We start from the raw sequence: 49,686 nt of genomic DNA, 5'->3' as shown, positions 1-49,686 counted from the left end.
CTCACCGCGGATGCGCGACCTCGACAGTGGGTCGGGGGCGCAGGGCCCAGAAGGCGACCGCGCTCGCGGCCGCGACGTTGAGCGAGTCGACACCGCCGGCCATCGGGATCCGGACGGCGAGATCAGCCCCCTCGACCGTCGCCCGGGCCAAGCCATCACCCTCCGTGCCGAGGACGAGGGCGAGGCGGTCGGGCGGGACGGCCGCAAGCTTCTCGAGCGACACGGCGTCGTCGGTCAACGCGAGGGCGGCCACCGTGAAGCCGTGCGCCCGCAAGACGTCCATCCCCGCCGGCCACGGATCGATGCGGGTCCACGGCACCTGGAAGACGGTGCCCATGGACACTCGGATCGAGCGACGGTAGAGCGGGTCGGCGCACCGGGGAGTGACGAGCACGGCGTCGACACCGAGGGCCGCGGCCGCGCGGACTATCGCACCGACGTTGGTGTGGTCGACGATGTCCTCGAGCACGGCGACCCGGCGGGCGTCCGTCAGGAGCGACTCGAGCGACGGCAGCTCCGGCCGCTGCATCGCGGCCAGGGCGCCGCGGTGGAGATGGAAGCCGGTCAGCCGTTCGATCACCTCGTGCTCCCCGACGAACACCGGTATGCCGTCGGCCTCCGCGGCGGCGACCACGTCGGCGAGGTCGGTCAGCCAGCGGCGGGCCATCAGATAGGACCGCGGCCGGTGCCCGGCCGCGAGGGCCCGGCGGATCACCTTCTCGGACTCGGCGATGTAGAGGCCGCGCTCGGGTTCGGTGCGCCGTCGGAGCGCGACATCGGTCAGGCCCACGTAGTCGGAGAGCGGCTCGTGCGCGAGCAGGTCGGCGCTCCCGACGTCGAGATCGGTGATCTCGATGATCCCGCCGATCCTCACGATGCCGCCGATCCCGCTGGTCCCGTCAGCCATCAGCGCACGCCGCTCAGGAGAACCAGATCAGCTTCACGATGGCGACCACGCCGATCGTGATGATGAGGGCACGCAGCGCGTTGGGCGGGATGCGACGACCGACCTTCGCCCCGATGATGCCCCCCAGGAAGGACCCCAGCCCGATGAAGAGCACGATGAGCCACGTGATGTGGTCGCGTGCGAAGAGGATGAACAGCACGGCCGCGACGAAGTTGACGATGAGGCTGAGGACGTTCTTGTAGCCGTTGAGCCGCTGCAGCGGCTCGGAGCTGAGGGCCGAGAGGATCCCCATGAGGAGCACTCCCTGCGCGGCTCCGAAGTAGCCGCCGTACACCCCGGCAACGAAGACCCCGACGGCGATCGCCCACCGGTGCCAGGACGGCGCCGCCTCGCCCTCGGCCCTGTCGGCGGCCCGCTTCTGGAGGCGTGGGCCGATGAGGACGAGGACGAGGGCGATCGCGATGAGCACCGGGACGATGGCCTTGAAGGCGTCGGCCGGCAGGACGAGCAGCAGCGACGCGCCGATGACCGATCCGACGAAGGACAGGGGAATCATCCGCCGCAGGGTCGCCGACTGCCCGGTCAGCTCCTTGCGGTATCCATAGCTCCCGGTGATGCCCCCGGCGACGAGACCGATGTTGTTGCTGACGTTGGCGGTCAGGGCCGGGAATCCGAGGAACAGCAGGATCGGGAAGGTCACCAGGGTGCCGGACCCGACGATGGTGTTGATCCCACCGGCGAAGACCCCCGCCGCGAACACGGCGATCATCTCGGGCCACGACACCTCCTCACCCTACCGACGGCTGAGCGGATCGCGCGTCCGGTCCTGGGCTAGGAGCCGGTCGACACCGACCGCAGAGCGGCGAGGGACGACGAGTCGGTGAAGTACCACTGCTTGTCGATGCCGTTCTCGGGATACCAGAAGATCCATCCGGCGAAGTTGTTCGCGGTGAGGTAGTCGTGGTCGGCCCGGATGACTGAGGGGCGCTGGTCCCCTGATCCCGGCACGGTGGTGCTGCCCCGGCCGTACTCGGTCACGTAGAGGGGGACGCCGTAGGTCTTGGCGATGGCGTACCAGCTCTGGAACTCGGCGACCTGGGTCAACGGCACGACCGCGTTCCTGGCGCCAGCGCCCGTGCGGTAGGAGTCGAAACCGAGCCAGTCGACACTACCCTTCGGCGGGAGGAAGCCTCCGCCGTAGCCGGGGTTGCCCTCCCGCCACTGGAAGCCTCCGGAGATCATCCCGAACTTCACCGAAGCTCGAGCCTGGTGCGCTGCGGCGTACTCCTTGACGAACGCGTTCCGATAGCCGGCGGGGGTGAAGCCGTCCTTCGGGCCTTCGGGCTCGTGGTGCCAGGTGATGAGGTCCTGCTTGCGCATCGTCGCGACGTAGGCGGCCAGGTTCTTCTGGGGTGTCTTGTAGGACACGACGTCGACCCCGCCCTTGGGGGTGATCGGCTGCTCGCTCGTCGGCAGCGTCCCGTAGAAGGCCCGGGTGATGTCCCAGGGGCCCTTCGCGGCACTCGCGTTGCGGAACGAGGAAGCCAGCTCGGGCCCGGTGGAACCCACGGTCCGAACCCTGGCACCGACTCGCAGCCGGGCAAGGGTGGTGGCCGAGGCTGAGGCCGGCGCCGCGCCGACGACCGCGAGGGAGAGGGCCCCGAGCCCACTGACGACCAACAGGGAACGCCGCGTGAGGCCGGCGCGAGGGAGGGAGTCCCGCGCAGCGCGCGGGTCGGAAGCTGAATGCATGTGAATCTCCAGGGGGCTGGTGGCGACGCCCAGTCAGGCGCCACACCCAGTCCACCTCGGAGACGACAGGAGGCATATCGTCCTAAACGTCCGATTTACCCCACTTTCAGCCCCTTGAACAACCCCCGACCTCCGAGGCCGCGAAGGACACGCGAGGCCCTCGTCTCCGCCTCACGCCAACGGCGGCGCGACCTCGGGGTGCTGCGGCGCCGGGCCCGGCTGCGTCGTCGGGGCGGCCGGCTGCGCCAGCGGTTCGGCGACGGGAGGAGCCACGACCGGAGCCACCAGCGGCGCGACCGCGGCGTGTCGCGACATGGTCGGCGACGCGTGCATCGTCGCCTCGGCGCTGGCCTGGCCCGCCTGACCACGTGCCTCGGCCAGCGCCTTGGCCGGGTCCTCGAGCGCCGTGTCGGCGAAGACGTTGTCCTCCGGACCGAAGTCCGCCTCGGCGAGCTGGTCCTCGTCGTCGTTGCCCATCAACGGTTTGTCGCCACCGAGCGCGCCGCTGATGCCGCGCAGGGCGTCGGTCACCTCGCTGGGGATGATCCACATCTTGTTGGAGTCGCCGCGGGCCAGCTGCGGCAGCACCTGGAGGTACTGGTAAGCGAGCAGGCGCTGGGTCGGCTTGCCGCGGTGGATGGCCGCGAAGACCTGCTGGATGGCGCGGGACTGACCCTGGGCCTCGAGGATCCGGGCCTGTGCCGAGCCCTCGGCCCGCAGGATCTGCGACTGCTTCTCACCCTCTGCGGTGAGGATCGCCGCCTGCTTGACGCCCTCGGCGTTGAGGATCGTCGCACGCCGGTCGCGCTCGGCGCGCATCTGCTTCTCCATGGAGTCCTGGACGGAGTGGGGCGGGTCGATCGCCTTGAGCTCGACGCGGTTGACGCGGATGCCCCAGCGTCCGGTCTCCTGGTCAAGGACCCCGCGTAGTTGCGCGTTGATCTGGTCACGTGAGGTGAGCGCCTGCTCGAGGTCGAGCGAGCCGATGACGTTACGCAGTGTGGTGACGGTCAGCTGCTCGATGCCCTGGATGAAGTTGGCGATCTCGTAGACAGCCGACTTCGCGTCGTTGACGGTGTAGTAGATGACCGTGTCGATGCTCACGACGAGGTTGTCGGAGGTGATCACCGGCTGCGGCGGGAACGTCACGACCTGCTCGCGCAGGTCGATGTTGGCGCGCACCTTGTCGACGAAGGGGATGAGCATGTGCATCCCGTCGTCGAGGGTGCGGCTGTAGCTCCCCAGCCGCTCGACGATCTGTGCCGTCTGCTGCGGCACGATCCTGATGGTCCGAGCGATGACGATGACGGCGAAGATGACGAGCAGGACCACGACCACGAGGGTCAGGACGCTTCCGTTCACCGGTGCCTCTTTTCCGCCGACCCCCTGGGCCGGCCATTGATGGGCGCCGGACCGGTGTCGGTCCGGCGAAGTCTGGGTGGTGCCGGTATGCCGCCTAGTCGAGCCGGTCGCTCGGGCGCGGCGCGTCGGACGGCGCGTCGGAAGGCGTGGCCGGCGGTGGGTCCGGTGGCACGAGCGCGGTGACGACGGCGGTCGCGCCCTCGATGCGGACGACCCGCACCTCGGCGCCGGCCTCGGACTCCTCACCGTCGAGTCCCTTGGCCGACCAGGTGGCCCCGCCGATCTTCACCCGGCCGGAGGTCTCGGTGACCGACTCGATGACGGTCGCCGACCGACCGGCATACGACGCGGTCCCCATGGGCACCCGGGGGCCACGGGTGAGGCGGGCCTTGGCCCGCGGCCGCACGACGCCGAGGAGCACGCCCGACCCGGCGACCGCGACGACGACCTGCAGTGGGAAGCCCGCGCCCAGGGCGGCAGCGACAGCGCCCCCGACGGCGCCGCCCGCAAGCATGAGGAACACGAGGTTCACGGTCGCGACCTCGAACGCGCCGAGGGCGAGGGCGACCGCGACCCAGGCCAGCCATCCGTAGTTGTCGAGCACCTGCTGACCTCCCCTACGCGGCGCCGCAACGGGCCACGTCAATCAGTATGACGTCTGGTCGCGTGGTCCGGTTCCGGAGGTCAGTGCGAGTCCGGCTCGTCGGCCGGACCGGCCGCAGGGGGCGCCGGGTCGGCGGCCCGGGCCGCCCAGCGCTCGCCGTGGCGTTCGAGGACGAGGGGCAGCCCGAAGGTGGCGGAGAGGTTCGAGGCGGTGAGCATTATCTCGATCGGACCGGCCGCGACGACCCGGCCCCCGCGCAGCAGCAGGACGTCGGTGAAACCGGGGGGGATCTCCTCGACGTGGTGGGTCACGAGGACCAGCGCGGGCGCCGTCGTGTCCGCGGCGAGCCGTCCCAGACGCGCCACGAGATCCTCCCGCCCGCCGAGATCGAGACCCGCGGCCGGCTCGTCGAGCAGCATCACCTCGGGGTCGGTCATCAGGGCACGCGCGATCTGGACGCGCTTGCGCTCGCCCTCGCTGAGGGTGCCGTAGCGGCGGTCGGCGAGATGCCCCACGCCCAACGCCGCGAGCAGCTCCATGGCCCGCACGTAGTCCTGCGTGTCGTACTCCTCGCGCCACCGACCGACGATCGCGTAGGAGGCCGTGACGACGACGTTGCCGACGAGCTCGTCGGCGGGGATGCGCTCGGCGATCGCCACGCTGGCCAAGCCGATGCGGGGACGGAGCTCGAACACGTCGACCGCTCCGAGCACCTCGCCGAGGATGCCGACGACGCCGCGCGTGGGGTGGATCCGCGCGGAGGCCAGCTGCAGCAACGTCGTCTTGCCGGCACCGTTGGGCCCGAGCACGACCCACCGCTCCCCCTCCTCGACCTCCCAGGTGATGTCGTCGAGGAGCAGGTTGCCTGCGCGCTCCACGCACACACCGGCGAAGGCGAGGACGTCGCTCATGCGGATCACCCTAGTGGCGGTGCGTGACGAGGTTGGCCGACGGGCTGGGCTCCTGGTCGGTGCCCTAGTCGAGACAGAACTCGTGGCCCTCGACGTCCCGCATCACGATGCAGGACTCGTTGACGCCATCGGCTTCCAGGAGTCGCTCGCGCACCGCGCCGAGCGCGACGAGTCGTGCGCACTCGGCTTCGAGGGTGGTCAGGCGCTCCTCACCCACGAGCCCGGCGCCGGCGCGCACGTCGAGATGGACCCGGTTCTTGACGACCCTGCCCTCGGGAACGCGCTGGAAGAACAGTCGCGGGCCCACCCCGGACGGGTCGACGCAGGCGAATGCGGAGCCCTGGTCCTCCGGCGGCAGCGAGCCGTCGAACGCGGCCCACGACGCGAACCCCTCGGGTGGCGGCGGAACGACATAACCGAGCACCTCGCACCAGAACCGAGCGACGCGCTCGGGTTCGGCGCAGTCGAAGGTGACCTGGAACTGCCGGAGCGTCGCCATCGACCCACCCTAGCGACGCGACGCGCCGGTGCGGCTTCCTTAGAATGAGGGGATGTCCTCCCTGCCCCTGTCGGTCCGGCTCGCCCTCTGGGTGACCGCGTCCTGGCACGGGGACGTGGCCCTCGAGCAGGCGATGGCGGTCGCGCACCCCGACATCGACCACGTGACGGGCGATCTGGCGCGCGTCTCGCTCTGGCGCGACTTCGGCGAGAGTGCGTTGCTGGTGGCCCTCCCCCGGCCCGGCGACGTCACCGGTATGCCGCCCACCTCCGGTGACACGGCGGCCGAGGCCGCGGTCGCCGGCGAGTGCGTCTTCGTCCCGGGGATGGGAGGGATGCTCGTCCCGACCCTCAGTGCCTTCGGACCCGAAGGCGACGAGGGCACGGCGGCCGAGTGGACGGCATACGACAGCGAGCCGATGGCCCGGCACGTCCTCGAGGCCATCGACCTCGGGGACGTCGAGCGCACTCTCGCCCTCACCGTCTCGGAGTGGGCCACCGCACTGGAGTCCGTGGACGGTCGACCCTGGTCAAGCGGTCCGCGCGACGAGGCCGAGCGGAGGCTCGGCCGCGACCCCTGGGGCCTGCCCGCCGGCATACCGCCTCGCGCGGTCCGGGTGATGACGTCGGCGGCCCGCGTCGCGATCATCGCCGAGGAGGGGCTGCGCAATGCGGCCGCCGGCCCGACCCTCGACGTCCATTCCTCGTCGCGGCGCGAGATCGGGCTGCGACGGCTCGAGTCGGCCGCCGACACCGCCCTCGCCGGCGCGACCAACATCGCCGTGATGGCCCTCGCCGGCTGGCGACCGGCTTAGTCCCGCAGCACTCTTCGCGGGCTCAGGTCGCGCCGAGGACCTGCTGGTAGACCGCCATGGTGCGATCGCCGATGGACTCCCAGGAGAAGTGCGCGATGGCGCGCTCGCGGCCGGCGACGCCCATCTGCCGCGCGCGCTCCGGGTCGGAGACCGCCTCGGTGAGGGCCGCCGCGAGGGTGGCGACGAAGGCGTCGGGGTCGACCGGCGTGCCGCTGCCGTCCTCGACCTGCTCGATCGGCACGAGCCACCCGGTCTCCCCGTCGACGACGACCTCGGGGATGCCGCCGGTCGCCGTCGCCACCACGGCGAGCTCGCAGGCCATCGCCTCGAGGTTGACGATCCCGAGCGGCTCGTAGACCGACGGGCAGGCGAAAACCGTTGCGGCAGAAAGCAGAGCGACGACCTCGTGCCGCGGCAGCATCTCGGGGATCCAGACGACCCCGTCGCGGCCCGACCTGAGCTCGGTCATCAGGCTCTCGACCTCGGCCAGGATCTCGGGGGTGTCGGGGGCTCCGGCGCAGAGCACGAGCTGCACCTCGGGGGGCAGGGCGGCGGCCGCGCGCAGCAGGTAGGGCAGGCCCTTCTGCCGTGTGATCCGGCCGACGAAGATCACCGACGGACGGGCGGGGTCGATGCCGTGCCGGGCGACGACGGCCGCGTCCTCCGCCTTCTGCCAGAGCTGCGAGTCGATGCCGTTGTGGACCACGTGGACACGATCTTCGTCGAGGGAGGGATAGGCGCGCAGGATGTCGGCGCGCATACCGGCACTGACGGCGACGACCCCGGCCGCGCCCTCGTAGGCCGACCGTTCGGCGAAGGACGAGACGCGGTAGCCCCCGCCGAGCTGCTCCGCCTTCCACGGGCGCATCGGCTCGAGGGAGTGGGCGGTGACGACGTGCGGCATACCGCCGAGGAGGGAGGCGAGGTGGCCGCCGAAGTTGGCGTACCAGGTGTGCGAGTGGACGAGGTCGGCGCCGACGCAGTCCTGCGCCATCAGCAGGTCGACCCCGAGGGTCGCGATCGCGGCGTTGGCTGCGGTGAGCTCCACGAGGTCGGCGTATGCCGTGGTGTCGGCCTCGTCGCGCGGCGCACCGAAGCAACGGACCTGGACCTCGAGGTCCCCCCGCGAGCGCAGGGCCCGGACCAGCTCGGCGACGTGGACACCCGCGCCTCCGTATACCGCCGGGGGATATTCCTTGCTGAGGATGTCGACGCGCACGGCCCGACCCTAGCCCTGCAGAACGCGGCGTGTCGTAGGTATCGCTGCCGGGCCTCGTGGACCCTAGGGTGAGCCCATGGCGCGACGGACGCAGAATCCCAAGGTGTTGGCGATCGTCCTGGCCGGCGGGGAGGGCAAACGACTGATGCCCCTGACGGCCGACCGGGCGAAACCGGCTGTGCCCTTCGGCGGCATCTACCGCCTCATCGACTTCGCGCTGTCCAACGTCGTCAACTCGGGCTACCTCAAGGTCGTCGTGCTGACGCAGTACAAGTCGCACAGCCTCGACAAGCACGTCACCTCGCTGTGGCGGATGTCGACGCTGCTCGGCAACTACGTCGCGCCGGTGCCGGCGCAGCAGCGGGTCGGCAAGGACTGGTACCTCGGCAGCGCCGACGCCATCTTCCAGAGCCTCAACCTGCTCGCCGACGAGCGGCCCGACATCGTCGTCGTGGTCGGGGCCGACCACGTCTACCGCATGGACTTCTCGCAGATGGTCGACCAGCACGTCGAGACCGGGGCCGGGGTCACGGTCGCCGCGATCCGTCAGCCGATCCATCTCGCCGACCAGTTCGGCGTCATCGAGGTGGATGACGACGACCGGCGCAAGATCGGGGCCTTCCGCGAGAAGCCCACCGACGCCAAGCCGCTGCCCGACGCCCCCCACGAGGTCCTTGCGTCGATGGGCAACTACGTCTTCGACGCCGAGACGCTCATCGACGCGGTGACGAGCGACCACGACCGCATGGGCAGCATGCACGACATGGGCGGCGACATCGTGCCGGCCTTCGTGGCGGCCGACGACGCCTACGTCTACGACTTCAAGGACAACGTCGTGCCGGGCTCGACCGAGCGGGACCAGGGTTACTGGCGCGACGTCGGCACGATGGACTCCTACTACGAGGCCAACATGGACCTCATCTCGGTCCACCCGATCTTCAACCTTTACAACTACGAGTGGCCGATCTACACCTCGACCGGGTCGCTGCCGCCGGCCAAGTTCGTCCACGGCCACGGGGACCGCGTCGGTGAGGCCCGCAACTCGGCCGTCTCCCCCGGTGTCGTCATCTCGGGGGGCCAGGTCAGCGGGTGCGTCATCGCCCCGCGCGTCAACGTGCACTCCTACGCCTCGATCGTCGACAGCGTCATCCTCGACGGCGTCGACGTCGGGCGCTACGCGACGATCCGGCGGGCCATCATCGACAAGAACGTCGTCGTGCCGGAGCACGCCGAGATCGGCGTCAACCACGACCACGACCGCGAGCGGGGGTTCTCCGTCACCGACTCCGGCATCGTCGTGGTCGGGAAGGGGAAGAAGGTCCCGCTCTGAACGACGAGCAGGGCTCCAACGAGCGGACGCTTGCGGTCTACGAGCAGCACGCGCAGACCTACCGCGACCAGTGGGCCGGGCCGGTCAGGCCGGCCTTCGCCACCTTCCTCGCCGGCTTCGAGAAGCGCGCTCCGGAGGGCGGCATGCTCGAGATCGGTAGTGCCGGCGGCCGCGACGCCCTCGTCCTCGAGGGCTTGGGGCGCCGGGTGCGGCGCACGGACGCGACGCGCGCGTTCGTCGACCTGCTCCGGCAGGACGGGCATGCTGCGGACGTGCTCAACGTGCTGACCGACGACCTCGGCGGCCCGTATGCCGGTGTGCTGGCCGACGCGGTCTTCCTCCACCTCACCCCGGAACAGCTGGTCGGGGTCCTGCGGCGGGTCCGCGAATCCCTCTCTCCCGATGGGCTGCTCGCGTTCTCCGTCAAGATCGGCGACGGCACCGAGTGGAGCGACCACAAGCTGGGCGCGCCCCGCTTCTTCCAGTACTGGCAGGAGGGGCCGCTGCGCGGGCTGCTCGCGGGGTGCGGGTTCGACGTCCTCGACGTCACGAGGGAGACCGGTGGTGTCTGGAACTGGCTGCTCGTGACCGCCCGACCCGTTGGTGGCGTCGGCGGCGTCATGATGGGTTCATGAGTACCCCGACCGCCCACGTCCCCTCCGGCCCGGCGCGCATCGCCGTCCAGGTCCAGCCGCAGCACACCGACTACGCCTCCATCCGCCGCATCTGCGCGACGCTCGAGGAGCTCGGGGTCGACATGCTGCTCAACTGGGACCACTTCTTCCCCCTCAGCGGCGACCCCGACGGCCTGCACTACGAGTGCTGGACGATGCTCGCCGCGTGGGCCGAGGCCACCGAGCACGTGGAGATCGGGGCGCTCGTCTCCTGCAACAGCTATCGGAACCCGCAGCTGCTCGCGGACATGGCGCGCACGGTCGACCACATCAGCGCCCGGGGCGGTGAGGGCCGGCTCGTCCTCGGGATCGGGTCGGGCTGGGCCGAGCGCGACTACGACGAGTACGGCTATCCCTTCGGCACCGCCGGCTCGCGGCTCGACGACCTCGCTCGCGACCTCCCGCTCATCCGGGAACGGTGGTCGAAGCTCAACCCCGCGCCGACCCGGGACATCCCCATCCTCATCGGCGGCGGCGGCGAGAAGAAGACGCTGCGGATCGTCGCCGAGCACGCCAGCATCTGGCACACCTTCGGGGAGGCCGAGGTGATCACCCGCAAGGGCGCCGTCCTCGACGAGTGGTGCGCCACGGTGGGACGCGATCCGTCGCAGATCATCCGGTCGGCCGGGGTCGCGCCCACGCCGGGCCGGATGCCGGAGAAGGTCGACAGCTACCCCACCAACGCCCAGGCCCTGTATGACGTCGGGGTGCGGCTGTTCACGACCGGCATTTCGGGCGAGGCGTTCGACGACCCCGCGTCGCTGGACGCGGTCCGCGAGCTGATCGCCTGGCGGGACGACGTCAACGCCTGACGCGCCGCACAGAACTGGGCAGCAGACCACTTCTGGACCGGGCCCCCGCTCACGCCCCGTGCAGAACGGGGCACCTGACCACTTCTGGACCGGGCCGACGCTGACGCCCCGCACAGAACAGGGCAGCTGACCAGTTCTGTGCGCCGGCCGCCTCACCGGCATACCGGCTCGTGCGGTAGAACTTTCCTATGGCCACTACAGCACTCGGCGGAAACACCTGCGAGACCGTCGGCGAGCTCCCCGCCGTCGGGAGCAGCGCACCGCCGTTCACCCTCACCGCCTCGAACTTCTCCGAGGTCACGCTGCCTGCGGGCACCCGTACCGTGCTCAACGTCTTTCCCAGCATCGACACCGGCGTCTGCGCGGCGAGCGTCAAGAAGTTCAACGCGATCGCCGCAGGACTCGACAACACCACGGTGATCTGCGTGTCGGCGGACCTGCCGTTCGCCCTGGCCCGGTTCTGCGGGGCGGAACGCATCGACAACGTCACGGCCGCGTCGGCGTTCCGCTCGGACTTCGGCACCACCTACGGCCTGACGCTGGCCGACGGGGCGTTCCGGGGCCTCTTCGCCCGCGCCGTCGTCGTGGTCGGCGCGGACGGCACCGTCCTCCACACCCAGCTCGTCCCCGAGATCGGCACCGAGCCCGACTACGACGCCGCGGTCGCCGCCCTCGCCTGACGACGACCGCAACCCACCCCGTATGCCGCGCTAGCCTTTCGCGGTGACCCACGACGCTCCCGCCGAGCCTCCGGAGCCGCTGGGACAACCGCACGACCTGGAGGAGACCCTCCTGGTCACGATCTCGGGTGACGACCGACCGGGGGTCGCGAGCGCCCTCTTCGACGCGATCGCCGACGTCAGCGCGGAGGTGCGCGACCTCGAGCAGGTCGTCGTGCGCGACCACCTCACTCTCGCCATGCTGCTCGCCGCCGGGCCACGGACCGCGCGCCTCGAGCAGGTCGTCCGCGAGGTGGGCCGCTCCCTCGGCATGAAGGTCAAGATCAAGCACGGCACCGGCGACTCCGGCCGGCGGCGGACCGGCCGGGTGGCCGTGACGATCCTCGGTGACCCGCTGAGCGCCCGAGCCGTATCCGCCGTCACCGCACGGATCGCCGGGCACGGCGCCAACATCGACCGCATCCGCCGGCTCTCGCGCTATCCGGTGACCACGGTCGAGTTCGACGTCTCGGGAGCGGAGGTCGACCGGCTGCGCCGAGAGCTCGCGATGGAAGCGGTCATCCAGGGTGTCGACATCGCCGTCTCGGCGTCCGGCCTGGCGCGGCGCGGACGCCGGCTCGTCGTGATGGACGTCGACTCGACACTGATCCAGCAGGAGGTCATCGAGATGCTCGCGGCACACGCCGGCCGCGAGGCCGAGGTCCGCGCCGTCACCGAGCGCGCGATGGGCGGCGAGCTCGACTTCTCGGAGTCGCTGCGGCAGCGGGTCAAGGCCCTCGCGGGGCTGGACGAGTCGGTCCTGCGGGAGGTGCGCGACGCCGTCGTGCTCACCCCCGGGGCGCGGACGCTCGTCCGCACCCTCAAGCGGCTGGGCTTCACGGTCGCCCTCGTGTCGGGCGGCTTCATCGAGATCGTCGGCCCGATCGCGCAGGAGCTGCAGATCGACCACGCCGAGGCCAACCGGCTGGAGATCGTCGACGGCCGGCTCACGGGCCGGGTCCTCGGCGACATCGTCGACCGGGCCGGCAAGGCCCGCGCGCTCATCCGGTTCGCCGCCGAGGCGGGGCTGCCCCTCTCCCGCACGGTAGCCATCGGCGACGGCGCCAACGACCTCGACATGCTCGGCGTCGCCGGCCTCGGCGTCGCCTTCAACGCCAAGCCCGTCGTGCGCGAGCAGGCCGACACCGCGGTCAACGTGCCCTACCTCGACTCGGTGCTCTACCTCCTCGGCATCAGCCGCGAGGAGATCGAGGAGGCCGACGCGCTCGACGGCACTCCGACCCCCGCACCCGCGCTCCCTCCGCGCTGACTCCATAAGGTGTGTGGATGCCCCGCACGCCCACGCCGACGCGCCCCCGTCCGCGGACCCTGCTGATCATCGGCGGTGCCGAGGACAAGATGGGGCGTGCGCTCGTGCTCCGCCGCTTCGTCCGGCTCGCCGGTGGGCAGAAGTCGCGCATCGTCATCATCCCGACGGCGTCGTCGTTCGTCGACGAGGTCGTCGCGGCCTATACGGCCGTCTTCACCCGGCTCCGGGCCGGCGCGGACATCCAGGTCGTCCACGCCCCCTCCCGGGCCGCCGCCCACGATCCCGAGCTCGTCGCCCGGATCGGCAACGCCACCGGGGTGTTCTTCTCCGGCGGGAGCCAGCTCAAGCTCAGCCAGTACTACGTCGGGACCCCCGTCGGGGACGCCATCCACGCGGCATACCAGGCGGGGACGGTGATCGCGGGCACGTCGGCCGGCGCCTCGATCATGAGCCGGTTCATGATCTCGCTCGGCGACGAGGGCCTGACCCCGCGGCAGCGCGCCAGCCAGCTGACCGCCGGACTCGGGCTGCTCGAGAACGTCATCATCGACCAGCACTTCGACCAGCGCGGGCGCTACGGGCGGCTGATGTCGCTCGTCGCCAACTCCCCCAACCTCATCGGGATCGGCATCGACGAGAACACCGCGACCGAGATCCATGACGAACGGACGATGACCGTGCTGGGGGCGGGCGGGGTCTTCGTCATCGACGCGCGGGCCGCGGTGACCGACGCACCCGACGCCCGGCGCGGCGCCCCGCTGCTCGTCTCGGGAGCGGTCGTGCACTCACTGCCGATGGGCGCTACGTTCGACCTCGACGCCGCCAGGTTGATCGACTTCGTGGAGCGTCACCCGGACAAGGACGTCGGGGGTGCCTCGGCCCGCGAGCGCGCGACGCCGGGCGGCCCGGGCGACGCGTTGCGGCCGGCCTCCACCTGAGGGACCCCAGCCGTATGCCGGGACGACTCACCTCTCGACATCGATCAGCTCGGATGCGCACCACCTCGCACCACACCTCGGACCCGCTCGACCCGACCCAGGAGGTTTCGTTGGCCGCCCAGCGACCCAGCCCGACCGGCCCCCTCGCCCCGGACCTCACGATCGTCGAGTCCCGGGTCTACCGCGGGCCCAACCTCTGGTCCTACGAGCAGGCGATCCACCTCGTCGTCGACCTCGGTGTCCTCGAGGGCTACCCCACCGACACCATCCCCGGCTTCACCGACGCCCTGCTCGAGGCGCTTCCGGGCCTCGCGAGGCACGCCTGCTCACGCGGTCACGCCGGCGGTTTCGTCGAGCGGCTGCACGAGGGCACGTGGGTCGGGCACGTCAGCGAGCACATCGCGCTGCAGCTGCAGTCCGAGGCGAGCCACGACCAGCGCCGGGGCAAGACCCGGGCGGTCCGGGGAAGGCCCGGCCACTACAACGTCATCTACGGGTTCACCGACGAGACCGTCGGAATCGCCGCCGGACGCCTTGCCGTGCGGCTCGTCAACCACCTCGTGCAGGCCGAGGAGGGGTTCGACTTCGCCGAGAGCTTCGACGACTTCCTCCGGCTCGCCGAGCGCACGGCATTCGGGCCGTCGACGGCGGCGATCATCGAGGAGGCGGTGAGCCGCGACATCCCCTACATCCGGCTCAACGGCGCCTCCCTCGTCCAGCTCGGTCAAGGGGTGCACGCCCAGCGGATCCGGGCGACGATGACCTCGCGCACCGGCGCGCTGGCCGTCGACATCGCCGGCGACAAGGACCTCACCGTCAAGCTGCTCGGGTCGGCCGGGCTGCCCGTGCCGAAGCAGGCGGCGGTCCGCACGATGCGCGGACTCGTCGAGGCCGCCGAGCGGATCGGCTACCCCGTGGTGGTCAAGCCGCTCGACGGCAACCACGGCCGCGGGGTGTGCCTCAACCTGCAGAACCGCGAGGAGGTCGAGCAGGCCTTCGACATCGCGGTGGAGGAGTCCAAGCGCGGGACCATCATCGTCGAGTCGTTCGTCACCGGACGCGACTACCGCTGCCTCATCGTCGGCGGCAAGATGCAGGCCATCGCCGAGCGTGTCCCCGCCCACGTGATCGGCGACGGTCAGCACACGGTCGCGGAGCTCGTCGAGATCACCAACAGCGACCCCCGCCGCGGCGTCGGGCACGAGAAGGTCCTCACCAAGATCAAGGTGGACGCGGCCGCCGAGGCGGTCCTCGACGGTCAGGGCTTCACCCTCACCGACGTCCCGCCGACCGGCGTGATGGTCAAGCTGGCCCTCACCGGCAACATGTCGACCGGCGGCATCTCGATCGACCGCACCTTCGAGGCGCACCCCGACAACATCGACATCGCCGAGGAGGCAGCCCGGATGGTCGGGCTCGACGTCGCCGGCATCGACTTCATCTGTCCTGACATCGCCTCTCCCGTCCGCGAGACCGGGGGCGCGATCTGCGAGGTCAACGCCGCCCCGGGCTTCCGGATGCACACCCACCCGACCGTCGGCGTCCCCCAGTTCATCGCCAAGCCGGTCGTCGACCTGCTCTTCCCGCCGGGCACCCCCTCGCGGGTGCCGATCATCGCCGTCACCGGCACCAACGGCAAGACGACGACGTCGCGGATGATCGCCCACATCTTCAAGGGCATCGGCCGCAAGGTCGGCATGACCTCGACCGACGGCATCGTCATCGACGAGCGCCTCGTCATCAAGGCCGACGCGTCCGGGCCGAAGTCCGCCCGGATGGTGCTCCAGAACCCCCGCGTCGACTTCGCGGTGATGGAGGTCGCCCGCGGCGGCATCATCCGGGAGGGCCTGGGATACGACCGCAACGACGTCGCCGTCGTGACCAACATCGCGCCGGACCACCTCGGCATGGGCGGCGTCGACACCCTCGAGCAGCTCGCCGCCGTCAAGGCGGTCATCGTCGAGGCCGTGCCGCGGGACGGTTTCGCCGTCCTCAATGCCGACGACCCGCTCGTCCGTCAGATGCGGCGCCGCTGCTCCGGCGACATCGTGTGGTTCTCGCTCCAGTACCCCGGCAGCGAGAGCCGCGACTTCATCGACCGGGCCTGCCGCCGCGGTGGTCGTGCGGTCGTCCTCGAGCAGACCGACCGCGGCGACATGATCGTCATCCAGCACGGTCGCCGCGCCATGCAGCTCGCGTGGACCCACCTGCTGCCCTCGACCTTCGGCGGCGCGGCCAAGTTCAACGTCGCCAACGCGCTCGCTGCAGCCGGTGCCGCCTTCGCCGCCGGCGCCCCGCTGCACGACATCCGGCAGGGGCTGCGCACGTTCACGACGAGCTACTACCTCTCCCCCGGTCGGATGAACCTCCTCGAGGTCGACAACGTGGAGGTGTTCATCGACTACTGCCACAACCCTGCTGGGATGCGGGCGCTCGGCGAGTTCGTCGAGGGCTACACCAAGCAGCAGGCCGGTCGCACCGACCTGCGGATCCAGCGGATCGGCATGATCGGCGCCGCCGGCGACCGCCGTGACGACGACATCCGCGAGCTCGGCGCGGTCGCGGCGGAGCACTTCGACGTCATCGTCATCCGCGAGGACGTGCGGCGTCGTGGTCGCGCCGTCGGCGAGACCGCGGGCCTCGTCGCGAAGGGGGTCAAGCAGGCGATGGCGCAGGGGGCCCGGTGCCGGCAGATCTAGATCGTCCTCGACGAGATCGCCGCGGTGAACCACGTCATGGCCCGCGCCAACCCGGGCGACTTCGTCGTCATGTGCGTCGACCAGCACGCGAAGGTGGTGGCCGAGCTCGAGAACCGCACCCACGTCGCGCACGCCGGCTCGCACGCGACGGACATCGCCTCCGACCCCGATCTCGACCCGGAGCTCCTGGCGCAGTCGGCGATGGTCAACGGTGCCGAGGCCGACGCCGAGGCGTTCTCGCAGGAGGAACCGGTCTCCCACTGAGCCCCGGATCGAGGTAAAACCGCGGCCTGGGGAGCGCGGCCTGGGGAGCGCGGTGATACCTCGGGGAGGCGACGACCCCGGAGTTGAGGTAAAACCGCGGCTCAGGGAGCGCGGGTATACCTCGGGGAGGCGACGACCCCGGGGGGTTGAGGTAAAACCGCGACTCAGGGAGCGCGGTTATACCTCCTCGCGGTTCTGCCCCAGCGAGCCGCGGACGAGACGGTCAGGGGCGCGGCTCGCGCAGCTGGGCGGCATACCCGTGCAGGGCGCGCCGGTATGCCGCGGTGTCGTCGTCCGAGGCGTGGTCGACGAGCGCGTCGACGAGGTCCGCTACCGCCTCGCGCGCGTTCCCCGCGTCGGCGAGGGAGAGCGCCCGGAAGGCGACCACGGCCGCCTCGCCCGGGTGCGACCGGGCCACCTCGTCGAGCAGGACGAGCGCCTCGTCCGGCTGCCCGAGGACCCGATAGCTGGACGCCGCCTGCAGCTGGGCACGGTGCCGGTGCGGCTCACGGAGACCGTCGGCGAGCGCCTGCCGGTAGAGCGGCACCGCAGCCGCCTCGTCGCCCGCGGCGTCGAGCGTCCCCGCCCACTCGTAGACCAGGCGGGCGTCCTTCGGGTGCGCCGCGCTGAGCGCCCGGGCCAGGGGGATCCGTGCGGCCGGGTCCTCGAGCGCCCAGAGGGCCGCGATCTCCGCCTCGGACTCGTGCTCCCCGCGGGCCTGCACGACCTTGCGCCGGATCGTCCGAGCGTCGTCGGCCGTCGCCCCCAGCCCCTCGAGCCAGCGGACGTTCTCCGCCTGCTGCTCGTGCGACATGAAGGCCAGCACGTCGCCGGGGTGCACGGTCGGCAGCATCGCCTGGAGGCCCTCGAGCTCGGTGGGGTGGGAGTCGACCTCGACGACGCCGACGCGCGAGAGGCCGGCCCGCAGACGGGCGTCGAGGTGCTCGAGCGTGCGCCCGCGGAAGTACTTCGGCTTGTGGGCGATCACGACGTGGTCGGCCGACTTGCCCGCGATCTCGCCGAGGGCCTCGGTCGCCTCGTCGGGCCGGTCACCGGTGGCGCCGAGGCCGAGGTGGACGCGGGCGCCGGGGGCCTTGAGACCGTGGGCGACCTCGAGCAGCGCCTCCAGCGAGGCCTCGTTGTGGGCCAGGTCGAGGATGACCGTGGCAGACCCCTGCTCCCCGGACGCGGCGAGGACGGGCACCGAGTAGCAGTTGAGGCGCCCTTCGTTGAGGACGGGGTCGGGCGCGAAGGTGCGCAGGCCCTCGACGACGGCCGCCCGCGGCATACCGAGTCCGAGGGCGCCGGCTGCCGCCGCGAGCGCGTTGGCGATGTTGTGCCGGGAGAGTCCGGACAGCGTGACGGGGACGTCGACGATCCTGGCGAGCCGGTCGGGGTCGGCGTTGGCCGTGATCACGACGATCTCGCCGTCGAGGATGGTGATCCCCCGGCCGCCGGTCGCGAGCGACTCGCGCAGCGCCGGCGAGTCGGGGTCGAGGCTGAAGGCCCACGGCTTGGCGCGGATGCGGTGTCGCATCGCCCATACCCGGGGGTCGTCGCCGTTGAGCACGACCCACCCGGTCGGCTTGGTGATGGTCGTGACGATCGCCTTGACCTCGGCGAGCTGGTCGAGGGTGTCGATGCCCTGCAGGCCGAGGTGGTCGGCCGTGACGTTGGTGACGATGCTGACGTCGTTGGTCGAGACCCCCATCCCCCGCAGCAGCATGCCGCCCCGGGCGGTCTCCAGCACGGCGATCTCGAGGCCGGGCGTGGCGAGCACCTCGCGCGCCCCCGCCGGCCCGGAGTAGTCGCCGTCCTCGATCGTCTCCCCCATCACGACGACCCCGGAGGTCGAGCTCCACGCCGTCCTGAACCCGGCCGTCATCGAGATGTGGGCGATGATCCGGGTCGTCGTCGTCTTGCCGTTGGTGCCGGTGATCGAGACGACGGGGACGGTGGGGGCGACCACCAGGCTCGCCGGGCCGGGCTCGACGGCCCGCACCCGCGCCGCTGCCGCCTCGATGATGGCGTCGACCGCGTCCGTGCCCGCCCGGTCGGCCCGGAGCAGCTCGGCGAGGACCGGACCGAGCTGCTCGCCGGAGACCTCGCCCCAGTTGCGGTGCCGCCACGGAATGGCCACGACGATCTCGTCCACGGCGCTACCGGTGCGCGCGCGCACGGTGATCCGGCTGACGCCGACGCCGCTGGCGATCCGCCGCATGACGTGGGCGGCGAGGCGCATGACGAAGCGCTGGCGCTGCGCGCTGCCCGCCTTCCCCGGTCGCGAGGAGCCGAGCCCGACCCGGCGGGCGAGCTCGGCGGCATCCTTGCGGTCGAGCGCGAGGTAGCCGGGCACCTCGAGGCTGATCTTGACCGCGGGCCGGGTGAAGTAGAGGTTGGGCCCGTCGAGGACCCGGACCTCGGACACGGTCACTCCGGCCTGGGTCACGGCGGCTTCCGACAGGGCGGTGAGATCGGTCGCGGCAGGCGAAATCATGGCCTCAACCCTAGCTACTCGCGTGACCCCGTATGCCGCCGCGCCCGGTCCCCGGTCACTGCCCCATCGCGTGCACGCCGCCGTCGACGTGGATGATCTCGCCGGTCGTCGCGGGGAACCAGTCGGACAGCAGCGCGGCGCACGCCTTCGCGGCCGGCACCGGGTCGGTGATGTCCCACCCGAGCGGCGCGCGGTTGCCCCAGACCTTCTCGAACTCCTCGAAGCCGGGGATCGACTTCGCGGCCGTGGTGCGCAGCGGACCGGCGGAGACGAGGTTGGAGCGGATGTGGTGGAGCTTGCCGAGGTCGCGGGCGAGGTAGCGGTTCGTCGACTCGAAGGCGGCCTTCGTCACGCCCATCCAGTCGTAGACCGGCCAGGCGAACTTCGCGTCGAAGGTCAGCCCCACCAGGCTCCCCCCGGCGCTCATCAGCGGCAGCGCGGCGACGGCGAGCGCCTTGAGCGAGTAGGCGGACGCCTGCATCGCGGTCGCCACGTCGTCCCACGTGCCGTCCATGAACGAGAAGGCGCCCAGGGGGGCGAACCCGATGGAGTGCAGCACCCCGTCGACACCGTCGAGGTGCTCCGTGGTCCGCTCGGCGAGGCTGTCGAGGTGTTCCTGGTTGGTGACGTCGAGCTCGATCACCGGTGGCGTGGTCGGCAGCCGCTTGGCGATCGTGGAGGTGATCTTCATCGTCCGGCCGAAGGAGGTGAGGACCACCTGCGCGCCCTCCTGCTGGGCGATCTTCGCGACGTGGAAGGCGATGGAGGTGTCCATCAGCACGCCGGTGATGATCAGCCGCTTGCCCTCGAGGATTCCCATGGTGTCGTGCCTTTCGTGGTGGCTCAGATATCGGTGGTCGTCGGTGCGCTCCGGGGGTGCTAGTGACCCATCCCCAGGCCGCCGTCGACGGGGATGACGGCGCCGGTGAGGTAGGCCGCGCCGGGGCTGGCCAGGAAGAGCACCGTCTCGGCGATCTCCTCGACACGGCCGAGCCGGCCTGCGGGGATCGAGCTGAGGTAGCTCGCCATGACCTCCTCGCTGAGGTTGGCCGTCATGTCCGTCTCGATGAGCCCGGGTGCGACGACGTTGGCGGTGATTCCACGTCCGCCGAGCTCGCGCGACGTCGCGCGGGCCAGCCCGACGAGACCGGCCTTGCTCGAGGAGTAGTTCGCCTGCCCGGCACCGCCGGACATGCCGGCGACGCTGCCGATGAGGATGATCCGTCCCCGCCGCAGCCGGATCATCCCTCGCACCGCGCGGCGGACGCACCGGAACGCGCCGGCGAGGTTGGTGCTGATGACGTCGTCGAAGTCCTCGTCGCTCATCCGCAGCACCAGGGTGTCACGGGTGATGCCCGCGTTGCAGACGAGGATCTCGACCGGGCCGCCGAGGATCTTCTCGGCCTCGTCGAACGCGGCGTTCACCGAGGCCGTGTCGGTGACCTCGCAGCGCACGGCAGTCAGTCCCTCGGGTGCGTCGCCGCTGCGGTGGGTGATGACGACGGCGTCTCCAGCGGCGACGAACGACCTCGCGATGGCCAGCCCGATCCCCCGGTTGCCCCCGGTCACCAGGACGTTGCGCTGCGAGGGTGCGCTCGGGGTCTGCGTCATCGTGCTCACTTCCAGTGCGGTCGGTGGCGACTCGGGTCGGCCGTGGGCGGCGGCCGGGACCGCGGGACGACGCTAGTGCACTACCGCTGGGTATGCCGTCACCGCGCCACCTGTCGGGCCAGTGGTCACCTTTGCCGGCGCACGTGATCCAGCAGTCATCCGGGGTCGGAAGCGGCCGATCACGCACCGACGTAGGCTGAGGAGGTGTCAGTGAACTCGCAGCCGCAGGACGCTTTTCCGATCCACCGGCCCGACATCCAGTCGGTGACCGACGCGCCGGGGTCGGCGGCGGAGGACCAGGGCGAGCGGATGCGCCGGTACTTCACTGCGATGGGGCTGCGCGGCGTGTGCTTCGTGCTCGCGGTCGTGACCACCGGGTGGCTGCGCTGGACCTTCGTCGCGGGCGCGGTCGTCCTGCCCTACATCGCCGTGGTCCTGGCCAACGCCGTCGGACCGGTGAAGAACGGCGAGATCACCCGGGTCGACCCCCGCTCCAAGGAGACGCGTGCCCTGACCGGCACGATCGAGGACCCGAAGCCGATCGGCCCGGACGACAGCGCCCGCGCCGGCGCGTGAGTCCCGACCTGGTCTGCAGCGCGACGGGCTGTCGCCGCACGGCGACCCGCGCCCTGCTGTGGAACAACCCCACGCTGCATACGCTCGAGCGGCGCAAGGTGTGGCTCGCCTGCGCGGACCACGAGCAGTCGCTGGGCGAGTTCCTCTCTCTCCGTAGCTTCCTCAAGGACACTATCGACGTCGGGGAACTCACTGACGCCCACGGCTGAGCGGCAGAACGACTCAGCAGCTCAGGCGAGAGCCGGGTCAGCCGCCGATCGACGACATCGGCCGGGTGGGCTGGTGGAAGTCGGGCTCGCCGATGCCGTGGCCACGGGCCTTGCGCCACATCTCTCCGTTGATCAGGTCGGCGAGCTCCTGGTCGCTGGCGCCGTCCCGGAGCGGTCCGCGCAGGTCGGTCTCCTGCTCGGAGAAGAGGCAGTTGCGCACCTGCCCGTCGGCCGTGAGCCGGGCCCGGTCGCAGGTGCTGCAGAAGGGCTCGGAGACGCTCGCGATGATGCCGACCGTGGCCGGTCCCCCGTCGACGAGGAACCGCTCGGCCGGCGCGCTGCCACGGTCGGCGGCGGGCAGCGGGGTGAGGGTGAACCGCTCGGACAGCCGCTGCCGGATCTCGTCGGCGCCCACCATGACCTCGCGGTCCCAGGCGTGCTGCGCGTCGAGCGGCATCTGCTCGATGAACCGCAGCTCGTAGCCGCGGTCGAGGCACCAGGAGAGCACGTCGGCGACCGAGTCGTCGTTGATGCCCCGCATCGCGACGGCGTTGACCTTCACCGGGGTCAACCCGGCCTCCGCGGCGGCCGCAAGACCCTTCTCGACGTCGGTGAGCCGGTCTCGGCGCGTGAGCCTGCTGAAGGTCTCGCTGTCGATGGTGTCCAGACTCACGTTGACGCGGTCCAGCCCGGCGTCCGCGAGCCGTCCGGCCACCCGTTCGAGCCCGACCCCGTTGGTCGTCATGGCGATGCTCGGCCGCGGCTCAAGGGCCGCGATGCCGGCGACGACGTCCACCAGAGAGCGTCGCAGCAGCGGCTCGCCGCCGGTGAGCCGCACCTGGCGGACCCCCAGGCCGACGAACACGCCGATGACGCGCAGCAGCTCCTCGTCGGTGAGCATCTCGGCCCGGGGCATCCACGGCAGGCCCTCGGCGGGCATGCAGTAGGTGCAGCGCAGGTTGCAGCGGTCGGTCACCGACACCCGGAGATCACGGGCCACGCGTCCGAACGTGTCGGCAAGGCCGGCCCCTCCGGTGGGGCGCGTCCGTGGCATCGGGAGACTGGTCATTACCCGGCATTCTAGGCGCTCCGTCCGACAGGTACCGTCAGGTAGTGATCCGTACGCTGTTCACCCCCAGGTGGCTGCTCGCGCTCCTCGTCGCGATCGTCTTCGCCGGGGTGTGCGTGCTCCTCGGGCGGTGGCAGTGGGGCCGCTACGAGGACAAGCAGGTGAAGGCCGACACGGTCACCTCGCACTACGCCGCCACTCCCGTGCCCCTGGCCTCGGTCGAGGGGCGGCTCCCGCTCGCCGAGACCGGCGAGTGGACCCGGGTGACGACCGCCGGCTCGTATGCCGCGCAGCAGCAGCTGCTCGTCCGCAACCGCGCGCTCGACGGCGCCCCGGGGCTCGAGGTCCTCGTCCCCCTGGACCTTCGTGACGGCTCCGGGCGGCGGCTGCTCGTCGACCGCGGCTGGGTCCAGAACGCCGACTCGGCCGCCCAGCTCCCGAGCGTGCCCACCGCCCCGGACGGCACCGTCACGGTCCAGGGCTGGTTGCGGCGCCCCGAGGTGACCCTCGGCAAGGACCTCCCGGCCGGACAGCTCGCCAGCATCAACGTCGGGGACGCCGAGGCCCAGGTCGGCGGTGACCTGCTGCCGACGTATCTCATCCTGGAGTCCGAGCGGACGGCCGCCGGGGCGACGCCCGCCCGGCCGACGCCCCTGGCGCTCCCCGATACCGACCTCGGACCCAACCAGGCGTATGCGTTCCAGTGGTGGTTGTTCTCGGTGTTCGGCTTCGTCTTCTACGGCTACCGGATCCGGACGATGCGCGAGGGACAGCGACCCGAGGTCGAGCCGGCGCCTGGCTCATCGCCGTCGTCCGAGGCGGAGCTCGTCGCCGCCGGGTCGATGGTGCCCGCCACCCGACCGAAGAAGGTGCGGATCTGGGACGAGGAGGACTCCTGAGACCGGCGCGTCAGGACGCGCTGGCGACGCTCTCGTCGAGCCGGGACCTGACGAGGTCGTGGACGATCTCGTCGAGCCGAGCCGCGACGAGATCGCGCACGACGTCGTCGGGGACGGGGTGCTGGGCGGTGAAGCGGATCGTGCCCCTGGAGAGGGAGAATCCCTCGAGCCGGCTGCTCACCCGCTCGATCGCCTCGGGGCTGAACGGGAAGAGGCTGAGGTGGCCCTTGGCCGCGACCAGGCCGAGCAGCGGCCGTCCGGCCAGTCGGAAGGCGGGCACGCCGTAACAGCGGCCCTGCTCCACGTCGGGCGCGACCTCGACGACGAGGCCCGCGACATGGGCGAAGGCGGCGGCATCCGGTGCCTCGAGCCCGGCGATGAACTGATCGATCTGCCCCATGCGGCGAACGCTAGTCCCGAGGACCGACAATGACGAGGCCCGCGCGCCCGGTCGTTGCCGACGCAACGAGCGGACACACGGGTCCCGGGCTCCTGATCTAGCGCTTCAGCCCAGCATCAGGCTCCCGCGGCAGGTCTCCCCCGTCATGGCGTTCATGGCCGTCGCGACCAGCGTGTCGGCTCCCGCCCGGTCGGCGATCTTGCGGTCGACGGAGAACGACCCGCTGGGGCCTGCCGTCATCCGGGTGCCGGCGAAGACGCGAGCCCCGTTGTCGGCGATCTTCACGGCCCAGGTCTGACCCGAGACGTTGGAGTCCACCTGGAACTCGATCTCGAGGCGGCTGTCGGCGGGCTTGGCCTTGAGCTTCCAGTCGGTGGACGCGCTGCAGCTGCCCGACGCGCGGACGACGCCGCCACCGCCCTGGGCCGAAGCGGTCGGGACGGCGAGCGTGAGCAGCCCGAGGGCGAGTGCGGCGGCGCTGGTGGTGACGAGGGTGGTGCGCATGAGGAGCTCCCAGGTGAGGAGGGACGGACGGCCCGTCCCGGTAAGAGAACCCTCGCGTCCCCCATGGGCGCAGGACCATGCGGCGATGGTCGTAGTACCTCCCACCCGGCTGGACCTCGGCGCAGCTGACGGGCTCGAGCAGGATCAGGGTGTGTGAGGCCGCCGTGTGTGAGGCCGTCGTGTGTGAGGCCGCCGTGTGTGAGGTCGCAGTCCTTGAGGTCGCAGTCCTCGAGATCGAGCGCCTGAGGTCTCGTCGCGTCCTCAGCGGTCGAGCGCGAGCTCGTCCACCCGGGCCACGTCGGAGGCGAACTGGGTCTCGTAGAGGTCGGCGTAGAGGCCGCGTCGCGCGAGCAGCTCGGTGTGCGTGCCCCGCTCGATGATCCGGCCGTGCTCGACGACCAGGATCTGGTCGGCGCCGCGGACGGTCGAAAGACGGTGGGCGATGACGATCGACGTCCGGCCGGCCAGGGCGGCGTCGAGAGCCCGCTGGACGGCCACCTCGGACTCCGAGTCGAGGTGGGCGGTCGCCTCGTCGAGGACGACGACGCGCGGGCCCTTGAGGAGCAGCCGGGCGATCGCGAGACGCTGCTTCTCGCCGCCCGAGAGGCGGTGGCCCCGGTCGCCGACGACCGTGTCGAGACCACCGGGGAGCGTTTCCACGAGCTGGGAGACCTGGGCGGCGCGCAGGGCGTCCCACATCTGCTCCTCCGTCGCCTCCGGCCGGGCGTAGGCGAGGTTGGCGCGGATCGTGTCGTGGAAGAGGTGGGCGTCCTGGGTGACGACGCCGACCGAGTCGTGCAGCGACTGCATCGACACGTCGCGCAGGTTGCGGCCTCCGACGAGCACAGCACCTGCCGTCGGGTCGGCGAGGCGGGAGACGAGCGAGGTGATCGTCGTCTTCCCGGCGCCGCTGGGCCCGACGAGGGCGACGAGCTGGCCGGGGTGTGCCGTGAAGCTGATGTCGTGCAGCACGAGGTCACCGGCCCCGCGGTCCCCGGTGCCGGGCGCCTCGAGGGAGGCCAGCGAGACCTCGTCGGCCGAGGGGTAGCGGAACGCGACGTGCTTGAGCTGGACCTCGAGAGGCTCGTCGGGCAGGTCGGTGGCGTCCGGGGCCTCCTGCACGAGCGGCTCGAGGTCGAGGACCTCGAAGACCCGGGCGAACGACACGAGCGCCGTCATGATGTCGACCCGGACGTTGGACAGGGCGGTGAGCGGGGCGTAGAGCCGCGCGAGCAACGCGGCCAGGGCGAGGAGGGTGCCGATGGTGAGCGTGCCGTTGACGGCCATCACCCCGCCGAACCCGTAGACCATCGCCGTCGCCAGCGAGGCGACGAGCGAGAGGCCCACGAGGAAGACGGTGCGGTTCATCGCGATCCGCACGCCGCTGTCGCGGACGGCGGCGGCCCGCACGGCATACTCCTCGTCCTCGCGGTGCGGGTTGCCGAACAGCTTGACCAGCAGGGCGCCGGCGACGTTGAAGCGCTCGGTCATCCGGGTGCCCATGTCGGCGTTGAGGTTCATCTGCATGTTGGACAGCCCGGCCAGGCGCTTGCCCATCACCCGGGCCGGGATGATGAAGAAGGGCACCAGGACCAGGGCGCCGAGGGTCAGCTGCCACGACAGCGAGGCCATCGCGATGACGATGAGCACGAGCGAGACGGCGTTGCTCACGACACTCGACAGCACCGTGGTGAAGGCGGCCTGGGCACCGATGACGTCGCTGTTGAGCCGGCTGACGAGCGAGCCGGTCTGGGCGCGGGTGAAGAAGGCGATGGGCTGGCGCAGGACGTGGGAGAAGACCTGGGCGCGCAGGTCGTAGATGAGGCCTTCCCCGATGCGGGCGGAGTACCACCGCTGCCACACCGTCAGACCGGCGTCGACGACGGAGAGCAAAGCCACGACGAGCGCCAGCCGGACGACGACGCCGGAGTCCTTGCGCGTCACCCCGAGGTCGACGATGTCGCGCAGCAGCAGGGGGGAGGCGACGAGGACGACCGCATCGACGATGACGATGACGAGGAAGCCGACGAGGGGACGCAGGTAGGGCCGTGCGTAGCCCGCGACCCGGCGCGAGGTGCCCGCCGCGAGCGGCTTCGCGGCGACCGACGAGTCGCGTGAAAGGGACCGCATCATCATCCAGTTGCTGCTCACCGCCGCTGCCTCCTCGGGCTCGTCATCCCATGACTCGTCGTCTTGTCCGCAGGCCGGGCAACGCCCCGGACCGTCACCCCTATTCCACCGTGCCGTATGCCGGGCGGCTACCGACCGCCGTCAGCGGCCTTCCGCCAAGGCCGCGATCAGACCGGCGTTGACCCGGCGCTCCTCGGCGAGCTGGTCGGCCACAGGAGCATCGCCGGCCTTGCGGAGCAAGGGTTTCAGCGCTCTCAGGGCCTCCCTCGGGGTGGCGACGAGCGCGGCGACGAGGTCGGCGGTGGCGGCCTCGAGCTGGTCGGCGGGCACCGCCGCCGAGGCGAGGCCGATCGCCACGGCCTCCTGCGCGCCGACGAACCGGCCGGTCGCACAGATCTCCAGCGCCCGCGAGTAGCCCACGAGGTGGACGAGGGGTCCCGTGCCGCCGAGGTCGGGCACCATGCCCAGCGCCGTCTCACGCATCGCGAGCTGCACGTCGTCGGCGACGACCCGAAGGTCGGCCGCGAGCGCGAGCTGGAAGCCGGCGCCGATCGCGTGGCCCTGCACCGCGGCGACCACCACGGCCGGCAGCTGCGCCCAGGCGGTGAACCCGCCCTGGAAGTCCTCGATGAGCTCTTCCATGGCCCCGGTGGACGCGGCCGCCACGGACATCATGTCCGGCTCTCCGGCCACGCCACCCGGGAGGAGCATCTGGCGGTCCAAACCGGCCGAGAAGCTCTGGCCCTCGCCGCGCAGGACGACGACCCGGATGTGGGCGGGCGTGGAGGCGGCGACCTGGGCCAGGGCCCGCCAGAGGGACGGCGTCTGGGCGTTGCGCTTCGCGGGGTTGGTGAGGGTCACGGTCTGGACCTCGCCGGCCCGCTCGACGCGCAGGAACGGGTGCACGGAGGATTCGGCGTCAGAGGGCTGGGCACCAGAAGGTCCGAGGTCGGCAGGTGTGGCGGGGTCAGCAGGTGCGGCGGGGTCAGCAGGTGCGGCGCTCATCCGTGGAGGCTACAAGGGAGGTCGGACACGAGGGGCAGGGCGCCCGCCCGCCCCCAGATTGGGGTGGGAACGCGTCGTCGATGACGCGTTCTCACCCCGATCCGGGGGGTTCGGGCTCCGGGTATCGTCGGTGACGTGCCGCAGCCCACCCCTTCGCCCGCCCCCTCGCCGGGGCCAGCGGCATACCGGGTCGTCGCGGTGAGTGCGGACGACGAGCACCGCTTCAGCAAGGCGCCCCGCGAGTCGATCGAACTGCTCGTCGGGCTGGGCGTGGCCGGCGACGCGCACCTCGGGGTCACCGTCCAGCACCGGTCCCGGGTGGCGCGCGACCCGTCGCAGCCCAACCTGCGCCAGGTCCACCTCGTCGCAGGCGAGTTCCTCGACGGGGCCCGCGCGCTGGGCTTCGTCGTGGCGCCCGGCGACCTCGGCGAGAACGTCCTCACCTCGGGCATCGACCTCCTCGCCCTCCCCACGGACACCCTCGTCCACCTCGGCGACGAGGCCGTCGTCCGCGTCACCGGACTGCGCAACCCGTGCCAGCAGATCGACGACTTCCAGCACGGGCTGCTGCGACTCGCGGTCGGGCGGGACGACACGGGCGACCTCGTCCGCCGCGCCGGGGTCATGGCGGTCGTGCTGGTCGGCGGCAGGGTCCGCCCCGGTGACGCCATCCGGGTGACACCACCCGTCGAGCCGCACCAGGCGCTCCGGCCGGTCTGAGGTCCTGGGGCCGCTCGCGGATGGCCTCGCGTTAACACGTCCGGAACCTGCGACCGGCCTCGCGGCCCCATCCTTGGCGGGTGCCTCTCTCCCCCGACGTCGCTGTCGTCGCCTCGTGGACGGGGCACGTGGTCGTCTGCGGGCTCCACGGCGAGGGGCTGCGGGTCGTCGAGCAGCTCCACCAGAGCGGCGTGTCCGTCGTCGTCGTCGACGACAGCCCGGACCCGCGGCTCGTCCGCGTCCTCGAGGGAAGCGGCGTGCCGTATCTCGCCGCTGACTCCCGGGCGCCCGAGACCCTGGAGGCCGCCGGGCTGGCCGGCGCGACGGCACTCATCTGCGTGGAGAGCGATGACCTGCACACCCTCGCGACGGCCTTGCTCGCGCGCGAGCTCCAGCCCGGTCTGCGGGTCGTCGTCCAGCTGCGCAACGCTGCGGTCGGGCGGGCGCTCCAGGGCATCGGCGTCGCCGTCCTCGATGTCGCAGGGCTGGCCGCCCCGTCCATCGTCGAGTCGTGTCTGGGCACCGGGCGGTGGAACGTGATGCTCGGACGACAGGAGTTCGCCGTCGTCGAGGCCGAGTGTCGGCAGGACGGCACCCTGCGGGACCTCTACGGCGACCTCGCCCCGATCGCCGTCGTCCGGCGCGGCGGCGCCCAGGTCGAGATGACCCCGGGTCGCGACGTCGCGGTGGTGGCGGGCGACGTCGTCGTCGTGCTCGGCACGGCGGCCGACCTCGACCGCGCAGGACTCGTCGACCGCCCGTCGAGGGTCGCGCCCGACACCGAGGTCTTCGTCGGCGCCCGTGCTCCACGGCCCCAGCGCGTCCGGTCGAACCCGTTGCTACGTCAGCTGATCGGTGGCGTCGACCGACGCGTCAAGGCCGCGCTCATCGCCTTGGCCGCACTCACCGCCATGTCCGTCACCGTCCTCCTCGTGGGCTATCAGGACGCGGCAGGGCGGATGTCTCCGCTCGACGCGCTCTACTTCACGGTCGAGACGATCGGCACCGTCGGCTACGGCGACTTCTCCTTCCGCGAGCAGCAGTGGTGGCTGCGGCTGTGGGCGATCTGCCTCATGGTCCTCGGCGCGACTCTCGCCACCGTCTTCTTCGCACTGCTCACCAACGCGCTCATCGGACGGCGGATCGAGGAGACGCTCGGCCGCCGCCGGATCACCGGTCTGGACGACCACGTCGTCCTGGTCGGGCTGGGTTCGATCGGGATCGCCGTGGCAGAACGGTTGCGCGACAAAGGAGTCGACGTCGTCGTCGTCGAGCGCGATAGCCACAACCGGTTCCTCGGTGAGCTGCGGTCAGCCAGGATCCCCGTCGAGTTCGCCGACGCCACCGCGCCGGCCACGTGGGCCGAGCTGCACCTCGAACGAGCCCGGGCCGTCGCGGTGATGACCTCCGACGACCTCGTCAACATCGAGACCGGACTCGCCGTGCGCGACCTGCTCGGCGCGCGGTGGGACGAGGTGCCCGTCGTCCTCCGGCTCTTCGACAGCCGGCTGGCGGCGACGGTGGAGGGCAGCTTCGACTTCCGCTACGTCCGGTCCCCAGCGGCGCTGGCCGCGCCGTGGTTCGTCGGCGCGGCGCTCGGGCTCGACGTCATCGACACCTTCTACGTCGGCGACCGGCCGCTGCTGGTCGCCCGGCTCGACGTGCGGCCCGGCGGTGGTCTGGAGGGGACGGCGATGCGGGAGCTCTCCGCCCGCACACGGGTCGTCTCCCTCGTGCGGGCGGACGGCAGTGCCGAGCACCCCCCGCGGCGGGACACGCGCTTCGCGGCCGGCGACGCGGCACACCTCATCGGGCCGTACGAGGAGCTGCTGGCCCTGCTGCGTGCCGACGTCCTGGCGCCGGCGGCCTCCGCGGGATGAGTCAACGGGCGCCGGCGGCCCGCACGAGGACCAGCTCGGCGAGGGCGTCGGTCTCGCTCAGGGTGCCCGGCACGAACTCGACCCCGACCTGCTGAGCCTGGGCGACCATCCGGTCGCGCAGGACCCCGTCGGCGATCATGTAGGACAGCACGAGGACCCGGTCGACGGCCGGGTCGGCGTGCAGCCGCTCGACGACCTCGGCCAGGGTGTCGCCGCCCGCGAGAGCGGCCACCGTCCAGGGGCCCCAGCCGCGCCCGGCCCGGGCCGCCGCAGCCGCGCCGATCGCCGCGATCGCCTCGCGGTCGGAGGACCCACCCGCGTAGAGGATGACCGCCGTGCGCTCGTCGCGCGCGAACTTGCCTGCGGCCAATAGCTCCTCGCAGGCGACGAAGAGGAGCTCGTCGGGGCCGAGGGCGCCGGCGACCGCATACGCGCCGTGGCCGAGGGCGGTCATCTCCGCGGCCGCGACCGGCACGTCGCCCCGGACGTGGGTGGCGCGGGTGAGCAGCAGCGGGACAAGCACCCCGCCGGTCAAGCGACCCGCGACGTCGGTCGCCGACGGCGGGTGGTGGTCGAGGTATGCCGTGTGGATGCCCCGGGAGGGTGCCAGCCGGCGGACGTGGTCGACGACCGCGGCGACACCCACTGCGTGCCGGGGGTCGGGCGACCCGTGGGCGAGCAGGACGACCTCGCGCAGGTCGGGCGACGCACGGCCCTGGAGGCCCTGGAGGCCCTGGCGTCCCCGGCGTCCCCGGCTCCCCCGGCTCCCCCGGAGGTCGCCGAGCTGCGCGTGCATCGAGACGACCTCGCCGATGACGATGATGGCCGGCGCCTGCACGGCCTCCTGCTCGGCCACGTCGGCAGCCTTCTCGAGGGTCGTCACCGTCGTGCGCTGGTCGTCGGTCCACCCCGACTCGACGAAGGCGACCGGGGTGCTCGGTGAGCGACCCGCCGCCATCAGCTGCTCCGCGGTCTCGCGCAGCGTCGTGATGCCCATCAGGAGGACGAGGGTCGAGGAGACCGGTGCGTCCCGCAGGGCTTCGAGCGCGGCCCCCGCGCCCTCGTGGGCGGAGGCGACGACGAACGACGCGGTGATGCCGCGCTGGGTGACGGGGATGCCGGCCGCGGCCGGCACGGAGATCGCCGAGGTCACCCCGGGGACGACCTCGACGGGGACGCCGTTCGCGAGGCAGTGCAATGCCTCCTCGCCGCCGCGGCCGAGGACGAACGGGTCACCGCCCTTGAGCCGCACGACGTCACGCCCCGCGAGGGCGTGCTCGACGATGAGCTCGTTGATCCGTTCCTGGCTGATGGGGTGGTGACCTGGGGTCTTGCCGACGTCGATGACCTCGACGTCGGGGCCGAGGTCGTCGAGGAGGGAGCGCGGACCGAGCCGGTCGGCGACGACGACGTCGGCCGCGGCCAGCACCGTCCGCCCGCGAACGGTGATGAGGTCGGCGTCACCGGGTCCGCCGCCGACGAGCCACACCCGGCCGATCCTCGGGGGGTCAACGGGCGCAACGGAACTGGGATGCGAGACGGGACGCAACCGTCGAACCGGGAGGCTGCCGCTCTCGAGGCCGGCGGCGATCGCGTCGCGGACGGCCACCGCGCGGCGTGGGTCTCCCCCGCCCGTGACGGCGACGGTCAGGCCCTCGGCGGGGCTCCCGACGGCGCCGCGCGAGACCGCTGGTGTCCAGGCGCTCGAGGCCGACGCGAGGTCGGCGCGGACGCACCAGACGCGCTGGGCGTCGGCCGCACGCATCACCTCGGCGTCCACGTCGGGGACGCCGGTCGCGGTGTGGACGAGCCAAGCCGGTTCCGGGAGGACGAGATCGGCGACGCGGAACGCCACGGGTGACCAGCGCACCGCACCCTCCGACACGAGGATGGTCATCTCCGGACCGAGCTCCGGCGCGACGACGTCGACCCGGGCACCGGCATCCAGCAGACCCCGCGCCCGGCGGGCCGCCACCGGGCCGCCCCCGACGACCAGGACCCGGCGACCGTTGAGGTCCAGCGCGAGCGGGTAGTCGGGGCGGGCCTGTTCAGGCGCCCGGTCGGGCACCACGTGAGGGGGACGGTCCGGCAAGGCTTCGGGCATGACAGACATTCTGTGGGACCTACGTTTCTGCCGTATGTCGTCACCCTCTCGCAAGGGAGAGCATCGCGGTGAGGCGCCGACCCGGCATACGGGATGGGCGGGTCAGGTGTGCAGACCGCACTCGGTCTTGGACCGTCCCGCCCACCGACCGGCGCGCTCGTCCTCGCCCGGGGCGATGGCCCGCGTGCAGGGACCGCAGCCGATGGAGGCGTAGCCCTCGGACTTGAGGGGGTTCTCGAAGACACCCTCCTCGTCGATGAAGCGCTGCACGTCGTCGTGGCTCCAGGCGGCGAGGGGGTTGACCTTCACCATCTCGCGCTTCTCGTCGTAGGCGACGACCGGTGTCTGCGCGCGGGTGTCGGACTCGTCGCGGCGCAGCCCACTGACCCAGGCCTGACGACCCTTCAGCGCCCGCGACAAGGGCTCCACCTTGCGCATCTGGCAGCAGAGGTCGGGATCGCGGTCGTGCAGCTGAGGACCGAACTCGACGTCCTGCTGCTTGACGCTGAGTAGCGGCAGCATGGTGCGGACGTTGACGGGCATCATCACCGCGTAGGCGTCGCGGGTGCCGATCGTCTCTGCGAAGTGGTAGCCGGTGTCGAGGAAGAACACGTCGACGCCGGGGATCGTCGTCCCGGCGAGGTGGGCCATGACGGTGTCGCCCATCGAGCTCGCGACGGTGAGGGCCTCGCCGAAGGTCTCGTGGGCCCAGCGCAGGGCGCGGCGGGCCATCTCGACCCGATCCTCGTATGCCGCGGGCTCACGTCCCGGCCCCAGGTCACCGACGATCTCGGTGCCCTCGGCGACGAGCGCCCGCAGCGTCTCCGACCGGCACCGGTCGTCGCTCAGCCGGCCAGCACCGCGGGTGATCGTGGCGGTCACGGGGTTCCTCCTCGGGTCGACGGACGGCTGGGCACGGCTGGTCGGGACGTCATCGCAGCTCGTCCTCGTCGACGCGGCGGGCCCAGGTGGCGAACCGCTCACCGTCCTCGCGCTGGTCGAGGTAGCGGGCGCCGAGGCGCTCGACGTAGTCGGGCAACGCGTCGGCGGTGACCCGCAGCTGACGGGTCTTGCGCGCGAGCTGGGCGTCGGCGCCGATGCTGCCGCCGAGGTGGACCTGGAAGCCCTCGACGTCCTGGCCGTCGTCGTCCTGCATGATCAGGCCCTTGAGACCGACGTCCGCGACCTGGAAGCGGGCGCAGGAGTTGGGGCAGCCGTTGACGTGGAGGGTGAAGGGTGCGTCGAACCCGGGCAGCCGCTTCTCGAGCTCCTCGACGACCGTCCGGGCGCGTGCCTTGGTCTCGACGAGGGCGAGCTTGCAGAACTCGATGCCCGTGCAGGCCAGCACGCCGCGACGGAACTCGCTCGGGCTGCTCGTCAGGCCGATCTCCTCGAGGGCGGCGGTGAGTGGGGCGACCTCGTCGGCAGGAACGTCGAGGACGAGGAGCTTCTGCTGGGCGGTGAGACGCACGCGGCCGGAGCCGTGGGTGGTGGCGATGTCGGCCAGGCGCACGAGGGTGTCCCCGCTGATCCGGCCCGCGACGGGGGCGACTCCCACCCAGTGGCGGCCGTCCTTCTGGCGGTGCACGCCGACGTGGTCACGGCGGAGGTCGCCGGGATCGGCGGGCGGTGGGCCGTCGAGGAGGGTGCGTCCGAGGTAGTCGCGCTCGAGCACCTCGCGGAACTTCTCTGGGCCCCACTGCGCCATCAGGAACTTCAGCCGCGCCTTGTTGCGCAGCCGCCGGTAGCCGTGGTCGCGGAAGATCGAGACGACGCCCTTCCAGACCTCGGGCACCTCCTCGAGGGGCACCCAGGCGCCGAGCCGCTGAGCGAAGATCGGGTTGGTGGAGAGGCCGCCGCCGACCCAGACGTCGAAGCCGGGGCCGTGCTCGGGGTGCACGACACCGACGAAGGAGATGTCGTTGGCCTCGTGGGTGACGTCGAGGCTCGGGCTGCCGGAGATCGCGGTCTTGAACTTGCGCGGCAGGTTGGAGAACTCCGGGTCGCCGATGTAGCGGTCGCGGATCGCCTCGAGCGCCGGTGTGCCGTCGATTATCTCGTCCGCGGCGACACCGGCGACGGGCGAGCCGAGGATGACGCGGGGCGTGTCGCCGCAGGCCTCGGTGGTCATCAGCCGGACGGCCTCGAGCCGGTCCCAGATCTCGGGGACGTCCTGGATCCGGATCCAGTGGAGCTGGATGTTCTGGCGGTCGGTGACGTCGGCGGTGCCACGGGCGAACTCGGTGCTGATGCCGGCGATCGTGCGCAGCTGCTCACCCGAGAGGGCGCCGCCGTCGCTGCGGATGCGCAACATGAAGTACTCGTCGTCGAGCTCGCTGGGGTCGAGCGTCGCGGTCCTGCCCCCGTCGATGCCGGGCTTGCGCTGGGTGTAGAGCCCCCACCAGCGCATCCGGCCGCGCAGGTCGTCGTCGATGATGCTGTCGAAACCCTCACGGGAGTAGGTCTCGATGATCCGCCGGCGGACGTTGAGACCGTCGTCCTCCGCCTTGATGGCCTCGTTGTGGTTCAGCGGGGTCCGGTCGCCGTCGGCCCAGGCGCCTGTCGCCTTGCCGGCCTGCCGCTGGGGGCGGCCGGCCGCGGGCGCTGCTGGGGAGGTGAGGGGTGCGCGGGTGGACGTCGAGGACACGTTGTCAGTTTGCGCCGGATTCTTCCCCCTCGCATAACTGTCCATTATCTGAACCGATGCGCTGGGTTATATGCATGAGGACGCACAGAGCCCTACTGGATCAGCAGGAAATAGGACCTTGCGGGCTGCCGTGGCGGGAGCGGGCGGGATCCCCCTACTGGGTGATGGCCTGGACCTCGGCAACGGGGATCGCGGCGGTCGCCGTCGGTCCGGAGATGAAGGGACCGAAGCCAGGGATGACCACCGGTGCTCCCGCATTGACGAAGGTCAGCTTCCAGACCGGCGTCGCCGTGGCCGCGAACGCGGGCTGGCCGTCGACCGAGGCGGACCCGTGGACGGAGGACATCTGATAGGCGTAGGTGCACTGGCTCGACGCCTGGGCCGCCGAGGTGACCCAGGGGCAGCTCAGGCCGGCCGACCCGTCCCCGGGGGTGAACTGGATGTGGTCGGGCGTGGCGATGGCGACCAGCCCGAACGCGGACGACCCACGCCGCTCTCCTCCGAGGCCCGACATCCACAGCCACGTCGGCAGGTCGACGAGGGTGCGGGTCGAGGGGTTGAACGCCAGCGCACCGTGCGGCAGGCCGAGCTTGCCGATCGCGTCGGCGGCCTGCACCGGCAGGGGTGGTGGTGGGGGCGGACCCGCCGTACCACCCGACCAGAACGGCGTCGGAACCGGCGGGCCGAAGGTCCCGGGCTTGAGGCAGTAGCGGATCATCGCGGTCGAACCGGGTGGCTGCGTGCCCGGTGGGGCGAGGACCGGCGCGATCCAGGGCCCGTCGTAGCACTCGCTGGTGGCGCTCTGGCAGTAGGTGTAGCCGGCATCCAGCTGACACAGAGGGGTAGTGGGCCCGCCCGGGCCGGGACCCGGTGCTCCCGGTCCTCCAGGACCACCCGGGGTGCCCGGCCCCCACTTCGTACACACGTAGACGAGCTGGCCCGTCGACGGGTCGAAGTGCGGCACCCGGATGAGACAGGCCGGGTCTGCTGATGCCGACCCCACCGGCAGCGCGACAGCACAGACCAGCCCCAACATCGCCACCACGACTACTCGCACCACGCTTCGCACCGAACATCTCCTTAGTGACATGGGCCGACCGCCTTGACTCCCGAGACCAGCCACGCGCCCGAGGCCCGGGTGAGCGTGAAGGTCGATGTTGTTGCCTCGCCCGGCTGGGCGCCTGCTGTGGAGGTCGCCGTCGCCGTCACGGCGTACACCGACGTGGCGTCGAGGCACGCGGTGATACTCGCCACGCCGCCCGTGACGGTCGCCGTCTTCACCGTGACCACCGTCTTGCCCAGGACCTTGTAGCCGGCGCCCTGGGTGGTCACGAGGTTCTTGCCGATCTGCGTTGCGAACGGCTCGGCAGCGACCTTGCGAAGGGCGGTCATGTCGAGCGCACGACCGCCGGCGAAGGTGTCGACCGCGGTCGTGTAGGCGTTCAGCGCCGCAACCACTGCCTGGTCGTCCGGGGAGCCGGTGACCGCGGAGGTCCCGCCCGAGGACGCGCCCGAGGAGGCGGCAGACGTGCCGCTGTAGGCCGGGAGCGTCGAGCCGCCCGTGCCCGAGCAGGCCGTGAGCACCAGCGCGCTGGCCAGCGCGACCGTCATGAGGACGCCGTCGGGGCGTCGAGCCGTCACCGCCATCCCCCTACCCTCCTGCTGCGACGGGGAAGGGCGCTCCCCCGGATCTTCAGTGCGGCGCCCTCCACGGCCCCGGCGTTCCCTCGGATGGTACGCAAGTCGAGGAGGTGCACCGCGGACGCTGCACGTAGTTTAACTCCGAGCAGGCCGTTTCAGGGCCGAACGATGGTCACTCCGGCCCCCGCGCCCGGTGCCCCCATCAGACTCAGGGCTGCCCCCGCACCCTCGAGGTCGACGATCCGCGTCACCAGCCGGCCGGGATCCAGGCTCCCGTCGGCCAGCATCGCCAGCAGCGGCGGGTAGTCGTGGGCGGCCATCCCGTGCGAACCGTGGACGGACAGCTCGAGGGCGACCACGCGGTCCATCGGCAGGGGCGGCGTGGCGTCCGGGCCGAAGAGCAGCCCGACCTGCACGTGCCGCCCCCGACGTCGCAGCGAGGACACCGACGTGACGGCGACGGTGGCCGACCCCACGGCGTCCACGCCGACGTGGGCCCCCCCGCGGGTGGCCTCGACGATGGCGGCGACCGTGTCCGCGGAACGGTCACCTGCGCCGGGGTCGAGGACGATCTCCGCGCCCAGCTCGAGCGCGAGGGCGCGGGCCGCGGGTGCGGGGTCCGTGACGAGCACCCGCGCCCCGAGCGCGACCCCGATCATCAACGCGGAGAGGCCGACCCCGCCGGCTCCGTGGACGGCGAGCCACTGCTCGGGGGCGAGTCCGCCGTGCGCGGTGAGCCCCCGGTATGCCGTGGCGAAGCGGCATCCCAACGACGCCGCAGCGACGTCATCGACCGCGTCGGGAAGGGCGACGAGGTTGAGGTCCACGGCGTGGAGGACGACCTGGTCGGCGAACGACCCCCAGTGGGTGAAGCCCGGCTGGGTCTGCTCGGGGCACACCTGCGCCTCGCCGGCGCGGCACCAGTCGCACCGGCCGCAGCCACAGACGAACGGCACCGTCACCCGGTCGCCGACCCGCCACCGCTCGACACCGGCGCCCACCTCGGCCACTGTCCCGGAGAGCTCGTGGCCGGGCACGTGCGGCAACACCACGGGGTCGTGACCCATCCACGCGTGCCAGTCGGAGCGGCATACCCCGGTCGCCAGGACGTCGACGACGACCCCACCGTCCGGCGCGGACGGGTCAGGGACCTCGATCAGGTCCGGCACCACCTGATAGGTCGGATAGACCACCGCCCGCACCTCGACCACCTCTTCCCTCGCGCCCGCACCCGTCCCTGGCTCCGTCAGTGACGACCAGTGTGGTCCAGCGGTGTCGGATCGGGCCGCGTGGGGCACATCAAGGCCATGAGCGAGCACGACACCAGAGAGGGCGAGCTCGACGAGGCGGTCGACCGCATCATCGAGCTCGGGAAGCCGCGACTGCACCGGTCGTTCCCCCAGCAGCTCCTGACCGGAATGGTCGGCGGCAGCGAGCTGGCGTTCGGCGTCCTCGCCCTCTTGGTCGTGGAGCACCAGACCGGCAGCGTCCTGCTCGGCGCGCTGGCCTTCAGCGTCGGGTTCCTCGCGCTGCAGCTGGGTCACAGCGAGCTGTTCACCGAGGGGTTCCTCGTGCCGGTGACGACGGTCTTCGCCAAGGAGGGCACGGTGCCGCAGCTGCTCCGGCTCTGGGGTGGGACCTTCGTCGGGAACATGGTCGGCGGGTGGGTGGCGATGGGGCTGATCGTCCTGGGCTTCCCCGAGCTGCACGGCCTGCTGGCGACTCGGGGGGCGCACTTCGCGTCGACCGGACCGACCTGGAGCTCGCTCGCCCTCGCCGTCCTGGCCGGTGCGGCCCTGACCCTGATGACGCGGATGCACAACGGCACCGACGACGAGATGGCCAAGGTCGCCGCCACGGTGGGCATCGCCTTCGTCGTGGCCGGCACCGGGGTGCTGCACAGCGTGCTGGACGCGCTCCTGCTCTTCGGGGCCATCCTCTCCGGGTCGGGCGTGACCTACCTCGACTGGCTCGGCTTCGAGTGGTGGGTGGTGCTCGCCAACATGGCCGGTGGCATCCTGCTGGTCACGGCGACCCGCATCGTCCGCAGCAAGGACGCCCTGGACAGGAAGAGCCGGACCGCAGCGCACCAGGACGACTGACCCACGACCACGGGCGTGCGCCGGGCTCGTCGGGCGGTCGTCAGGCCAGCGAGATGAGGTCGAGGTAGTCGGGACCCCAGAGGTCCTCGACGCCGTCGGGCAGCAGCAGGATCCGCTCGGGCTCGAGCGCCTCGACGGCGCCCTCGTCGTGACTGACCAGGACGACGGCGCCCTTGTAGGTGCCCAGCGCCCCGAGGATCTCGGCGCGGGAGGCGGGGTCGAGGTTGTTGGTGGGCTCGTCGAGGAGCAGGACGTTGGCCGAGGAGACGACGAGCATCGCCAGGGAGAGCCGGGTCTTCTCGCCACCGGAGAGGACCTTGGCGGGCTTGAGCACGTCATCGCCGGAGAAGAGGAACGAGCCGAGCGTCTTGCGGACGTCAGTCTCGCCGAGCTCCGGGGCCGCGGTCTTCATGTTCTCGAGGACGGTGCGCTCGATGTCGAGGTTCTCGTGCTCCTGGGCGTAGTAGCCCAGCTTCAGCCCGTGACCCGGCTCGACCTGACCGGTGTCGGGTGCGTCGACCCCGGCGAGCATCCGCAGCAGCGTCGTCTTGCCGGCACCGTTGAGCCCGAGGACCACGACGCGCGAGCCGCGGTCGATCGCGAGGTCGACGTCGACGAAGACCTCGAGCGAGCCGTAGGTGCGGGACAGCCCGGACGCGCGGAGCGGCGTCTTGCCGCACGGCGCCGGCTCCGGGAAGCGCAGCTTGGCGACCTTGTCGACGACCCGCTCCCCCTCGATGCCGGCCAGCAGCCGCTCGGCGCGACGCGCCATGTTCTGTGCCGCAACGGCTTTCGTCGCCTTGGCCCGCATCTTGTCGGCCTGGGCCATCAGCACCCCGGCCTTCTTCTCGGCGTTCTGGCGCTCGCGCTTGCGGCGCCTCTCGTCGGTCTCGCGCTGGGTGAGGTAGGACTTCCAGCCGATGTTGTAGATGTCCATCTCGGCGCGGTTGGCGTCGAGGTGGAAGACGCGGTTGACGATCGAGTCGAGGATCGCGACGTCGTGGCTGATGATCACGAGGCCGCCCTTGTAGCTCTTGAGGTAGTCCCGCAGCCAGAGGACCGAGTCGGCGTCGAGGTGGTTGGTCGGCTCGTCGAGGAGCAGGGTGCTCGCCCCCGAGAACAGGATGCGCGACAGCTCGACGCGGCGGCGCTGGCCACCCGACAGGGTGCGCAGCGGCTGGTCGAGGATGCGCTCGTCGAGCGCGAGGGCGGACGCGATGCTCGCGGCCTCGGACTCCGCGGCATACCCACCCTGGGCGGTGAACTCGTCGTCGAGCCGGCTGTAACGCCGCATCGCCTTCTCGTGCACCACCTCGTCCTCGGAGGCCATCGCCTTCTCGGTCTCGCGCAGGTTGCGGATGATCGTGTCGAGGCCGCGGGCGGCGAGGATGCGGTCGCGGGCGAGCACCTCCATGTCGCCGGTTCGCGGGTCCTGCGGGAGGTAGCCCACCTCGCCCGAGGAAGTCACGTCGCCCTTGGCGGCCTGCGCCTCCCTCGCGAGGACCTTGGTGAGGGTCGTCTTGCCGGCGCCGTTGCGCCCGACGAGCCCGACCCGGTCGCCCTGGGCGATGCGGAAGGTCGCGTTGTCGAGCAGGAGTCGGGACCCAGCACGCAGCTCGATCCCGGTAGCGACGATCACGATGGTCCTTCGGTCAGGTGGGGCCGTCGGAGTGCTCGCGTCATTGGTGCGCCGTCACGGCAGAGGTAAAGACTCCCCCAGTTTGCCAGTCGATCGGGCTGCGGCCGAATCCTCGCCGTCGTCAGGGTCTTCTGCCTCGCGGGCGACGGCCCGGCAGCGCTCGCAGGCGCAGGTCCGTGTCGTGTGCGAGGTGCCGGCGTTGCGGGTCGCTCCGGGTGCCCAGAGCGGCTCGGGAAGGTGTCCGGGGAGCGCGTAGGTCGGGTGCAGCTCGGGGTCGAGGTCGGGGTCGGGGTCGGGGCTCGATCGGGCGCCGTTGCAGCACGGGCACGGCTGGTAGCCGCGCTCGCGGGCGGCCTGCCGGTCCTCGAGGTGGCCGCAGAACCGGCAGCGGTGGGTGGGTGAGGACGCTCATCCGGCTCTGTCCGGGAGCCGCACCGGCATCAGGAGGGACCAGGTCGTCTCGGTCCCACCCCTGCCGGCGATGACCAACGGCGTGATCGGGCCGTCCAGACGGAGGACGGGCTGCTGTCCCGAGGCCTCCACCGCATCGAGGGCGTCGAGGAGGAACTCGCGGCGCACCGCCACCCCGGGTCCCTCGTCGACGCTGAGCCGGTCGTCGCTCAGGGAGAGGACGACGAGGTCCGCGCCGTCCTCTCCCGTATGCCGCGGGCTCGCCGCCCGCACCAGGGTCGCCAGGGCGCTCGCGTCCGCTTCCCCCTCGCCGAGGTGCTGCAGGTGGTCGAGGAGACGACGGTGGTCGGGGTAGTCACCCGGCACCAACCGCTCCTCCACGACGTCTCCGGATGCTGTCTCCAGTCGGATCACTGTGTGGGAGATAGCGATCCGCACCCGCCCGGTGGGCCTCGTCGCGATGACCTCGCCCACCCACGTCGTCGGGGCCACGGCAGTGGTGGTCGCGGTCTCCGTCCTCCGGTGGACCGGAGCGTCCGCGACAGCCATCCGGAAGCGGTCGGTGGCGACTGCCCGACAGGTCGTCCCGTCGAGCTCGAGCAGCACCCCGTGGAGGACGGGGAAGTCCGGGTCCGAGCCGACCGCGAACCGGACGGCGAGCAGGACGGCGACGAGCTGGACCCCGTCCACCACCCACTCCTCTGTCGCCGTCGTCGTGCCCGCACAGCCCTCGTCGCCCGCGTCGGCGAGCAGCGTCATCAACCGGCCCGCTTCCCGGCGCGCGTCCACCAACCCCTCCTCCAGCCGGGCGACGTGGCCGGCGACGATCCCACGGACCGAGGCGACATCTCCGTCCCCGTCTGGGCCGCTCCCGAGGTGGTCCACGGCGACGGCGATGTCGGCCAGCGGGACCCCGATCCGGCGCATCCCCGCGACGAGACGGGCGAGACGCAGCTGGGCGGCGGCATACCGGCGGTAGCCCGTGGCCGGATCGACGACGGCTGGCGCGAGGACGCCCTCGCGGTCGTAGAAGCGCAGCGCGCTGACCGTGAGACCGCTCGCCCGCGCGAGCTCGCCGATCCCCAGCAGCTCTGTCATGGCGCCACTGTGGACCCTCGACCGGGTCGAGGGTCAAGCCGTCGTGCTGAGGACAGGTCGCGTCGGGCCTTTCCCCAGACCGTATGCCCGTCGGGGTCAGGTCCGGGGGTAGCAGGTGGGGACGCTCAACGGGCACGAGTCCGGTATGCCGCGGACTGGCGGCACATACCGGGCACCTGCCGGTCCTGCGTCCCCGCTGGAGCCGGGGCGAGCTCGGCGGGCTACTGGTTGATCCGGGTAACCGCGAAGGCCTCGGCGAGGCGCCCCTCGGGCAGCCCGGCAGCCGCGGCCGTGGCCCCGTTCCACTGTCGGAGCATCTGCTCGAGGCCGTCCCCGAGGTGCGACGTCTGGGAGGCGTGGGCCTGCAGCGCGCGGACCTTGCGCTCGAACCGGTCGGTGGTGTCGACGACGTGCGACGTCTCGCGGTGCGCCATCAGCCACAGCTCGGTGACCTTCCACGGCGGCAGGCCCTCGTCAACGAGCTCCGGCCAGGCGTGGGGGTTCTCGGCAGCGGGGTAGACCGCGCGGACCGTCGCCTCGCCGGCCGCCAGGTGGTCGGGGTGGGAGGCCTGGAGGCGCTGGTAGATCCGCTCGGGGGACTGGCACAGCACCCGGCGCGGGCGCACCTCGCGGATGACGGCGACGATGGCCCGCTGCAGCTCGGGAGCGGGCACGAGCCAGCCATCGCTCCAGCCGTCGATGAACCGGACGTCGGTGACGCCGAGCTCCGCCGAGGCCGCCTTCTGCTCCCGCTCGCGGATGGCCGGCATCTCCGAGCGAGGCGTGTCGTCGAAGCCGCCCTGCTCACCGCGGGTGCAGAGCAGCAGCGTGACCTCGATGCCCGCGTCGACCCAGCTGGCGAGGGTGCCGGCGGCCCCGAAGTCGGCGTCATCGGGGTGGGCCGCCACGACGAGGGCCCGCCCCACCTCGTCGTCGGGCAGCGGCTCCCCCCACAGCACTGCGGTGGGACGTTCGACGGGTTGCCGGGGGGTGTCGGTCATGGCGTCAGCCTAAGCAGCCGAGGCGGGAACGATCGAGGGACGGCCCGACGTCAGGCGGTGGCGCTGCGCAGCACCAGGGCTGCGACGGCCAGCACCAGCAGGACGACGGGCGGCGCCAGCGCATACTCCTTGGCGCGCACGTGGAAGACGACCGCCCCGACGAAGTAGAGCGCCACCCCGATGGCGGCAGCGATGCCGATGGGCGCGACCCACAGGCCAACGAGGAGACCGACGCCGCCGAGGATCTTCAGGACCGCCAGCACCCACAACCGGTCCTCGGGCCAGCCGACCGCATTCATGTTGCCGACCACGGCCGGGACCTTGGCGAGGGTGGCCGCCCCGGAACCCAGGATGGCGACGGCGAGGACGATCGAGACGATGGCAGCGAGAGTGAACATGACGGCAGTCTAGCCCCTAAACGGACCATGGTCCGGATCCGGGGCACGCCCGTTTCCGGTGACCGGGCCTCGCAGTGGTTCAAGGCACCCCGGGGTGTCGGGCGCACCGCCGTGAGCGGGCGGCAGACGAGACCTTGGTCGGCGCCTCGGGTAACCTCGCCCCTCGTGACCCACCCCGCCGTGACCCTGCGTCCGATCAGCGCGCAGGAGCACCTGTCCTTCGTGGCGGCCCGGTCGGGGAGCTTCCTGCAGACCCCGGCGTGGGGGCAGCTGAAGAACGACTGGATCAGCGAGTCGCTGGGGTGGTTCGTGGGCGAGGAGATGGTCGCCGCGGCGCTCGTGCTCTACCGGCAGATCCCGCGCGTCAAGCGTTGTCTCGCCTACCTGCCCGAGGGGCCGGTCACGGCCGACGGCGGCTGGGCCGGCCCCTACGTGCTCGACGTGCTGCGCACCCTGCGGGACCACGCCAAGGCCAGGGGCGCCTTCACCCTGCGGATCGGTCCTGCGCAGCCGGTCCGACGCTGGCACACCGACACCATCAAGGCCGCGATCGCCGACGACACCGTCCGCTCCCTCACGCAGGTGACGGCCGACGAGACCGACGAGACGGGCACGATGCTGACCACCCTGCTCACGCGCCTCGGCTTCGAGCACCTCACCGCGGAGGACGGGTTCTCTGCCGGCCAGCCGCAGTTCGTCTTCCAGCTCCCCCTCGGCGGCAAGTCGGAGGACGACCTCCTCACCGGCATGAACCAGCTGTGGCGGCGCAACATCAAGAAGGCCGCGAAGGCGGGTGTCGTCGTCGAGCAGGCAGGCGCAGCAGACCTGCCCGACTTCCACCGCGTGTATGCCGAGACGGCCGAACGCGACCACTTCATCCCCCGCCCGCTCTCCTACTTCCAGCGGATGTTCGAGGTGATGCTCGCCGAGGACCCCGACCGGATCCGGCTCTATCTCGCCCGTCACGAGGGAGACGTCGTGGCCGCGACGACATGGGTCCGCGTCGGCCGTCATACGTGGTACTCCTACGGCGCCTCGACCGCGGCCAAGCGGGAGGTGCAGGGCTCGACCGCCATCCAGTGGCGGATGATGCGCGAAGCCCTTGCCGCCGGCGCCACGATCTACGACCTGCGCGGCATCACCGACACCATCGCCTCGGACGACCCGCACATCGGCCTGATCCGCTTCAAGGTGGCGACCGGCGGCGAGGCGGTCGAGTATGTCGGTGAGTGGGACCTCCCACTGAATACGTTGCTGCACAGGGCTTTCGGCCTCTACATGAAGCGGCGGGGCTGAGCCTGTGAGCCTCACTCTCTACGTCGACGCCGCCCGCTGGCGCGCCCACCTCGACCGCACCATCCGCGCCAATCCCGGCCTCGTGCCGGTGGTCAAGGGCAACGGCTACGGCTTCGGCCTTGACCTCCTGCTCGCCGAGGCCACCCGGCTGCACGGCTCGGCCGGTGTCAGCCAGATCGCGGTCGGCACGTATGCCGAGGCAAGACTCGCGTTGTCGGCCTACCCCGGCGACGTCCTCGTCCTCGAGCCCTACCGAGCGGTCCTCCACGCCGACCTCCCCCACCTCGGCGACCACGCCCTGATCCACAACGTGGTCTCCGCGGCCGACGCGACCGACCTCGGTCGTCGGGTCGCCGACCGGGGCCGGCCCCGGGTGCTCGTCGAGGGGCTCGCCTCGATGAACCGCTTCGGTATGCCGTTCGACGGGATGGGTGCGCTCCTGGCGCACTGCAGCTCGGAGGCTGGGGCCGCTGTCGACCTGGCGGGTGCGAGTCTCCACCTCCCCCTCGGCGCGGGACACCTGGCGGAGGTCACCCGTTGGGTCGACGCCTTCGACGTCTCCCGGTGGTATCTCTCCCACACGACCCCTGGTGAGCTGGCCTCCCTCAAGACCCGCAGCCCGGCGATCGACGTCCGCCCACGGATCGGCACCAGCCTCTGGCTCGGTGACCTCGGCGCCCTGTCCGTCCGGGGCCACGTCCTCGACGCGCGCGCCGTCGCGGGCGGCGATCGCGCCGGCTACCGGCAGCGCAGGCTGCGCGCCGGGACCCTCGTCGTCGTCAGCGGGGGCACCGCGCACGGGGTCGCCCTCGAGGCGCCTTCCGCGGCGACCACACCGCGCCAGCGCGCCATCGCCGTCGCGGAGGGCGTGCTGGAGGCGGCGGGCCGGGTCCGGTCGCCGTTCACGATCGCCGGTCGCGCAGCGTGGTTCGTCGAACCGCCGCACATGCAGGTCAGCCTCCTGTCCCTGCCCGAGGGGGTCACCCCCCCGGTGGTGGGCGACGAGGTGGAGGTGCGGGTGCGGCATACGACGCTGCACGCCGACGAGGTCGTCCTCGCCTAGGGGCGCCGGGCAGGGCACTACTCTGGGCCACCGACGAGCCGACGAGCTACCGCAGGAGGGAAAGGCATGGCCTTCAACGAGAACGTCCGGCTGGACACTTCTCAGGTGACCGGTGGGAGCTCCGGCGGCGGTTTCGGTGGCGGCTCGGGCGGGGGCGGGGGCTTCCCCGGCGGCATCCAGGTCGGCGGCGGCATCGGCGGGATCATCGTCCTCGTCCTCGTGCTCATCTTCGGAGGCGACGTCCTCGGCGGCAGCGGGACCACCGACCCGGGGGTGACGCAGCCGGGCGCTAGCAGCCCGCTCCAGCCCTCACAGGTGGCCCCCGGCGGCGCGAAGTCGGGTGCCGGCTTCTCCCGGTGCAGGACCGGGGCGGACGCCAACCGCAACGACGACTGCCTCGTGATCGCCACCGTCAACAGCGTCCAGGCCTACTGGGCCCAGGCGCTCCCCACCTACGGCCGGCAGTACAAGTCCGCCAACACGGTCCTCTACTCCGGCCAGACCCAGTCGGCCTGCGGCACGGCGTCCAACCAGGTCGGCCCGTTCTACTGCCCCCTCGACCAGCTGGTCTACATCGACTCGAGCTTCTTCGCCGAGCTGCAGCAGCGGTTCGGCTCCGACGGGGGGCAGCTCGCGAAGGAGTATGTCGTGGCCCACGAGTACGGCCACCACATCCAGGACATCCTCGGCATCCTCGGCCGCGCCCAGCAGGACCCCCAGGGCGCCCAGTCCGGGTCCGTGCGCCTCGAGCTGATGGCCGACTGCCTCGCCGGCACCTGGGTGCGCCACGCGGTCGAGACCAAGGACGCGAGCGGCACGCCCTTCCTCGAGCCGGTCACCCAGCAGGACATCGCCTCGGCCCTGTCGGCGGCGTCGGCCGTCGGCGACGACCGGATCCAGAAGTCGGTCCAGGGCCGGGTCACCCCCGAGAGCTGGACCCACGGCTCGAGCGCGGCCCGGCAGAAGTGGTTCACCACCGGCTACACCAGTGGTGCCCTCTCGCAGTGCGACACCTTCGCGGTGCAGAACGTCGAGTAACGCCCCGCTCCTTGCTCCGAGAGTGCCCGTTCCGACCCCTCAGCGGGCCGAAACGGGCACTCCGGAAGCAAGAGGGGAGTTCTAGGGGGTGTCGGTCAGGGTGATCCGGACGGCACGGCCACGGCGGAGGCAGTCGTCGAGGACCGCGCGCCTCGGGTCGCCGATGTCCCACAGCTCACGCCGCGGCAGGCCGGCCACCGCCCGCAGTGACGACTCGGCGAGGACGGCGGCAGCGAGCGTCCGGTCGCCCCCGACCACCAGCCCGGCCGGTATGCCGCGGGCCCCCGTCCGTGGCGACTCGTCACCTCCGAGGAGCACCCGCAGGGCATGCCCCGCGACCGCCTCGACGAGCGCGTCCGCCTGGTTGTCGCGGCGACGGGCGAAACGTTGCTGTGACCAGCCGCCCGCAGCCGTCCGCGACTGGACGTGGCGCGTGCCGACCTTGTGCAGCGTGAGCGCGCCGGCATGGGCCAGGGCGACGGCATACCCGCCGCGCCGCACGAGGACCACACCCAGCGGCTCGTAGGGGAACCACTCGAACACCGCACTGGCGCCGTCTCCCCCGGCGACCGACGCGACCCGCCCGTCGACCTCGCGGGACACGACGCCGTCGTGCCGCTCACCGAAGCCGGCCACCCAGCGGTCGATCCGTTCGGGTGCCACCTCCACGACGCGGGTCGGTCGCGATGCTGCTGCGGCGGGAGTCACCGGGCCATCGTGCCGCACGCGGAGCGCGTCGCTCACCGACCCCCGTGGTCAACGCGACGGTAGCCGGCGTCAGCGCAGGGTCGTGCGCGCCGAGATCTGGCCGGTGTTGAACCCGAAGAGGTGCAGGCCGCCGTGGAATCGGGCGTGCTCGATCTTCAGGCAGCGGTCCATGACGACCGACAGGCCGGCGGCCGCGGCCTTCGCCGCCGCCTCGTCGCTCCGGACGCCGAGCTGCAGCCACACGGTCTTCGCGCCGACCGCCGCGGCCTCATCGACCAGCGCGGGGGTCTCCTCCGCCCGGCGGAAGACGTCGACGAGGTCGGGGACCACGGGCAGCGACGCGAGGTCGGGGTAGATCTCGCGGCCGAGGATCGTCTCGCCCTTCGCGGCGGCGATGGGGTTGACGAAGTAGGTGTCGTAGTCGGTCGAGGCCAGCAGGTAGGTCGCGACGAAGAACGACGCCCGCGCCGGGTTGGGCGACGCGCCAACGACCGCAACGGTATTCGTGGCCCGCAGGAGGTCGAGCCGCTCGCGGGCGCCGGGCCCGACCCAGTCACGCGCGGTCATCGGCTCACTCTTTCGTCGCTGCGGCGAGCGCCTGGTCGAGGTCGGCGATGATGTCCTCGACGTCCTCGAGCCCGACGGAGATGCGCACCAGCCCGGGCTCGACGCCGGCGTCGAGCAGCTGCTGCTCCGAGAGCTGCGCGTGGGTCGTCGAGGCCGGGTGGATCACGAGCGTCTTGGTGTCACCGATGTTGGCCAGGTGCGAGGCGAGGTCGACGCTCTCGATGAACGTCTGCCCGACCGAGCGGCCGCCGTGCACCTCGAACGTGTAGACCGACCCGGGACCGGCGGGCATGTAGCGCAGCGCCCGCTCGTGGTCAGGATGGGCCGGCAGACCTGCCCAGTTGACAGCGGCCACACGCGGGTCGGCGTCGAGCCACTGCGCGACGACCCGCGCGTTGTCGACGTGGGCCTGCATCCGGAAGGGCAGCGTCTCGACGCCCTGCGCCAGCAGCCACGCCGAGTGCGGCGCGAGGCTGGGGCCCATGTCGCGCAGCTGCTCGGCGCGCAGCCGCGTCAGGAAGGCGTACTCGGCGAAGTTGCCGTGCCACGTCAGCCCGCCGTAGTGCGGCACCGGCTCGGTGAAGAGCGGGAAGCGGCCGTTGGACCAGTCGAAGCGCCCTGACTCCACGACGACCCCACCGAGGGTCGTGCCGTGCCCACCGAGGAACTTCGTCGCCGAGTGCACGACGATGTCGGCGCCCCACTCGATCGGACGGTTGAGGAAGGGCGTGGCCACGGTCGAGTCGACGACGAGCGGTATGCCGTGGGCGCGCGCCACATCGGCCAGACCCTCGAGGTCGGCGACGGCCCCGGAGGGGTTGGCGATGCTCTCGACGAAGAGCAGCTTGGTGCGGTCGGTGACGGCCGCGGCATACGCCTCGGGTGAGCCGGAGGTGACGAAGGTCGTCTCGACGCCGAACCGGCGCAGCGTGACGTCGAGCTGCGTCACCGAGCCGCCGTAGAGCGAGGCGCTGGCGACGATGTGGTCCCCGGCGCCGGCGAGCGCGGCGAAGGTGATGAGCTCCGCGCCGAGCCCCGACGACGTCGCGACCGCGCCGAGCCCGCCCTCGAGGGAGGCGATCCGCTCCTCGAAGCTGGCGACCGTGGGGTTGGACAGGCGGCTGTAGACGTTGCCGTACTTCTGCAGCGCGAAGCGGGCCGCAGCGTCGGCCGTGTCGTCGAAGACGAACGCGCTCGTCTGGTAGATCGGCAGCGCCCGCGCACCGGTCACCGCGTCGGGGATGTTGCCGGCGTGGATCGCGCGCGTGCGAAAGCCGTAGTCGCGGTCACCCACGCCCGTGCCCCGCGTGCCCGTCAGAGGTTGAAGCCGAGGGCGCGCAGCTGCTCGCGGCCGTCGTCGGAGATCTTGTCCGGACCCCACGGCGGCATCCAGACCCAGTTGATCCGGAAGCCGTTGGTCAGGCCCTCGAGCGCCGACGCGGTCTGGTCCTCGATCACGTCGGTCAGCGGGCAGGCCGCCGAGGTCAGCGTCATGTCGATGATCGCCTGCGACGCGGAGTCGACGGTGATGCCGTAGATGAGGCCGAGGTCGACGACGTTGATCCCCAGCTCGGGGTCGACGACGTCGCGCAGCGCTTCCTCGACGTCGGCGACGTTGGCCGGCGGGGCCGAGCTGGTGCTGGTGGTGTCGGTCAGGTCGGTCATGTGATCAGCCCTTCGGTGTGGCGTGGGTCGAGAA

General features: G+C 71.7%; 48 protein-coding genes. 18 read left to right on the top strand and 30 right to left on the bottom strand.

The features are described from left to right. Position 1: 1 nt before the first annotated feature. The 7 genes from Q0R63_RS03660 to Q0R63_RS03630 all read right to left on the bottom strand — a co-directional run bounded on the left by Q0R63_RS03660 (position 2) and on the right by Q0R63_RS03630 (position 6,035). On the bottom strand, positions 2-907 hold the full coding sequence (locus Q0R63_RS03660; protein ID WP_295694143.1) for an RNA methyltransferase: 906 nt from the start codon (positions 905-907) through the stop codon (positions 2-4). 13 nt (positions 908-920) lie between these two features. Further along, positions 921-1,691 (bottom strand): sulfite exporter TauE/SafE family protein, encoded by a 771-nt coding sequence (locus Q0R63_RS03655; protein WP_295694140.1) that lies wholly within the window; start codon positions 1,689-1,691, stop codon positions 921-923. Between the two features lie 47 nt (positions 1,692-1,738). Further along, entirely contained in the window at positions 1,739-2,476 is a 738-nt protein-coding gene (locus Q0R63_RS03650; RefSeq protein WP_295694137.1) for a hypothetical protein, read from the bottom strand. 354 nt (positions 2,477-2,830) lie between these two features. Next, positions 2,831-4,021: an SPFH domain-containing protein gene (locus Q0R63_RS03645; protein WP_295694133.1), complete on the bottom strand. Its 1,191-nt coding sequence runs from the start codon at positions 4,019-4,021 to the stop codon at positions 2,831-2,833. Between the two features lie 94 nt (positions 4,022-4,115). Further along, entirely contained in the window at positions 4,116-4,625 is a 510-nt protein-coding gene (locus tag Q0R63_RS03640; protein ID WP_295694131.1) for an NfeD family protein, read from the bottom strand. Positions 4,626-4,705: 80 nt separating this feature from the next. Then, complete coding sequence (locus Q0R63_RS03635; protein ID WP_295694128.1) at positions 4,706-5,536, bottom strand: ABC transporter ATP-binding protein; 831 nt, start codon at positions 5,534-5,536, stop codon at positions 4,706-4,708. Positions 5,537-5,600: 64 nt separating this feature from the next. Beyond that, complete coding sequence (locus Q0R63_RS03630) at positions 5,601-6,035, bottom strand: VOC family protein (protein WP_295694124.1); 435 nt, start codon at positions 6,033-6,035, stop codon at positions 5,601-5,603. 52 nt (positions 6,036-6,087) lie between these two features. Between Q0R63_RS03630 and Q0R63_RS03625 the strand changes: the two genes are divergently transcribed. Beyond that, the gene (locus Q0R63_RS03625) at positions 6,088-6,849 is read left to right on the top strand and encodes a hypothetical protein (RefSeq protein ID WP_295694121.1); all 762 of its coding nucleotides are present in this window, start codon (positions 6,088-6,090) and stop codon (positions 6,847-6,849) included. Positions 6,850-6,871: 22 nt separating this feature from the next. Here the strand turns inward: Q0R63_RS03625 and glgA are convergent, their stop codons facing one another. Next, positions 6,872-8,068: a glycogen synthase gene (glgA, locus tag Q0R63_RS03620; protein WP_295694118.1), complete on the bottom strand. Its 1,197-nt coding sequence runs from the start codon at positions 8,066-8,068 to the stop codon at positions 6,872-6,874. A 76-nt stretch (positions 8,069-8,144) separates the two neighbouring features. Here glgA and glgC point away from each other — a divergent pair, with 76 nt between their 5' ends. The 8 genes from glgC (at position 8,145) to Q0R63_RS03580 (ending at position 16,774) form a co-directional block, all read left to right on the top strand. Then, positions 8,145-9,398: a glucose-1-phosphate adenylyltransferase gene (gene glgC, locus Q0R63_RS03615; RefSeq protein ID WP_295694114.1), complete on the top strand. Its 1,254-nt coding sequence runs from the start codon at positions 8,145-8,147 to the stop codon at positions 9,396-9,398. Between the two features lie 143 nt (positions 9,399-9,541). Continuing rightward, positions 9,542-10,033: a hypothetical protein gene (locus Q0R63_RS03610; RefSeq protein WP_295694111.1), complete on the top strand. Its 492-nt coding sequence runs from the start codon at positions 9,542-9,544 to the stop codon at positions 10,031-10,033. After that, on the top strand, positions 10,030-10,884 hold the full coding sequence (locus tag Q0R63_RS03605; RefSeq protein ID WP_295694108.1) for an LLM class F420-dependent oxidoreductase: 855 nt from the start codon (positions 10,030-10,032) through the stop codon (positions 10,882-10,884). The genes Q0R63_RS03610 and Q0R63_RS03605 overlap by 4 nt, the downstream gene beginning before the upstream one ends. A 188-nt stretch (positions 10,885-11,072) precedes the next feature. After that, positions 11,073-11,564: a thiol peroxidase gene (gene tpx / locus Q0R63_RS03600; protein ID WP_295694105.1), complete on the top strand. Its 492-nt coding sequence runs from the start codon at positions 11,073-11,075 to the stop codon at positions 11,562-11,564. A gap of 97 nt (positions 11,565-11,661) precedes the next feature. Beyond that, positions 11,662-12,873 (top strand): phosphoserine phosphatase SerB, encoded by a 1,212-nt coding sequence (gene serB, locus Q0R63_RS03595; protein ID WP_366521074.1) that lies wholly within the window; start codon positions 11,662-11,664, stop codon positions 12,871-12,873. Positions 12,874-12,890: 17 nt separating this feature from the next. Continuing rightward, complete coding sequence (locus Q0R63_RS03590; RefSeq protein WP_295694102.1) at positions 12,891-13,811, top strand: cyanophycinase; 921 nt, start codon at positions 12,891-12,893, stop codon at positions 13,809-13,811. Between the two features lie 53 nt (positions 13,812-13,864). Further along, complete coding sequence (gene cphA / locus Q0R63_RS03585) at positions 13,865-16,510, top strand: cyanophycin synthetase (protein WP_295694099.1); 2,646 nt, start codon at positions 13,865-13,867, stop codon at positions 16,508-16,510. Between the two features lie 24 nt (positions 16,511-16,534). Continuing rightward, positions 16,535-16,774 carry a hypothetical protein gene (locus Q0R63_RS03580; protein ID WP_295694096.1) on the top strand — a complete coding sequence of 80 codons (240 nt, stop codon included), beginning with the start codon at positions 16,535-16,537 and terminating at the stop codon, positions 16,772-16,774. A gap of 223 nt (positions 16,775-16,997) precedes the next feature. Here the strand turns inward: Q0R63_RS03580 and Q0R63_RS03575 are convergent, their stop codons facing one another. From Q0R63_RS03575 to fabG, 3 genes are read right to left on the bottom strand one after another with little or no spacing between them, the layout of a single operon-like run. Continuing rightward, positions 16,998-19,271: a tetratricopeptide repeat protein gene (locus Q0R63_RS03575; RefSeq protein WP_295694094.1), complete on the bottom strand. Its 2,274-nt coding sequence runs from the start codon at positions 19,269-19,271 to the stop codon at positions 16,998-17,000. 55 nt (positions 19,272-19,326) lie between these two features. Next, positions 19,327-20,091, bottom strand: coding sequence for an enoyl-ACP reductase FabI (gene fabI / locus Q0R63_RS03570; RefSeq protein WP_295694091.1), 765 nt, complete (start codon positions 20,089-20,091; stop codon positions 19,327-19,329). A 59-nt stretch (positions 20,092-20,150) separates the two neighbouring features. Beyond that, the gene (fabG, locus tag Q0R63_RS03565) at positions 20,151-20,882 is read right to left on the bottom strand and encodes a 3-oxoacyl-ACP reductase FabG (protein ID WP_295694088.1); all 732 of its coding nucleotides are present in this window, start codon (positions 20,880-20,882) and stop codon (positions 20,151-20,153) included. A gap of 210 nt (positions 20,883-21,092) precedes the next feature. On the opposite strand from fabG, the gene Q0R63_RS03560 reads away from it, so the two are divergent. Next, positions 21,093-21,458, top strand: coding sequence for a DUF3099 domain-containing protein (locus Q0R63_RS03560; protein WP_295694085.1), 366 nt, complete (start codon positions 21,093-21,095; stop codon positions 21,456-21,458). Next, positions 21,455-21,667 carry a hypothetical protein gene (locus Q0R63_RS03555; protein WP_295694082.1) on the top strand — a complete coding sequence of 71 codons (213 nt, stop codon included), beginning with the start codon at positions 21,455-21,457 and terminating at the stop codon, positions 21,665-21,667. Before Q0R63_RS03560 ends, Q0R63_RS03555 begins: the two co-directional genes overlap by 4 nt. 37 nt (positions 21,668-21,704) lie before the next feature. Here Q0R63_RS03555 and moaA read toward each other — a convergent pair whose 3' ends face one another. Beyond that, positions 21,705-22,721, bottom strand: a complete 1,017-nt coding sequence (gene moaA, locus Q0R63_RS03550; protein WP_295694149.1) for a GTP 3',8-cyclase MoaA — start codon at positions 22,719-22,721, stop codon at positions 21,705-21,707. Between the two features lie 59 nt (positions 22,722-22,780). Between moaA and Q0R63_RS03545 the strand changes: the two genes are divergently transcribed. Next, the gene (locus tag Q0R63_RS03545) at positions 22,781-23,635 is read left to right on the top strand and encodes an SURF1 family protein (RefSeq protein WP_295694079.1); all 855 of its coding nucleotides are present in this window, start codon (positions 22,781-22,783) and stop codon (positions 23,633-23,635) included. 10 nt (positions 23,636-23,645) lie between these two features. Here Q0R63_RS03545 and Q0R63_RS03540 read toward each other — a convergent pair whose 3' ends face one another. The 4 genes from Q0R63_RS03540 to Q0R63_RS03525 form a co-directional block, all read right to left on the bottom strand. Then, complete coding sequence (locus Q0R63_RS03540; protein ID WP_295694075.1) at positions 23,646-24,035, bottom strand: DUF1801 domain-containing protein; 390 nt, start codon at positions 24,033-24,035, stop codon at positions 23,646-23,648. Between the two features lie 105 nt (positions 24,036-24,140). Beyond that, on the bottom strand, positions 24,141-24,539 hold the full coding sequence (locus tag Q0R63_RS03535) for a hypothetical protein (RefSeq protein WP_295694072.1): 399 nt from the start codon (positions 24,537-24,539) through the stop codon (positions 24,141-24,143). A 261-nt stretch (positions 24,540-24,800) separates the two neighbouring features. Next, the gene (locus Q0R63_RS03530; RefSeq protein ID WP_295694146.1) at positions 24,801-26,675 is read right to left on the bottom strand and encodes an ABC transporter ATP-binding protein; all 1,875 of its coding nucleotides are present in this window, start codon (positions 26,673-26,675) and stop codon (positions 24,801-24,803) included. 135 nt (positions 26,676-26,810) lie between these two features. Then, positions 26,811-27,674, bottom strand: coding sequence for an enoyl-CoA hydratase/isomerase family protein (locus Q0R63_RS03525; RefSeq protein ID WP_295694070.1), 864 nt, complete (start codon positions 27,672-27,674; stop codon positions 26,811-26,813). Positions 27,675-27,809: 135 nt separating this feature from the next. Here Q0R63_RS03525 and Q0R63_RS03520 point away from each other — a divergent pair, with 135 nt between their 5' ends. Next, positions 27,810-28,394: an MOSC domain-containing protein gene (locus tag Q0R63_RS03520; protein WP_295694067.1), complete on the top strand. Its 585-nt coding sequence runs from the start codon at positions 27,810-27,812 to the stop codon at positions 28,392-28,394. An 80-nt stretch (positions 28,395-28,474) separates the two neighbouring features. Beyond that, complete coding sequence (locus Q0R63_RS03515) at positions 28,475-30,274, top strand: potassium channel protein (protein ID WP_295694065.1); 1,800 nt, start codon at positions 28,475-28,477, stop codon at positions 30,272-30,274. A 1-nt stretch (position 30,275) separates the two neighbouring features. On the opposite strand, the gene cobA is transcribed toward Q0R63_RS03515, so the two are convergent. The 6 genes from cobA to Q0R63_RS03485 all read right to left on the bottom strand — a co-directional run bounded on the left by cobA (position 30,276) and on the right by Q0R63_RS03485 (position 37,868). Further along, a complete protein-coding gene (gene cobA, locus Q0R63_RS03510) occupies positions 30,276-32,378 on the bottom strand; it encodes a uroporphyrinogen-III C-methyltransferase (RefSeq protein WP_295694061.1) in 2,103 nt (700 codons plus the stop codon). A gap of 102 nt (positions 32,379-32,480) precedes the next feature. Next, on the bottom strand, positions 32,481-33,260 hold the full coding sequence (locus Q0R63_RS03505) for a phosphoadenylyl-sulfate reductase (protein ID WP_295694058.1): 780 nt from the start codon (positions 33,258-33,260) through the stop codon (positions 32,481-32,483). A gap of 49 nt (positions 33,261-33,309) precedes the next feature. Next, on the bottom strand, positions 33,310-35,025 hold the full coding sequence (locus Q0R63_RS03500) for a nitrite/sulfite reductase (RefSeq protein WP_295694057.1): 1,716 nt from the start codon (positions 35,023-35,025) through the stop codon (positions 33,310-33,312). Positions 35,026-35,179: 154 nt separating this feature from the next. Continuing rightward, positions 35,180-36,085: a hypothetical protein gene (locus Q0R63_RS03495; RefSeq protein WP_295694054.1), complete on the bottom strand. Its 906-nt coding sequence runs from the start codon at positions 36,083-36,085 to the stop codon at positions 35,180-35,182. Positions 36,086-36,105: 20 nt separating this feature from the next. Further along, a complete protein-coding gene (locus Q0R63_RS03490) occupies positions 36,106-36,666 on the bottom strand; it encodes a hypothetical protein (protein ID WP_295694050.1) in 561 nt (186 codons plus the stop codon). Positions 36,667-36,821: 155 nt separating this feature from the next. Then, positions 36,822-37,868, bottom strand: coding sequence for an alcohol dehydrogenase catalytic domain-containing protein (locus tag Q0R63_RS03485; RefSeq protein WP_295694047.1), 1,047 nt, complete (start codon positions 37,866-37,868; stop codon positions 36,822-36,824). A gap of 105 nt (positions 37,869-37,973) precedes the next feature. Between Q0R63_RS03485 and Q0R63_RS03480 the strand changes: the two genes are divergently transcribed. Beyond that, on the top strand, positions 37,974-38,768 hold the full coding sequence (locus Q0R63_RS03480; RefSeq protein ID WP_295694044.1) for a formate/nitrite transporter family protein: 795 nt from the start codon (positions 37,974-37,976) through the stop codon (positions 38,766-38,768). Between the two features lie 40 nt (positions 38,769-38,808). Here Q0R63_RS03480 and Q0R63_RS03475 read toward each other — a convergent pair whose 3' ends face one another. The 4 genes from Q0R63_RS03475 to Q0R63_RS03460 all read right to left on the bottom strand — a co-directional run bounded on the left by Q0R63_RS03475 (position 38,809) and on the right by Q0R63_RS03460 (position 43,315). After that, the gene (locus tag Q0R63_RS03475) at positions 38,809-40,407 is read right to left on the bottom strand and encodes an ABC-F family ATP-binding cassette domain-containing protein (protein WP_295694041.1); all 1,599 of its coding nucleotides are present in this window, start codon (positions 40,405-40,407) and stop codon (positions 38,809-38,811) included. Positions 40,408-40,815: 408 nt separating this feature from the next. Beyond that, entirely contained in the window at positions 40,816-41,916 is a 1,101-nt protein-coding gene (locus Q0R63_RS03470; RefSeq protein WP_295694038.1) for a MerR family transcriptional regulator, read from the bottom strand. Between the two features lie 221 nt (positions 41,917-42,137). Then, positions 42,138-42,917, bottom strand: coding sequence for a PIG-L deacetylase family protein (locus Q0R63_RS03465; RefSeq protein WP_295694037.1), 780 nt, complete (start codon positions 42,915-42,917; stop codon positions 42,138-42,140). A 50-nt stretch (positions 42,918-42,967) separates the two neighbouring features. Further along, positions 42,968-43,315, bottom strand: coding sequence for a DoxX family protein (locus tag Q0R63_RS03460; protein WP_295694034.1), 348 nt, complete (start codon positions 43,313-43,315; stop codon positions 42,968-42,970). A 165-nt stretch (positions 43,316-43,480) separates the two neighbouring features. Between Q0R63_RS03460 and Q0R63_RS03455 the strand changes: the two genes are divergently transcribed. From Q0R63_RS03455 to Q0R63_RS03445, 3 genes are all read left to right on the top strand, one after another. After that, a complete protein-coding gene (locus tag Q0R63_RS03455) occupies positions 43,481-44,611 on the top strand; it encodes a peptidoglycan bridge formation glycyltransferase FemA/FemB family protein (protein ID WP_295694032.1) in 1,131 nt (376 codons plus the stop codon). 4 nt (positions 44,612-44,615) lie between these two features. After that, a complete protein-coding gene (locus Q0R63_RS03450; RefSeq protein WP_295694028.1) occupies positions 44,616-45,674 on the top strand; it encodes an alanine racemase in 1,059 nt (352 codons plus the stop codon). Between the two features lie 66 nt (positions 45,675-45,740). After that, complete coding sequence (locus Q0R63_RS03445) at positions 45,741-46,712, top strand: neutral zinc metallopeptidase (RefSeq protein WP_295694024.1); 972 nt, start codon at positions 45,741-45,743, stop codon at positions 46,710-46,712. 81 nt (positions 46,713-46,793) lie between these two features. On the opposite strand, the gene Q0R63_RS03440 is transcribed toward Q0R63_RS03445, so the two are convergent. The 4 genes from Q0R63_RS03440 to Q0R63_RS03425 all read right to left on the bottom strand — a co-directional run bounded on the left by Q0R63_RS03440 (position 46,794) and on the right by Q0R63_RS03425 (position 49,652). After that, the gene (locus tag Q0R63_RS03440) at positions 46,794-47,420 is read right to left on the bottom strand and encodes an acVLRF1 family peptidyl-tRNA hydrolase (RefSeq protein ID WP_295694021.1); all 627 of its coding nucleotides are present in this window, start codon (positions 47,418-47,420) and stop codon (positions 46,794-46,796) included. A 69-nt stretch (positions 47,421-47,489) separates the two neighbouring features. After that, positions 47,490-47,987 carry a CoA-binding protein gene (locus Q0R63_RS03435; RefSeq protein ID WP_295694019.1) on the bottom strand — a complete coding sequence of 166 codons (498 nt, stop codon included), beginning with the start codon at positions 47,985-47,987 and terminating at the stop codon, positions 47,490-47,492. 4 nt (positions 47,988-47,991) lie between these two features. Further along, positions 47,992-49,281 carry an O-acetylhomoserine aminocarboxypropyltransferase/cysteine synthase family protein gene (locus tag Q0R63_RS03430; RefSeq protein ID WP_295694016.1) on the bottom strand — a complete coding sequence of 430 codons (1,290 nt, stop codon included), beginning with the start codon at positions 49,279-49,281 and terminating at the stop codon, positions 47,992-47,994. 20 nt (positions 49,282-49,301) lie between these two features. Next, a complete protein-coding gene (locus tag Q0R63_RS03425) occupies positions 49,302-49,652 on the bottom strand; it encodes a metal-sulfur cluster assembly factor (RefSeq protein ID WP_295694013.1) in 351 nt (116 codons plus the stop codon). Positions 49,653-49,686: the final 34 nt, after the last annotated feature.

Origin of the sequence: Lapillicoccus sp., assembly GCF_025353065.1 — a bacterium.
Taxonomy (GTDB): domain Bacteria; phylum Actinomycetota; class Actinomycetes; order Actinomycetales; family Dermatophilaceae; genus Lapillicoccus.
Note: the sequence above shows the minus strand (reverse complement) of the source record. Positions and strands in the feature narration are given on the sequence as shown.

What these genes read in the sequence shown, in the direction of transcription:
- glgC (WP_295694114.1), top strand. Translation starts at nt 8,145, where the DNA reads ATGGCGCGACGGACGCAGAATCCCAAGGTGTTGGCGATCGTCCTGGCC.
- moaA (WP_295694149.1), bottom strand. Translation starts at nt 22,721, where the DNA reads ATGCCACGGACGCGCCCCACCGGAGGGGCCGGCCTTGCCGACACGTTC.
- Q0R63_RS03610 (WP_295694111.1), top strand. Translation starts at nt 9,542, where the DNA reads ATGCTCGAGATCGGTAGTGCCGGCGGCCGCGACGCCCTCGTCCTCGAG.
- Q0R63_RS03540 (WP_295694075.1), bottom strand. Translation starts at nt 24,035, where the DNA reads ATGGGGCAGATCGATCAGTTCATCGCCGGGCTCGAGGCACCGGATGCC.
- Q0R63_RS03630 (WP_295694124.1), bottom strand. Translation starts at nt 6,035, where the DNA reads ATGGCGACGCTCCGGCAGTTCCAGGTCACCTTCGACTGCGCCGAACCC.
- Q0R63_RS03575 (WP_295694094.1), bottom strand. Translation starts at nt 19,271, where the DNA reads ATGATTTCGCCTGCCGCGACCGATCTCACCGCCCTGTCGGAAGCCGCC.
- fabG (WP_295694088.1), bottom strand. Translation starts at nt 20,882, where the DNA reads ATGACGCAGACCCCGAGCGCACCCTCGCAGCGCAACGTCCTGGTGACC.
- Q0R63_RS03435 (WP_295694019.1), bottom strand. Translation starts at nt 47,987, where the DNA reads ATGACCGCGCGTGACTGGGTCGGGCCCGGCGCCCGCGAGCGGCTCGAC.
- Q0R63_RS03530 (WP_295694146.1), bottom strand. Translation starts at nt 26,675, where the DNA reads ATGATGATGCGGTCCCTTTCACGCGACTCGTCGGTCGCCGCGAAGCCG.
- Q0R63_RS03635 (WP_295694128.1), bottom strand. Translation starts at nt 5,536, where the DNA reads ATGAGCGACGTCCTCGCCTTCGCCGGTGTGTGCGTGGAGCGCGCAGGC.
- fabI (WP_295694091.1), bottom strand. Translation starts at nt 20,091, where the DNA reads ATGGGAATCCTCGAGGGCAAGCGGCTGATCATCACCGGCGTGCTGATG.
- Q0R63_RS03625 (WP_295694121.1), top strand. Translation starts at nt 6,088, where the DNA reads ATGTCCTCCCTGCCCCTGTCGGTCCGGCTCGCCCTCTGGGTGACCGCG.
- Q0R63_RS03525 (WP_295694070.1), bottom strand. Translation starts at nt 27,674, where the DNA reads ATGAGCGCCGCACCTGCTGACCCCGCCGCACCTGCTGACCCCGCCACA.
- Q0R63_RS03465 (WP_295694037.1), bottom strand. Translation starts at nt 42,917, where the DNA reads ATGACCGACACCCCCCGGCAACCCGTCGAACGTCCCACCGCAGTGCTG.
- tpx (WP_295694105.1), top strand. Translation starts at nt 11,073, where the DNA reads ATGGCCACTACAGCACTCGGCGGAAACACCTGCGAGACCGTCGGCGAG.
- cphA (WP_295694099.1), top strand. Translation starts at nt 13,865, where the DNA reads ATGCGCACCACCTCGCACCACACCTCGGACCCGCTCGACCCGACCCAG.
- Q0R63_RS03425 (WP_295694013.1), bottom strand. Translation starts at nt 49,652, where the DNA reads ATGACCGACCTGACCGACACCACCAGCACCAGCTCGGCCCCGCCGGCC.
- Q0R63_RS03460 (WP_295694034.1), bottom strand. Translation starts at nt 43,315, where the DNA reads ATGTTCACTCTCGCTGCCATCGTCTCGATCGTCCTCGCCGTCGCCATC.
- Q0R63_RS03605 (WP_295694108.1), top strand. Translation starts at nt 10,030, where the DNA reads ATGAGTACCCCGACCGCCCACGTCCCCTCCGGCCCGGCGCGCATCGCC.
- Q0R63_RS03660 (WP_295694143.1), bottom strand. Translation starts at nt 907, where the DNA reads ATGGCTGACGGGACCAGCGGGATCGGCGGCATCGTGAGGATCGGCGGG.
- Q0R63_RS03480 (WP_295694044.1), top strand. Translation starts at nt 37,974, where the DNA reads ATGAGCGAGCACGACACCAGAGAGGGCGAGCTCGACGAGGCGGTCGAC.
- Q0R63_RS03590 (WP_295694102.1), top strand. Translation starts at nt 12,891, where the DNA reads ATGCCCCGCACGCCCACGCCGACGCGCCCCCGTCCGCGGACCCTGCTG.
- Q0R63_RS03535 (WP_295694072.1), bottom strand. Translation starts at nt 24,539, where the DNA reads ATGCGCACCACCCTCGTCACCACCAGCGCCGCCGCACTCGCCCTCGGG.
- cobA (WP_295694061.1), bottom strand. Translation starts at nt 32,378, where the DNA reads ATGCCCGAAGCCTTGCCGGACCGTCCCCCTCACGTGGTGCCCGACCGG.
- Q0R63_RS03445 (WP_295694024.1), top strand. Translation starts at nt 45,741, where the DNA reads ATGGCCTTCAACGAGAACGTCCGGCTGGACACTTCTCAGGTGACCGGT.
- Q0R63_RS03470 (WP_295694038.1), bottom strand. Translation starts at nt 41,916, where the DNA reads ATGACAGAGCTGCTGGGGATCGGCGAGCTCGCGCGGGCGAGCGGTCTC.